The sequence below is a fragment of the Alkalinema pantanalense CENA528 genome (genome assembly GCF_050753345.1).
GTDB classification, from domain to species: Bacteria; Cyanobacteriota; Cyanobacteriia; order Leptolyngbyales; family Leptolyngbyaceae; genus Alkalinema; species Alkalinema pantanalense.
Map to the genome: position 1 here is coordinate 1 of NZ_JBLZFX010000027.1, position 57,671 is coordinate 57,671.

General features: G+C 48.2%; 52 protein-coding genes and 1 tRNA gene (1 of these 53 running past the window's edge). 37 read left to right on the top strand and 16 right to left on the bottom strand.

Annotated features, from left to right (window positions below; all coding sequences use genetic code 11):
- The first annotated feature begins 209 nt into the window (after positions 1–209).
- A complete protein-coding gene (locus ACN4EG_RS11070; RefSeq protein ID WP_431629466.1) occupies positions 210–497 on the top strand; it encodes a hypothetical protein in 288 nt (95 codons plus the stop codon).
- Positions 498–890: 393 nt separating this feature from the next.
- Here ACN4EG_RS11070 and ACN4EG_RS11075 read toward each other — a convergent pair whose 3' ends face one another.
- Positions 891–1,268: a hypothetical protein gene (locus tag ACN4EG_RS11075; protein ID WP_431629468.1), complete on the bottom strand. Its 378-nt coding sequence runs from the start codon at positions 1,266–1,268 to the stop codon at positions 891–893.
- 210 nt (positions 1,269–1,478) lie between these two features.
- On the opposite strand from ACN4EG_RS11075, the gene ACN4EG_RS11080 reads away from it, so the two are divergent.
- The 3 genes from ACN4EG_RS11080 to ACN4EG_RS11090 are packed head-to-tail and all read left to right on the top strand — an operon-like array spanning position 1,479 to position 4,095.
- A complete protein-coding gene (locus ACN4EG_RS11080) occupies positions 1,479–2,675 on the top strand; it encodes a pentapeptide repeat-containing protein (RefSeq protein ID WP_431629469.1) in 1,197 nt (398 codons plus the stop codon).
- 2 nt (positions 2,676–2,677) lie between these two features.
- Positions 2,678–2,848: a hypothetical protein gene (locus ACN4EG_RS11085; protein WP_431629471.1), complete on the top strand. Its 171-nt coding sequence runs from the start codon at positions 2,678–2,680 to the stop codon at positions 2,846–2,848.
- Between the two features lie 23 nt (positions 2,849–2,871).
- Positions 2,872–4,095 carry a DNA double-strand break repair nuclease NurA gene (locus ACN4EG_RS11090; protein WP_431629472.1) on the top strand — a complete coding sequence of 408 codons (1,224 nt, stop codon included), beginning with the start codon at positions 2,872–2,874 and terminating at the stop codon, positions 4,093–4,095.
- A gap of 29 nt (positions 4,096–4,124) precedes the next feature.
- Here the strand turns inward: ACN4EG_RS11090 and ACN4EG_RS11095 are convergent, their stop codons facing one another.
- From ACN4EG_RS11095 to ACN4EG_RS11105, 3 genes are all read right to left on the bottom strand, one after another.
- Complete coding sequence (locus ACN4EG_RS11095) at positions 4,125–4,697, bottom strand: hypothetical protein (protein ID WP_431629473.1); 573 nt, start codon at positions 4,695–4,697, stop codon at positions 4,125–4,127.
- A 222-nt stretch (positions 4,698–4,919) separates the two neighbouring features.
- On the bottom strand, positions 4,920–6,563 hold the full coding sequence (locus tag ACN4EG_RS11100) for a hypothetical protein (RefSeq protein ID WP_431629474.1): 1,644 nt from the start codon (positions 6,561–6,563) through the stop codon (positions 4,920–4,922).
- Positions 6,564–6,972: 409 nt separating this feature from the next.
- Entirely contained in the window at positions 6,973–7,833 is an 861-nt protein-coding gene (locus tag ACN4EG_RS11105) for a hypothetical protein (protein ID WP_431629475.1), read from the bottom strand.
- Between the two features lie 461 nt (positions 7,834–8,294).
- Here ACN4EG_RS11105 and clpB point away from each other — a divergent pair, with 461 nt between their 5' ends.
- The 3 genes from clpB to ACN4EG_RS11120 all read left to right on the top strand — a co-directional run bounded on the left by clpB (position 8,295) and on the right by ACN4EG_RS11120 (position 11,635).
- Positions 8,295–10,919, top strand: a complete 2,625-nt coding sequence (gene clpB, locus ACN4EG_RS11110; protein ID WP_431629477.1) for an ATP-dependent chaperone ClpB — start codon at positions 8,295–8,297, stop codon at positions 10,917–10,919.
- Positions 10,920–11,031: 112 nt separating this feature from the next.
- Positions 11,032–11,104, top strand: a tRNA-Thr gene (locus ACN4EG_RS11115).
- 195 nt (positions 11,105–11,299) lie between these two features.
- Positions 11,300–11,635 carry a XisI protein gene (locus ACN4EG_RS11120; protein ID WP_431629479.1) on the top strand — a complete coding sequence of 112 codons (336 nt, stop codon included), beginning with the start codon at positions 11,300–11,302 and terminating at the stop codon, positions 11,633–11,635.
- A gap of 23 nt (positions 11,636–11,658) precedes the next feature.
- Here ACN4EG_RS11120 and ACN4EG_RS11125 read toward each other — a convergent pair whose 3' ends face one another.
- Together ACN4EG_RS11125 and ACN4EG_RS11130 are read right to left on the bottom strand one after the other, a co-directional pair.
- Entirely contained in the window at positions 11,659–12,735 is a 1,077-nt protein-coding gene (locus tag ACN4EG_RS11125) for an AlbA family DNA-binding domain-containing protein (RefSeq protein ID WP_431629480.1), read from the bottom strand.
- Positions 12,735–15,335, bottom strand: a complete 2,601-nt coding sequence (locus tag ACN4EG_RS11130) for a sacsin N-terminal ATP-binding-like domain-containing protein (protein ID WP_431629482.1) — start codon at positions 15,333–15,335, stop codon at positions 12,735–12,737. The genes ACN4EG_RS11125 and ACN4EG_RS11130 overlap by 1 nt, the downstream gene beginning before the upstream one ends.
- A 501-nt stretch (positions 15,336–15,836) precedes the next feature.
- Between ACN4EG_RS11130 and ACN4EG_RS11135 the strand changes: the two genes are divergently transcribed.
- From ACN4EG_RS11135 to ACN4EG_RS11155, 5 genes are all read left to right on the top strand, one after another.
- Complete coding sequence (locus ACN4EG_RS11135; RefSeq protein ID WP_431629483.1) at positions 15,837–16,109, top strand: hypothetical protein; 273 nt, start codon at positions 15,837–15,839, stop codon at positions 16,107–16,109.
- Positions 16,106–16,528 (top strand): type II toxin-antitoxin system VapC family toxin, encoded by a 423-nt coding sequence (locus tag ACN4EG_RS11140; protein WP_431629484.1) that lies wholly within the window; start codon positions 16,106–16,108, stop codon positions 16,526–16,528. The genes ACN4EG_RS11135 and ACN4EG_RS11140 overlap by 4 nt, the downstream gene beginning before the upstream one ends.
- Positions 16,525–16,677 (top strand): hypothetical protein, encoded by a 153-nt coding sequence (locus ACN4EG_RS11145; RefSeq protein ID WP_431629486.1) that lies wholly within the window; start codon positions 16,525–16,527, stop codon positions 16,675–16,677. Before ACN4EG_RS11140 ends, ACN4EG_RS11145 begins: the two co-directional genes overlap by 4 nt.
- A gap of 61 nt (positions 16,678–16,738) precedes the next feature.
- Positions 16,739–17,200, top strand: a complete 462-nt coding sequence (locus tag ACN4EG_RS11150; RefSeq protein WP_431629488.1) for a Panacea domain-containing protein — start codon at positions 16,739–16,741, stop codon at positions 17,198–17,200.
- Positions 17,184–17,603: a hypothetical protein gene (locus tag ACN4EG_RS11155; protein WP_431629490.1), complete on the top strand. Its 420-nt coding sequence runs from the start codon at positions 17,184–17,186 to the stop codon at positions 17,601–17,603. The genes ACN4EG_RS11150 and ACN4EG_RS11155 overlap by 17 nt, the downstream gene beginning before the upstream one ends.
- Positions 17,604–17,838: 235 nt before the next feature.
- Here ACN4EG_RS11155 and ACN4EG_RS11160 read toward each other — a convergent pair whose 3' ends face one another.
- Together ACN4EG_RS11160 and ACN4EG_RS11165 are read right to left on the bottom strand one after the other, a co-directional pair.
- Entirely contained in the window at positions 17,839–18,108 is a 270-nt protein-coding gene (locus tag ACN4EG_RS11160; protein ID WP_431629491.1) for a hypothetical protein, read from the bottom strand.
- Positions 18,109–18,190: 82 nt separating this feature from the next.
- Positions 18,191–18,778, bottom strand: a complete 588-nt coding sequence (locus ACN4EG_RS11165) for a Panacea domain-containing protein (protein WP_431629492.1) — start codon at positions 18,776–18,778, stop codon at positions 18,191–18,193.
- A 471-nt stretch (positions 18,779–19,249) separates the two neighbouring features.
- Between ACN4EG_RS11165 and ACN4EG_RS11170 the strand changes: the two genes are divergently transcribed.
- Positions 19,250–20,407, top strand: a complete 1,158-nt coding sequence (locus tag ACN4EG_RS11170; RefSeq protein ID WP_431629493.1) for a Fic family protein — start codon at positions 19,250–19,252, stop codon at positions 20,405–20,407.
- Positions 20,408–20,636: 229 nt separating this feature from the next.
- Here the strand turns inward: ACN4EG_RS11170 and ACN4EG_RS11175 are convergent, their stop codons facing one another.
- Positions 20,637–20,855 carry a hypothetical protein gene (locus ACN4EG_RS11175; protein WP_431629494.1) on the bottom strand — a complete coding sequence of 73 codons (219 nt, stop codon included), beginning with the start codon at positions 20,853–20,855 and terminating at the stop codon, positions 20,637–20,639.
- 487 nt (positions 20,856–21,342) lie between these two features.
- Positions 21,343–23,040, bottom strand: a complete 1,698-nt coding sequence (locus ACN4EG_RS11180; protein ID WP_431629496.1) for a glycosyltransferase family 39 protein — start codon at positions 23,038–23,040, stop codon at positions 21,343–21,345.
- Between the two features lie 352 nt (positions 23,041–23,392).
- On the opposite strand from ACN4EG_RS11180, the gene ACN4EG_RS11185 reads away from it, so the two are divergent.
- Entirely contained in the window at positions 23,393–23,593 is a 201-nt protein-coding gene (locus ACN4EG_RS11185) for a hypothetical protein (protein WP_431629498.1), read from the top strand.
- A 65-nt stretch (positions 23,594–23,658) separates the two neighbouring features.
- On the opposite strand, the gene ACN4EG_RS11190 is transcribed toward ACN4EG_RS11185, so the two are convergent.
- Positions 23,659–24,327 (bottom strand): COP23 domain-containing protein, encoded by a 669-nt coding sequence (locus tag ACN4EG_RS11190; protein ID WP_431629499.1) that lies wholly within the window; start codon positions 24,325–24,327, stop codon positions 23,659–23,661.
- Positions 24,328–24,487: 160 nt separating this feature from the next.
- Here ACN4EG_RS11190 and ACN4EG_RS11195 point away from each other — a divergent pair, with 160 nt between their 5' ends.
- The 4 genes from ACN4EG_RS11195 (at position 24,488) to ACN4EG_RS11210 (ending at position 27,331) form a co-directional block, all read left to right on the top strand.
- Positions 24,488–25,582 carry a glycerate kinase gene (locus ACN4EG_RS11195; protein WP_431629500.1) on the top strand — a complete coding sequence of 365 codons (1,095 nt, stop codon included), beginning with the start codon at positions 24,488–24,490 and terminating at the stop codon, positions 25,580–25,582.
- Between the two features lie 489 nt (positions 25,583–26,071).
- On the top strand, positions 26,072–26,200 hold the full coding sequence (locus tag ACN4EG_RS11200; RefSeq protein ID WP_431629501.1) for a hypothetical protein: 129 nt from the start codon (positions 26,072–26,074) through the stop codon (positions 26,198–26,200).
- Positions 26,201–26,261: 61 nt separating this feature from the next.
- The gene (locus ACN4EG_RS11205; protein WP_431629502.1) at positions 26,262–26,915 is read left to right on the top strand and encodes a DUF3386 domain-containing protein; all 654 of its coding nucleotides are present in this window, start codon (positions 26,262–26,264) and stop codon (positions 26,913–26,915) included.
- Between the two features lie 179 nt (positions 26,916–27,094).
- Entirely contained in the window at positions 27,095–27,331 is a 237-nt protein-coding gene (locus tag ACN4EG_RS11210; protein WP_190574919.1) for a NifU family protein, read from the top strand.
- A 138-nt stretch (positions 27,332–27,469) separates the two neighbouring features.
- On the opposite strand, the gene ACN4EG_RS11215 is transcribed toward ACN4EG_RS11210, so the two are convergent.
- Complete coding sequence (locus tag ACN4EG_RS11215; protein ID WP_431629504.1) at positions 27,470–28,057, bottom strand: Uma2 family endonuclease; 588 nt, start codon at positions 28,055–28,057, stop codon at positions 27,470–27,472.
- A gap of 260 nt (positions 28,058–28,317) precedes the next feature.
- Between ACN4EG_RS11215 and ACN4EG_RS11220 the strand changes: the two genes are divergently transcribed.
- The 3 genes from ACN4EG_RS11220 (at position 28,318) to ACN4EG_RS11230 (ending at position 33,114) form a co-directional block, all read left to right on the top strand.
- On the top strand, positions 28,318–30,552 hold the full coding sequence (locus ACN4EG_RS11220) for a glycoside hydrolase (protein WP_431629506.1): 2,235 nt from the start codon (positions 28,318–28,320) through the stop codon (positions 30,550–30,552).
- A gap of 172 nt (positions 30,553–30,724) precedes the next feature.
- Complete coding sequence (locus tag ACN4EG_RS11225; protein WP_431629507.1) at positions 30,725–31,597, top strand: pantothenate kinase; 873 nt, start codon at positions 30,725–30,727, stop codon at positions 31,595–31,597.
- Positions 31,598–31,755: 158 nt separating this feature from the next.
- Positions 31,756–33,114: a PRC-barrel domain-containing protein gene (locus ACN4EG_RS11230; RefSeq protein ID WP_431629508.1), complete on the top strand. Its 1,359-nt coding sequence runs from the start codon at positions 31,756–31,758 to the stop codon at positions 33,112–33,114.
- Positions 33,115–33,242: 128 nt separating this feature from the next.
- Here the strand turns inward: ACN4EG_RS11230 and ACN4EG_RS11235 are convergent, their stop codons facing one another.
- Positions 33,243–34,202, bottom strand: coding sequence for an ABC transporter ATP-binding protein (locus ACN4EG_RS11235; protein ID WP_431629510.1), 960 nt, complete (start codon positions 34,200–34,202; stop codon positions 33,243–33,245).
- A gap of 103 nt (positions 34,203–34,305) precedes the next feature.
- Here ACN4EG_RS11235 and ACN4EG_RS11240 point away from each other — a divergent pair, with 103 nt between their 5' ends.
- Both ACN4EG_RS11240 and ACN4EG_RS11245 read left to right on the top strand, forming a co-directional pair.
- Positions 34,306–34,443: a hypothetical protein gene (locus tag ACN4EG_RS11240; RefSeq protein ID WP_431629511.1), complete on the top strand. Its 138-nt coding sequence runs from the start codon at positions 34,306–34,308 to the stop codon at positions 34,441–34,443.
- A gap of 78 nt (positions 34,444–34,521) precedes the next feature.
- Positions 34,522–35,208, top strand: a complete 687-nt coding sequence (locus ACN4EG_RS11245) for a Uma2 family endonuclease (protein ID WP_431629513.1) — start codon at positions 34,522–34,524, stop codon at positions 35,206–35,208.
- 56 nt (positions 35,209–35,264) lie between these two features.
- Here the strand turns inward: ACN4EG_RS11245 and ACN4EG_RS11250 are convergent, their stop codons facing one another.
- Positions 35,265–36,869, bottom strand: coding sequence for a YcjF family protein (locus ACN4EG_RS11250; RefSeq protein WP_431629514.1), 1,605 nt, complete (start codon positions 36,867–36,869; stop codon positions 35,265–35,267).
- Positions 36,870–36,984: 115 nt separating this feature from the next.
- Between ACN4EG_RS11250 and ACN4EG_RS11255 the strand changes: the two genes are divergently transcribed.
- Positions 36,985–37,506, top strand: coding sequence for a DUF937 domain-containing protein (locus ACN4EG_RS11255; RefSeq protein WP_431629515.1), 522 nt, complete (start codon positions 36,985–36,987; stop codon positions 37,504–37,506).
- Positions 37,507–37,873: 367 nt separating this feature from the next.
- Here ACN4EG_RS11255 and ACN4EG_RS11260 read toward each other — a convergent pair whose 3' ends face one another.
- Positions 37,874–38,128, bottom strand: a complete 255-nt coding sequence (locus ACN4EG_RS11260; RefSeq protein ID WP_431629516.1) for an RNA recognition motif domain-containing protein — start codon at positions 38,126–38,128, stop codon at positions 37,874–37,876.
- A gap of 949 nt (positions 38,129–39,077) precedes the next feature.
- Here ACN4EG_RS11260 and pstS point away from each other — a divergent pair.
- The 8 genes from pstS to tilS all read left to right on the top strand — a co-directional run bounded on the left by pstS (position 39,078) and on the right by tilS (position 46,632).
- Positions 39,078–40,175, top strand: coding sequence for a phosphate ABC transporter substrate-binding protein PstS (pstS, locus tag ACN4EG_RS11265; protein ID WP_431629518.1), 1,098 nt, complete (start codon positions 39,078–39,080; stop codon positions 40,173–40,175).
- Positions 40,176–40,266: 91 nt separating this feature from the next.
- Positions 40,267–41,220 carry a phosphate ABC transporter permease subunit PstC gene (pstC, locus tag ACN4EG_RS11270; RefSeq protein WP_431629519.1) on the top strand — a complete coding sequence of 318 codons (954 nt, stop codon included), beginning with the start codon at positions 40,267–40,269 and terminating at the stop codon, positions 41,218–41,220.
- Positions 41,221–41,256: 36 nt separating this feature from the next.
- A complete protein-coding gene (gene pstA / locus ACN4EG_RS11275) occupies positions 41,257–42,132 on the top strand; it encodes a phosphate ABC transporter permease PstA (protein WP_431629521.1) in 876 nt (291 codons plus the stop codon).
- Between the two features lie 72 nt (positions 42,133–42,204).
- A complete protein-coding gene (gene pstB, locus ACN4EG_RS11280; protein WP_431629522.1) occupies positions 42,205–43,008 on the top strand; it encodes a phosphate ABC transporter ATP-binding protein PstB in 804 nt (267 codons plus the stop codon).
- 107 nt (positions 43,009–43,115) lie between these two features.
- A complete protein-coding gene (gene psb27 / locus ACN4EG_RS11285; protein ID WP_431629523.1) occupies positions 43,116–43,520 on the top strand; it encodes a photosystem II protein Psb27 in 405 nt (134 codons plus the stop codon).
- 519 nt (positions 43,521–44,039) lie between these two features.
- Positions 44,040–45,053, top strand: a complete 1,014-nt coding sequence (gene ccsB / locus ACN4EG_RS11290) for a c-type cytochrome biogenesis protein CcsB (RefSeq protein WP_431629524.1) — start codon at positions 44,040–44,042, stop codon at positions 45,051–45,053.
- 177 nt (positions 45,054–45,230) lie between these two features.
- Positions 45,231–45,590: a KGK domain-containing protein gene (locus ACN4EG_RS11295; RefSeq protein WP_431629526.1), complete on the top strand. Its 360-nt coding sequence runs from the start codon at positions 45,231–45,233 to the stop codon at positions 45,588–45,590.
- Positions 45,591–45,639: 49 nt separating this feature from the next.
- Positions 45,640–46,632, top strand: a complete 993-nt coding sequence (gene tilS, locus ACN4EG_RS11300) for a tRNA lysidine(34) synthetase TilS (RefSeq protein ID WP_431629527.1) — start codon at positions 45,640–45,642, stop codon at positions 46,630–46,632.
- A 60-nt stretch (positions 46,633–46,692) separates the two neighbouring features.
- On the opposite strand, the gene hmpF is transcribed toward tilS, so the two are convergent.
- Complete coding sequence (gene hmpF / locus ACN4EG_RS11305) at positions 46,693–48,450, bottom strand: pilus motility taxis protein HmpF (RefSeq protein ID WP_431629528.1); 1,758 nt, start codon at positions 48,448–48,450, stop codon at positions 46,693–46,695.
- Between the two features lie 329 nt (positions 48,451–48,779).
- Here hmpF and ACN4EG_RS11310 point away from each other — a divergent pair, with 329 nt between their 5' ends.
- The 5 genes from ACN4EG_RS11310 to ACN4EG_RS11330 form a co-directional block, all read left to right on the top strand.
- Positions 48,780–50,015: a response regulator gene (locus tag ACN4EG_RS11310; protein ID WP_431629530.1), complete on the top strand. Its 1,236-nt coding sequence runs from the start codon at positions 48,780–48,782 to the stop codon at positions 50,013–50,015.
- Between the two features lie 198 nt (positions 50,016–50,213).
- The gene (locus ACN4EG_RS11315; RefSeq protein ID WP_190576177.1) at positions 50,214–50,579 is read left to right on the top strand and encodes a response regulator transcription factor; all 366 of its coding nucleotides are present in this window, start codon (positions 50,214–50,216) and stop codon (positions 50,577–50,579) included.
- An 8-nt stretch (positions 50,580–50,587) separates the two neighbouring features.
- Positions 50,588–51,115 (top strand): chemotaxis protein CheW, encoded by a 528-nt coding sequence (locus tag ACN4EG_RS11320; RefSeq protein WP_431629531.1) that lies wholly within the window; start codon positions 50,588–50,590, stop codon positions 51,113–51,115.
- Between the two features lie 471 nt (positions 51,116–51,586).
- Positions 51,587–54,394, top strand: a complete 2,808-nt coding sequence (locus ACN4EG_RS11325) for a methyl-accepting chemotaxis protein (RefSeq protein WP_431629533.1) — start codon at positions 51,587–51,589, stop codon at positions 54,392–54,394.
- Between the two features lie 117 nt (positions 54,395–54,511).
- Positions 54,512–57,671, top strand: the 5' portion of a protein-coding gene (locus tag ACN4EG_RS11330; protein WP_431629534.1) for a hybrid sensor histidine kinase/response regulator. The gene runs 2,516 nt beyond the window's last position; the window shows 3,160 of its 5,676 coding nt (coding positions 1–3,160); the start codon lies at positions 54,512–54,514; the stop codon falls past the right edge of the window.

Consider the following 57,671-nt stretch of genomic DNA (forward strand, 5'->3'; position numbering starts at 1 on the left):
GGCACTAATCACTGCATTCCTTCCCGCTCTTTGATAGCACTGTTCAGTGCTTTCATCCTATCGAAAAGCCTCAAATTTTCAACCGGGCAGACCAGTACATATGGTCACCTTAACAGGGGTAGTTATATCCACCTAATGATTCAGAAGAATTACCATTGTTCTCCACTTTAGAGACGGAGCCAAGTTCTGGGACGCTAGAGATCGTTAAGTTGACAGCACAAGAGAATAGTGAATCAGAAGAGGATATCCATTACTCCAACAAAGAAGTTATAGATTTTCAGGATGAATCACCCCTGTTTGGCAGCAAAGTGTCTCAATCTCGATATTCATTCTCTCAGTTATTAGAAGAGACGAATCTTGCCCCTGAGCAAGTTAAAAGGTGGATTAGAGTTATTAACCGTAGAAAACAAGCCATATTTTATGGGGTGCATCCCAGTACTGCATTTTGGACACTAAATACAAGACTAAATTTGAACGCAATTATCTTTATCAATTAGATTCTTATGCTTCACGTAAAAACTGCAATAAAGCTATCTTAGTATATCCAGCATTACCCGATAATTGTCCGAAAGAGTTGTTTCCAAATCAGAATATCCAAGTTCGGATATTAGTATTTTCTTTAGATCGCGACTTAGAAGAAGCGGGCAAGCAATTCAAGAGTGCTTTATTTGATTCCTAAGTTTTATCTGTCAATATGATTTTTCTCCTGTATGAACTAAAAACGATTAATATCTTGTCTTCCCCTTGTAATATCTTGCTTTTAGCTATGAAAGACTAATCCACTTCTCAAGTCCTTTCTTTGTTGGTACACCGCTCTCTATAAATGTCCAAATATTGCGTCGATGTTGGGGAGAATAACTGACATGAATAGGTCGATCGCTTCTCCGCTCCTAGTTGCTCTCTAGCTTTTGCTTGGCCTGTTGCTCGAACCAGTGGATTAGCTGTTCGATCGACAGGTTTTCTAGGGTGACACCAATGGATGAAGCGGCTTGGTTGAGGGGTTTTAGAGAAGAGAGAACTAATTGAGTAAAGAAAGCTTTGAAGTTACTGTCCACACTGGACTGTAAACTGGCGTCGGCGGCAATCCACTGTCCAATGTCTTGCGAGGAAAGCTCCGCGATCGTGCAGTTTTTGGCCAAGGCAATTTGCTTGAGCGATCGTAGAGCGTAGATGGCGACACGAGTAGTAAATTTGTCCCGTGAGGTCAGTAAGGCGGCATCCACGAGGGCACATTCTTCGACGGTGAGAAATTCAGTGGTCGGTTCCATAGAGTTTGGGGCAGTTGGAGGATAGAGCGCTAGACAGCTTTGATGACGGAGCTATGGGCTAAGGTACCAGAAAATAGGGCGGTGTGTCACTGGAGAGTGGGCGGGGGCGGGAGCAGGAGCGTAGGAAAGGGGAATTCAGAGCAACTTGGGGGGCTTGGGGTACCATAGGTCTAGCCTATTTGACCTGCTTGTTCGTCGTTCTTGTCGGATATGACCCTCGATCCTAAACCTGTTAAGCCCACTCCAGAAACTTCGATCGCTCCTCAGTCGATCGTTCCTGTCTCGCGCTCAGTAGAATCTGGGCCTCAGGTGAATACTGCTGCCGCACTAACGCTCATTGCGATCGCGATTATTCTGATTGGATTTTTCCTGGGAAATACTTGGTTAATTCTGATTGGATCACTGGTAGCGTTGGGAATATCGTTACAAGTTTTTTATCCGACGATTCAGCCAGCGGTGGAGGAGCTGTTTACCACCAAGGATGGTGCGATTCTTTTAGCATCCTTTGGTTTGGGCTTAGGACTGTTGGGTTTGTTGAGTGTGATTGGAGCGAATCGGTGGTTGTCGGAGCAGTTGGCGGATGCGAACTGGGACGCGATCGGAGCCTTGGGAGAAGTGTTTGGGGCGTTGGGGCAAATTTTAATTGCTGTGTTGGCAGTGTATATTGCTTGGCGGCAGTATGTGATCTCGAAGGATTTAACGATTCAGCAAAACAACATTACTCAGCAACAAACGATCGATACCTATTTCCAAGGTATTTCGGATTTGGTCTTGGATGAAGAGGGGCTGCTAGAAGATTGGCCGCAGGAACGGGCGATCGCAGAGGGGCGAACAGCCGCAATTTTCAGTAGTGTGGATGCCTTGGGTAAGGCGAAAATTTTGCGGTTTTTGTCGCGGGCGCGGTTGCTGTCGCCGTTGAAGCGGGATCAGCGATTGGGGCGTCCGATTTTGGATGGGCAGGGCGGCTATGCGGAGGATCGACTGCACGGGGTGCGAGTGATTGATCTGGGGGTGATGCTGGCTGGGGCGAATCTGGCAAATACGGACTTGCGCTGGGTGGATTTGAGTGATGCAAATTTGATTCGGGCAGATTTGCGCAATTGTGAGTTAGTAAAGGCAAATTTGGCGCGGACGATTTTGGTCGGTGCGAATTTGGAAGCGGCGGATATCAATAGTACGCGGCTATTTTACGGCAAGGTGGAAACGGCGACCCCCCGCAGCCGCACAGAACCGCCGGACTATAAAACCGGGGCGCAAACCGGAGCCGTGGTGGAGAATGCAGACTTTACGAATGTGGAGGATATGTCGGAGGATCAGCGGGTTTATGTCTGTTCCTGGGGCGGCTCCAAGACGCGGGCAACGGTGCCGGGGGGGTGTGAAGGGATCCCGAACCGATTGGGACGTTAGGGATGTTTGTACGGGTGGCAGAGGCCGCTTGCAAAATGCCTTCAGCGGTGGGGGGTATGCAAGGGGCTAGTGACAAGATTCTAGTGATCGCCATGATGAAGCGATCGACCCTAGACACCAACGCTTATAAATTCACCACAAGCAAGGTTTGCAATAATACACTTGAACTCTAGCAGATTCAAGAGTATGGTGGGTCATGGGAGATTCGAATTCTAGTACTATGCCACTCAAACCCAGTCAAATTCTCAACCAACTCAACGCTAAACGATCGGATTTCACCGCGTTTGATGAAACCACCTTCAAGCAATTGGAGCTCTATAAAAAGGCGTTGCGGGAAGCGATGCAACTTTCCACCGCAGAACTCCAACAACGATTGTCTAAAAAGCGCCATTGTGGGGCATTCCCGTTAGAGTCCCTAGACGCTGGCACCAATTGGATCATTCCCTTTGGCCTGAGTTGGAATCATCGCGAAGAAAGTAATGCTTGGGTGCGGGAGCAACTGACTAATGTATCTACCTTCGCCGTTGATGGATCTCAAATCTATCCTGGTAAAGATTTATCTGTTCCCGTGGCCTTAGTTCAAATTGGCTGGTTTGAAAATCTCCATACGGCTCAGGGGGAATACTTCAAAGATATTGAATGTTATGTCATGACGCCCCAAGATTTGCGGGTGGAAAAGTTGGGTGAATTGGCCGATCGCAAGGTGAATATGCAACGATTCGCCATGGAAACGCAACGGATTATTGATTATCTTGAAGAACATGAAGGCGTAGACAACGCCCTAGCCTTTTTTGACGGTTCCTTTGTGGTTAGCTTTGCTGAAGCCTTTGACGAAGAAACCACCCAAGTTTATGTAAGTTGTGTCAAACGGTTATTGGAAGCCAGTGAACACTATCAAGTTCCGGTTGTCGCTTTTATTGATACAACTACTGCCCGCGATATAGCTTCTATGTTGCAATCTCTGTTTACCTTGCCAGATAACAAGGCGATTCATGACGCAAAACTATTGAGCTATATTGAATCTGTTAATCATCCTGGCCAACCGATTCCGTGGCAATGGGGCGATCGCTCACCTCTCTTTCTGTGCCAGCGATCGGGCATTTTGGAAGCCTACGGAGAGCAGATGCAGACTGTGACGTTCTGTTATCTCAAAACCAATCGGGATAGTTTACCTGCACGTTTAGAACTGCCGCTGTGGGTCTACGAAGCGGGCCGAGCCAATCAAGTGATTGACTGGGTACGGGCAGAGGTGGCGATCGGTGGGGGCTATCCCTATGTGATTGAAACCGCAGACCAAGTGGCAGTCGTACAAGCGAGCGATCGGCAAACCTTCTATCGCATCTTGCAAGACTGGGCCGAGAAGGAATCACTCAAGTTACGCCTGTCCCGAAAAATGGTCAGCAAAGCTCGCCGCCGTTAGGCTGTTTATAGAACACTCGATAAGGGTATTTAAAGGCACTTGAAATGAGTCACATGGATATCGTAGTTGGCATATCCCCCCTTTGTTCCATCTGCCTGATTGAGGGAAAACCGTTTTAGCACCCCTTCCACTTCAAACGGACCTTGACAGGTGATGGGTTCCTTCGAGAGCAAGACAAACTGATAATTCAAAGCATCCATATATCCTTGGTGTAACGGAGACTTCCCTAGGGGATTTCCAGTCCGTAAGATATGTTGCATGACCACTTTGGGCGAACTACCAGTCACTTTGATCAACTTGCCAATACAGTTTTCCCAACTCGTTTGATCCTGCTCTGATAGTTCACAGTAATCTGTTTGATGATTCATTTCCTGATTTGTCTGGTTAGTGTTTGAAATTTGGTTGCTAGTTGCATTCATAGCCTTGGAATGACGATCTTGTAAATCTTGAGTCGATCGATCGCAATTCTTAGCGTGACAGGTCTCAGCCATAGATTGTCCTGGCTGGTTTTCCAATTGCTGCATATTTTTCAGCCAGAATCCACTTCCTAGCCAAAATCCGCCCCCTAATAAAAATGTTGTAATGAAAACTACTCTCAGCATAGACGGTAATTACTCTAGATGGGCATCGAAACAATGCAGGAAATCTCGCTCTCACACCTTGCCTATGATTAAAAGCCCTTTGGTCAGTTGTCGTCCATAATCCACTAAAAAATAATCTGAAAAAGGATGGATATGAGATTATCCATCCTTTCGTTCTAGATTACGATGTTTGCAGTTGCATAATCGCGATTATTTAGCAATTATTTAGCGATTATTTAGCGACTATTTACGCTTACCCGATCGCCGTCCCCCCTCATCATTACTGCCACCATGGGGACGGGAATTGCCGGGATCGCAGCCTTCGGAACCGTTGCCAATTCCTTGATTGCAATGCTTTTTCTTTTTCCCGTACTTGTCATCATCACGATCGACTACCAAAACTGTCCCTTGGCTTGTATTAACGGATTGATAGGTAGTCATCAATTGACTGACTTGATAGGTTGTCGTTTCGCTGATACTAACTGTTTGTACGACTTTGCCAGGAACGGCGGTGAATACTGAACTGAGATTACTGCTAAACACTGAAAGCACTTGGTTGACCAGCATAAAGCTGCCCGTTTGGAAAGATGCAGGATAGCTACAGTTCCGCTGGGGCGCAGGTAAGCCGATTAGATCGAAAGCACTCAGGTTAATATTTCGAGCAACACTAAAGAAAGTCACTTGGGCCTCTTGCCAGCGTTGGGTGCGACTGACTTGGGTAAAGAAGTCATACACTTGGACTGACCGATCGATGCTGAAATCCTGGTTTACATCCACGCCGTAGATGGTGCGCACAAGGCCAAAGTCTGTGGTTCGATCGGGCAGTACCAGTGTCACTGCGGTATGTTCCGACAGCATTTCAAACTCGCTGTAACCGATGAATTCATCGCGGGTATTGAACAACCGAACCACAACCCGATCGCCTGCCTTCAAGCCTTTAACAAACTTTGCTTTGTACTTGTCTTTCAGTTTATATTTGAAATCGCCTAAAAACTGTTCTCCAGAAAATCCCGTGCGCTCCTTAGATTTAAAGGAAATCCGAGCAATCACATTGGAGAGTGTCCGTTCTTTCTGGACGATCGAGAGGTTGAATCCACCTCGCTCTAAACGCACTTGATCTGTGTTGTAACGACGGTCTTTCTTGCGATCATCCCGGTCATCATCGCGATCTTTGCGATCCTTCCGATCGTAGCGATCATCATCATCGCGCTCTTTACGATCCTTCCGATCGTAGCGATCATCATCATCCCGATCATCATCGCGATCGTAGCGATCCTTCCGATCGTAGCGATCATCATCGCGATCTTCTTTGCGATCGTCGCGGCTGCGATAGTCGAAGGTCTGATTGCTGGCGATTTGCACAGTGCTGCTCATTGCGATCGCGCTGTAGCGTTGAATCTGCTCATAGCGAACCAGTTGATCCCGTCTACCACCTCGCACATCGTAACGGAGCAAAGCAACTGCCTTGAGTTCCACTTGGGAGAGATCGGTTGTACCCAACTGTTTCTGAAGCTCTCCGCAATCGATCGTTTCGGGGGCCAGGGTAATCCGCCCATTACCGTTGGCAATCAACCGGGCACCTGTGCTGTTATAAATTTGCACCCACTCACTGTTTTTGCGGGCATAAATCTGATACACCGCGTTGGCATAACTAGTCACAGGTTTATCGCCAACATCCAATTGCAAAACAAGTTGATTCGCAGTGGTCAATCGCGCCATGAAAAGATTGGCTGACCAGCTTTCTTGGGTGATGTAACTGGTTGCGGAAGCAGGCTGCACGAGAGGGGAATGAATGGTATAGCTGCCCAGCAATGAAGTGACGGTTAAAGCAGCGATCGAAACGTGTTTGAGGCGAGTCAAAGCTTGGGCGGAAGTTGTTTTTTTCATGGATTTGTAGAGCATCAAAGGTGAATGCGAATAAATGGCCAACTTGTAGAACGGTTATCCCCAGGAATTGGGGATCGGCTGTGCTGGTAATTAGATGCGCTATCCTAATTTTCTCTCCCTAGACCTCACACAATTTTAAAAGTTCCCACCTCATCATTCCTTCACACAAATCCGGACAAAATTGCGATTGTCAATTGAGGGTTACTTCAAAGAGGCGATCGATCAATTGATCACTGTCCACGGTGTTTATCCCAATGGATCCCTTTTAAAACAATAAAAAGGAGTAGAGATTTGCCATTCAGCATTCTCTACTCCGTGAAACTCAGGGGTGAAAAATTTAGAGCTTACAGAATTTGTAATCAACCAATTGGATCACCATTGGTGATGACAATCTGCCATGCAGTTAGGATTAAACCGTGACCTTGCGGCGACGGATATTGCGGTATAAAGCACCACCTCCAACCACTACTAGACCTAGCCCTAAACCGGGTTCCGGTACCTTTTTGAGTTTTGGCGTTTCCGGAATTTGAATTTTGCCCACCACTTTGTCGCTGCCGCCCCCAGCATTTACTTGCTGGAACCGACCTGCAACTTTAAACCCACCGGAGGAGAAGCCCGTCAAGAAGCTATTTTGGACATCTTTGACATTCAGCTTGCCGCCACTCAGCAAAAAGCTCACCGTTGTAGATTCTCCAGCTTTCAGCCCGCCGTTGGCATTGCCGCCTTCAAAGGAATTACGAGGAGTACTGATTCCAGCGGAGTAGGTGCCAAACTGGTTGGTCGGTGACAAATTAACGTTTTTCCAAAGTTGAGTGAAGTTGCTTCCTGACGGTGTCAGACTGAAGTTGAGGAAGGATGGCATATCGAATGCCACACCGACCAATGTAGAAGCCGTTGCACCGAGGCCCAATTTGCCGTTGGTGGTGTTCGTCATGTCCAAGTTCAGAAGGACATTGTCTCCTTGCTGAGCAAAGCTGAAGTTCAACTTAGCAGACGCCCCAGTGTTTTCGGTACTGCCGTACTGAGGGGATAACAGAATTGAGAAAGCCGATTGAAAGGTCGGTGCGGTGCTTGTCGTGGATGGAGTCGTCGAACCTGTTGTAGGAGTCGTCGAACCTGTTGTAGGAGTTGTTGTAGGACTCCCTGTCGCAGGAGTATTTGCTTTGGGTTTAGCTTGAGCTGCCAAGGGTGCTGTTAAGCAAAATATGGTTCCGATACAAAGAATTCCCAGCGATCGTTGGGCTGAGAAGCGAATGAGAGAGCGTTTCATACGGTGTGTAATTGCAAAAGACAGTTGAGCACTGGATATTGACTTGCATCGGGTCAGGTTTTTCGCACAAGACCCCAGAATGTTCTTTCTTCGTATTAAAAGAGATTCGGCCCTCCAATTGGATTCGGAGGAATACCTGTTTTCTACGATCGCTGTCGGCGCTTGGCTTCACAGAACCTTCATTGTTGCCCTTCTGATCCCAAGTCATTTGAGCGAGTGGAAAGGGGAGAATCGCCTCTCTGGACTGAGCTGCGAACAAAGGGGCTATAGTTTGAAATTATGTGAAGTCTAAGATTGTGTGAAGTTCCGCGTTGGGGGCGACACCGTAGAAATACGGGGCTATCGGAGCAATCCCTAGGCGGCAGTCCCTACCTATCTGATTCCGGTACCCCGATCCCCAGTTCCCGCCTGCTTCCTTAGAATAACTACATAAGGAATGCGAAATAACGACGGGGGATGCAATGCAACCGAGCAATCCAAATCAATTTACCGAAAAAGCCTGGGAAGCGATCGGGCGCACCCCCGACATCGTGAAACAGGCCAATCAGCAACAGATCGAAACTGAGCATTTGATGAAGGCACTGCTGGAGCAGGAGGGTTTAGCTTCCAGTGTGTTCAATAAATTGGGCGTGAGTGTGCAGCGACTCCGCGATCGCACGGAGGAATACATCGCCAAGCAGCCGAAAGTGAGCGGTGCCAACCAGAATGTCTACTTTGGCCGATCGTCGGATAGTTTGCTCGATCGGGCGGAGTCCTACCGCAAACAGTATGGTGATGACTTTATTTCTGTTGAACATATGCTGCTGGGCTATGCCCAAGATGCCCGCTTTGGGAAGGCGTTATTCGCAGAATTTAAGCTAGATGAAGCAAAATTAAAAACAGCGATCGAGCAGATTCGGGGGAATCAGAAGGTGACAGACCAAAATCCGGAAGGCAAATACGAAGTCCTAGAAAAATATGGCCGTGATCTGACCAAGTATGCCAAGGAAGGTAAGCTGGATCCGGTGATTGGTCGGGATGATGAAATTCGCCGCACGATCCAAATTCTCTCTCGGCGGACGAAGAATAATCCCGTCCTGATTGGCGAACCTGGTGTGGGTAAAACGGCGATCGCGGAAGGACTGGCCCAGCGGATTGTCAGTGGAGATGTGCCCCAGTCCCTCAAAGATCGCACCCTGATTGCCCTGGATATGGGGGCGCTGATTGCGGGAGCGAAGTATCGCGGGGAATTTGAAGAACGGCTGAAGGCGGTGCTGAAGGAAGTCACCGATTCCCAGGGCAATATCATTCTGTTTATCGATGAGATCCACACTGTGGTCGGTGCAGGAGCGACCCAGGGGGCGATGGATGCCGGGAATTTACTGAAACCGATGTTGGCGCGGGGTGAACTGCGCTGTATTGGGGCGACGACCCTGGATGAGTACCGCAAATATATTGAGAAGGATGCAGCCCTAGAACGGCGGTTCCAACAGGTCTATGTGGATCAGCCCAGTGTGGAGGATACGATTTCTATTCTGCGGGGGTTGAAGGAACGCTATGAACTGCACCATGGGGTGAAAATTTCCGATAGTTCCCTGGTGGCGGCGGCGACGTTATCGACGCGGTACATTAGCGATCGCTTCCTGCCGGATAAGGCGATCGACCTAGTGGATGAGGCTGCGGCGAAGCTGAAGATGGAGATTACCTCTAAGCCGGAGCAGTTGGATGAGGTCGATCGTAAGATTCTGCAATTGGAAATGGAACGGTTGTCTTTGCAAAAGGAATCGGACGTTGCCTCGAAGGAACGCTTGCAACGGATAGAAAAGGAACTGGCGGATCTCAAGGAAGAGCAAAGTCGGTTGAATGCCCAGTGGCAAGCGGAAAAAGGCGGCATCGGCGAGTTGCAGAAGATCAAGGAAGAGATCGATCGGGTCAATTTGGAGGTGCAGCAGGCAGAGCGGGATTATGACCTGAACCGAGCGGCGGAACTGAAATATGGAACGCTGGCCCAATTGCAGAAGAAGCTGGAAGCGACGGAAGCAAAGCTAACGGCAACGCAAACGACAGGTAAATCGCTCCTGCGGGAGGAAGTGACTGAGTCAGATATTGCTGAAATCATCAGTAAGTGGACAGGCATCCCCATCAGTAAGCTGGTGCAATCGGAAATGCAAAAGCTGTTGCAGTTGGAAGATGAACTGCACGATCGGGTGATTGGGCAGAATGAGGCTGTGACGGCGGTGGCGGATGCGATTCAGCGTTCCCGTGCGGGTTTGGCTGATCCGAACCGTCCTATTGCTAGCTTTATCTTCCTAGGCCCGACGGGGGTAGGTAAGACGGAGTTGGCGAAGGCGTTGGCGACCTATCTGTTTGATACGGAAGAGGCCATGGTGCGGATTGATATGTCCGAGTACATGGAAAAACACGCGGTTTCTCGCTTAATCGGAGCACCTCCGGGGTATATCGGCTATGACGAAGGGGGGCAATTGACGGAAGCGGTGCGGCGGCGTCCTTTTTCGGTCATCTTGTTTGATGAAATTGAGAAAGCCCATCCCGATGTGTTTAATGTCATGTTGCAAATTCTGGATGATGGACGGGTGACGGATTCCCAGGGTCGTACGGTGGATTTCAAAAACACGATCATTATCATGACGAGCAATATTGGATCCCAGTACATCCTGGATGTGGCGGGGGATGATAGCCGTTATGAGGAGATGCGATCGCGGGTGATGGAGGCGATGCGCGGTAGTTTCCGGCCTGAGTTCCTGAACCGGGTGGATGAAACGATCATCTTCCACAGTCTGCAAAAGGATGAAATCCGCAATATTATTCGGCTGCAAATTCAGCGGTTGGCGAAGCGGTTGGACGATCGCAAGATGACGCTGAAGCTGTCGGATGCGGCGTTGGATTTCTTGGCGGATATTGGCTATGACCCGGTTTATGGGGCGCGACCGATTAAGCGGGCGATCCAGAAGGAGGTGGAGACGGCGATCGCGAAGTGCATCCTGCGGGGTGAGTTTAGCGAAGGGGATACTATCTTTGTGGATGTGGGGGCAACGGAGCGGCTGGAGTTCAAGCGTTTGCCTTCGGAACTGACGGTTACGCAATAGCCGAGTAGGATGGGCAACCGTTGCGGTTGAGGTTCGATCGGTTGCCCAGATTAAATTTTCCTGTTACTTTGAACAAAGACACGTTATAATAGTTCACGTAACGGGAAATTTTGCTGGTGTAGCTCAGTTGGTAGAGCAGCTGATTTGTAATCAGCCGGTCGCAAGTTCGAGTCTTGTCACCAGCTTTTTAAGTGTTGACTATGGCGATTGTTTGGCAAGAATTGGGGCAGTTATAAAAAAGCTGTCGCGCAATCTATTGGCCAGTTAGAAGAATCAGCTTTGGAAGATTACGAGTTGGCGCGGCGAAATACCTGCCAAGAAGATTAGGATCAGGCAATCAAGACGCTTAACCAGTGGGCTGGATAAGGAGGAATCGTTGAATGGATAAATTAACCATTTATCGTCAGCACATCAAGTCTTTGTTGTCTCAATATGTGGATGGGGATAAGTCACAGGATCACTTTGAGTCTCAACTGATTTTGGATGAAGAGCGTGATCATTATCTGTGGTTGGATGTGGGCTGGGATGGCTCTAAGCGGATTTACCATCCGATCATGCATTTCGATATCAAGAATGGGAAGATCTGGTTACAAGAGAATATGACGGATTTAGATCCGGCAGAAGCGCTAGTTGAGTTGGGGGTGCGCAGGGAGGATATTGTGCTGGGTCTACAGCCATCTTATAAGCGTCCTTATACTGCTTATGGAAGGGATTAGTTGTGAGCTAGTTGGGACTCATATTATCCATCATTCATTTGTGCAAGTTTATATTTAGCTATTGCAGATGAATCAATTTGATGAGTAACTTCAACTAAATACCATAACTTTTCACAAATCTCATTTATGGACATTTGATGCTCCGAATTCAGATCAAATTCTCCAGTAAAGTATTGAAGAAATTTTTCATCCACAATACCGTTCCTATGAGAGTATAAATGTCTTATTTGTAGAATTTTTTCTATTTCAGTTTGCTTGAGCTTATCAATAACATTCAAATCCCTGATTTGTGGATTATCTGCAATAAACCCTTTGACACTACCTTTTTGCAATTTGCCGATTTTCTGTTTTGCCAAATAGTTTACAAATTCTTGTAAATCTGAGCAATCTAGAACTTCTTTAACTGTAACTGGACTATTAGATTTTAATGTCACTGGCTTAGCTAGAAAAATTTCATATAATAAGTCAGATAGATATGTCTCAAAATTATCGACAAAAGAGGAGAATAGTATTCTAGCAAGAATTTTTCCCTCTTGATGAGTTGTTGGTGCATCTGGATCTATCGGATAAAGCATATGACCCAGATCATCCATTATCTTTAAGATACTTTGATAATGTTCAATCAGTTTTGTTTTAGCATTGGTTGCTTCTTTTTTATAGACTTCAATTTGCTGACTTATAACTCTTATCCTGGGATAACCACTCGGCTTAAATTGGATTTCAGTAGGATTTAGAAGTTTAATACTGGAACCAACTCTTTTATAAAGTTTACCCTCAACAGTAATTAATGAGTTTGATTTTTCAACTTTAATTGCGTAAAGTTTTTTATCTTTGAAAGTAACATACTGATAAAATACCTGCGGTTGAGGTGACAGAAGATCTAATGCTTTGTGAGTAATAGCAGTAGCATGAAAATCCTCACTCAAGCCATTGATTTCGAGATTATCTGAAACTCCTAAAATTATGTAGCCACCATCAGCATTAGCAAATGAACTAATCAGTTGAGCAATATTTCGAGAAGGAGGCAAAACAGACTTATATTCAAGCTTAGAACTTTTTGGTTGGCCGATTGCTTCAAATATTTCCTGTGTAATATCCATTAGTTCACTGGAATCCTATTAATACCTATTTGTTTAATAACTTTCCCCAAGGTTAATTGTTTTGGTTCCTCTACTCCATTATCAATCCAAAGTTCTGAATTGGGATCATCTAAAGTATCTTTTTCAGAGCTGTAATAGATAATGACTTCTCCATTATCAGAAGGTCTTACAACTACATATATAGGCAAGCCATTCTTTTTTATTCCTCCAATAACTGTAGTAGCTAATTCTTCCGCATCAGTGCATTCATACTCCTCAAGAGATTGTAAATGTTTAATCACATTGTTCTTAGCTCTTTTTATCAATTTTTGTACAGTCAAAAACATTTCAAACGTAGGTGTAGAAGTGTGTATAAATTTAGCTGCAATTCCTGAATCTTGTAAAGCCGCTTCTAATTCCTCAATAGACGTCACTCCTAAACTTAATAGAACTGCTTGATTTATTTCTATTTTATTGGTGTCATCCGCAAGGACATTTTGGGCTAGCTTAAGCTGGGTTTCCAACTCAGAGATATTATCAGCTTTAAATTCTGCTAAAAGACTATTTATTTCTTGTACACTTTTAATCTTTTGAATTATTTCCGAATCATCTTCAATGGCTTTTGTGACTTCAGCAAGTTTTGATAGATCTGTACAAGTCCGCATTACTTTATATAGACTTTCCTTATCTTGTATCGTATTCATAAAAATTTCAGCACGCTTACGGTATACCTCTGCGAACAATTCTTTTCCTTGCTCCGGATTATTTTCAAACCATTCAGACAAGAAGTTAATAGCTTTTTTCAAATTCTCATTGTTACTATGAGAAGATTGTTTTAATTCTCTATTTAAGTTGTCTGTTATCCTGACTGCAATATCTTTTTTCTCCTTTTCTTGAAGATTGGCCCTTATGTAATTAATTTTTTCATGAATTAAAATATCCTTCCAGTCTTCACCTAGAAGTTTTAAAACATCGATCAACTCATCGTCTAGTATTGCGTCAATATACAAGGTTTCTCTATTCAACGGGTCTTTTACTTGCTTAAATTGTCCATTTTGATTTGGTGTGATTTCACACTTCTGAAGTAACACAAGGTTTCTTTCATCCTCAAGTAAGAAAGTACCTAGAGAATTTAGCCACTCAAAAGTACTATTCTCATCTTTTCTTAAAGCTTGACTGAGATTATGAATGTTCTTTTTGCTAGCTACAGTGTTGACTAAAACTTTATAATCTACTGTTTTCCAACCTTCCCAGATTATCCCACACCAATTATGCAGGTGATTTTTTTTGCAACCAGCATTGGGGTTCATATCGAATACAAACTGCCAAACCTTCTCTCTCTGGGCTACTGGCAAAGAGTCATTTGGAAACCATAGATCTTTAATAGCTTTTTTGCTAGCAGCTTCATCTTCCAACTCAACAATTAAGGCATCATAAATGAATTCTCTGATTGGTTTTTGAATACAATTTTGATACCATTCTTGATCAAAGTATCTGTTATCTGTAGAAGGTATTTGAGTTTCTGCAATGTTGAAAAGATTAAAAAAGTTCTCTTGTGTAATCCTAGATAGCAAGTCTTTATATAAGTCAACAGCAGATTCTAAAAGTGTTTGGTTTTCAATCACTTCTGTATCATCGACACCTTTCAACCAAATTCCATCTCGTTCGGTCTGCGGATTGAAGAAGAAGCTATTTACAATCACAGGAAAATGAAAATTCTCAGTTCCAATAAGAGGAAAATCACAAAATAATTTTGGCAGATCTTTGACACTTTTAACTGAATAGCCTCTTTCACATTTTTCAACCTCAGTAGCTATTGCTACTCTTTCATTGGAGAGATTTAAAATTAAAAGATCTTCTTTTGTATAATTCTTTGTTTTTGAAACACATATAACAAAACCATTCTTTAATTCTCTATTTCTTTCGTAAGAAACATTTTCTTTAGAAATATTATTGATGATTTCAACTTTTCCTATCTTAGGAATAAATGCTAGGACGAAGGGAATCAATCTCGAAAATTCTTCCACTCCAATTTGAGCCACTCTTTTCTGTACTTTTGTATCCAATTGGTAGCAGAAGGATGTGTTAAATTGATTTTCATTGTAGCTAGAACTTATTTTTTCAATAGACTTATCAAATTCGTCCCAAGACTTTTTAATATTGGGCATGAGTTGCGTTGTTGTTTTACCTCGTCGATCTAACAGAAATTGAAATTTGTAGAAATTTCCATCTGCTATTGTTACTCCTTCTACTCTAATGATTCTTGACAGTAGATGTGTTGTCAAAAAACCTGTTCCAAATCTGCCTATTTTCTTAGTTTCCTGTCCTTCTTCAACTTCTTTAGAGGAAATTTGATTTATTAATCCTATGACATCCTGGCTTTCAAAATGGCTGCCGTTATGTCTAAACGCAACCTGATGTTCATCCAGTTCTATTTGAACGGATACAGTTCTATCCTTATCTTCGGCGATACTATCTTTTGCATTTTGTAAAAGTTCCCAAGCCCAACGCCCTTGATTATTTTCAATGGTTTTCTCTAGATCGTGTAGGCGTTTGATAATTTTATCGGCGATAGCTCTTTCTCCAGAGTCTTTTCTACCATTGTGAATTGCCTGAATCATAACTGCCATCTCAATTCTACTAAGTTGCCACTATCTTTTTAAATGCTAGTTCAATATTACGACGAGTAGAGGACTAACTACTGTCTAGATAGAATTTAGTCCACGAAATACCCAAAATGGGTACTAGCTAGACGAACTTTCTGTCTAACTCCTTAAATCGGAATACTTAGGTTGACTCATTTCAGTATAATGCTCCCTCAACGAAAATACCCCTGTTCATCAAATTTTAAAAATAGGAAGATAGATAATCGTAGTGCCAAAGCACCCACAGATCGCTAACCAACCAATGCAACCTGTGAGATAACACTGGCGTTCGCGGCTGAGGTAATGTATTGCCCGTCGTAATGCGCGATCTGCATCGGTTGAATCCAGTGAATCTTGTCTGCATACCGTCAGGAAAAGCAAGGTGATTCGATCGTGAACCCTTGGGCACTCGACAATCCCCCAAAGGATTAAACTGGGAGTAGAGTTTTGACCCAGCATCATTACCGAGTAAACCCTATGTACCTCAACATCGAATTGAACCCAGAATACGAATCAAAACTCATCTATGTTCAAGAACGAACTGACCAAAAAGACTTAAAAGCCGTGATCGAAGCCGCGATCGACCTCTACTATCAGCAGCTTGAACCCGATCGAAAAACAGCCCTAGAACTCCTGACAGAATCTGGCTTCATCGGTTGTGCTGAAGCTGATGAGAATCTTTCAGTCAACTATAAGCAAGTCGTCAGCACTGCGATCAAAGAGCGCTTTCAGCAATCCCAAGAATCATGATCATCGCCGACACAGGCTTTTTCTTCGCACTGGCTAACCCCCGCGATCGGTACCACCAACCCGCAGTGCGTGCCCTAACAGCCCTCAAAGATCCACTCATCACCACCTATCCAGTCATTACAGAAACTTGTTACCTTCTACTCTCGACTAATGGCAACGCAGCGCAGCGTAATTTTTTGAGTAATGTAGTCGCTGGCGCGACGGATATTTTTCAGCTTAAAACTATCCACCTTATGCGAATGGTGACGCTCATTGAAATATATGCTGATCTGCCGATGGATATGGCTGATGCCTCCCTGGTCGTACTTGCAGAACATTTAGGGCATGGCAGAATCTTATCAAGCGATCGTCGAGATTTTCAGGTGTATCGCTGGAACCAAACTCAGCCCTTTGAAAACCTCCTGCTAAATTATCTTTGAAGGCCCACACCCTCAAAGCCTACGGCTTCAAACCCACCGACGACCTCCTCGAAAAGCTCCTGACGCTCAATCTAGAGCTAGCCGACAAGGAGAAACGCGGCGAACCCGTCATCGGCCCCTGGGCCCCCGACAATCCGCCTAAGCTATAATTACAACAGCTCGATTCATCAAGAGCGGGGTACAACCGCCATGCCAGGAGTTGCCTGAACCATGCAAACCCTTACAATCACCGCCTTCAACATCGCCGATTACTTCCTGTGGCTTGCCAATGATGTTGGCTCCTTCATCAGCAACCTCAAACTCCAAAAACTGGTTTACTACGCTCAAGCATGGCACTTAGCACTCTACGATCGGCCCTTGTTCGACGAAGACTTTCAAGCCTGGGTTCATGGCCCCGTCATTCCTGAACTGTTTGAGAAATACAAACACTTCGGCTGGCGACCGATCGACGAAGATGCAAAAATTGATTTACCTGATGACATCGTTTCACATCTCAATGATGTTGCCGATGAGTATTTCCGGTGTGATGCTTATGAGTTAGAGCAAATGACTCATATAGAAGAGCCATGGCAAAAAGCGAGAGTGGGTTTAATGCCTGATCAGGCTTCAACTAATATCATTCAAAAGGTGTGGATGCAGGAGTATTACAAGGCCCGTGTCGAAGAAGATTAAGAAAGGTTCTAAAGGTGGAGGACAAAGCGAGATTCGTCCGACGCCGCTTAAACCGAAAGGGGTCAGCTTTTCCTTCAAATACCTCAAAACCGATCACAAGAAGTTTAACTGGAACGATCGAGAAATTAGCTATTGGATAACATTACTCGATCGGCTTAAAAATCTTTCTGGCCTAACTGCTGTAGAGCTAAAAAGCAACAGCAGCAAATCTTTACGTTGTCATCCGATCGACTGGAATGATACCAGCGAAAACGGATTTGGCATTCCTGATGAAGAACAAGTCGTTGATACTCCCTATCAATTTTCGCTCTCCTCCAATGAGCATGGTCGAGTACATGGATTTTTCATTGGTGAAGTTTTCTATGCTGTTTGGCTTGATCCCAATCACTGTTTGTATCCATGACAACCGCACCCTCAAAGCCACCGATCGACGACCTCCTCGACAATCTCTGAGCACTCAACCTAGAACTCGCTGAAAAAGAGCAGCGCAGAGAACCCGCGATCGGCCCCTGCCCCCCCAATCTGCCTAAACTATAATCGAGATGCCCTGCTCTAAGCGAAGTTCTACATTCCACGTAGCATACGCCCAAAATCATCCACTTTTTGGACAGATAAGCAGCATAGCCAGAGCGGGGCAATCAATCTTCCTCGATAATCTCCACAATCACCCGCTGCAAATCCCGATCGGCAGGACGTTTGACAAACTGCTCATGGGTATACAACCAAACCAATCGAATTGTCAGCGTTGATTCACTCACCAAATACATCAAACGCACTTGCCCAGAAGCACCCTTACCAAACTTAAATTCCAACTTTTGAAACGTCCAGTCATCAGGCAGTTTTAAATTACCAGGCAACGGCTCTTGATGGGCATTACGCGGATAAGGATCATCAATCAGATTTTCCAAAATCCTACTAATTTGCTCAATAAAATCACCCCGAAAACTCTTCGCTAATTTCTTCAACGATCGCTGAAAATTATCCGAAGGTTCAATCGAGAATGGATTCGAGCCAGTCGCGCACGCCCCCCTTCTCTACCCGAACCGTCGGTTTCGTTGCCAATGCCGCTGTCAAAACATCCTGCATCACCCAAGGATACGCCGGATGCTCACGTTCAATAATCTCTAGCTTTTGCTCCCCCAATGCCCGCAAATCCTCTAAAGCGATCGGGTTATTTGAAGCCGCTTCTGTTGACAAACCCTGCCTTGCCTTTTTCCAGGGGAACTCCAAATGACTCATATCACTCAAACGATATGCGTGATACCCACCAAAATACTCCCACACCTCATCCAAAACCTGACGAGTCGCTGGATTGATTTTGACCATCGCTACTAAATTTGGAATCGGTAACTGTTTATCCTCAAACTCCCGATAGAACTGGTAGGCTGGAGGGCAAACAGGGCCATGCCGCCAAGCCTGAATCTCATCAGCAAAGAGCAGTTCCCCATACAAAGCCAAATGAATACTCTGAGCATAGTAGAGCAGCTTTTGCACCTTCATATTGGTCATTTGGCTTGCAATACCTGCATCATAGGCTTTGATAATGAAGTAGCGAGCAGCATCAAGACAATCAAGCATAATCTGCCCCGTAAAATCAAAAGATCCTATACTGTATCATTCTTTAAATCTCACCTCTACATTGTACTCAAATCCCTCTAGAAATTCAAGTGTACTACTGAGGTCTTCAAAAAAAGCGCCAGCCAACTCGCCAAACTCCACAAAACCCTAGACGACCACACCCTCAAAGCCTACGGCTTCAAACCCACCGACGACCTCCTCGAAAAGCTCCTCGCCCTCAACCTAGAGCTAGCCGATAAGGAAAAGCAAGGAGGAGCGATCGTTAACCCCTAGGCACCCGATAATCGACCCAACCCAAATCGACCAAACGCAGTAGCTTGACTCCTCTTTAATTGCTCAAAAGCCTTCCTGGCTAACGTTAGAGCCTCTGACAGTAACCCTCCCTTTAATTCAAGCTTGTCAATTAAAAAAAAGGGGGGTAAATTTTAATTTGTCGAATTGAATTAAAATTTTGACGGCAAATATTGAGCAATGGATAGAACACTTTTCACTGAAGGATTTCCAGGTCGATTGTGGGAGATCTCCGCCAATGGCCAACTGGATTGGGCTTATATCCCGGATGACCTGCCAACAAGCTGGCAACCTTCCCTGGAAATCTGGCCTCTGTTGACACAAGCCCGTGAAGAACTAGCTCGTCTTGATGGAGTCGGTCGCACCATGCCTAACTTTAACTTACTCCTACGCCCCCTCCAACGCCGGGAGGCCCTAACCTCTTCCAGCTTGGAAGGCACCTATGCAACACCCGAACAACTCCTTCTATTTGAAATTGATCCAAAAGAGCCACAATCTCCAAGTGCTCCTGAAAGTGCTTGGCAAGAAGTCCAAAATTATAGCAACGCACTAGATCTAGGACTACAGATGTTAACCGAGATGCCGCTCTCACTCAATGTCATTCGAGCCATCCATCAAAGACTTTTGGCCGGAGTTCGGGGGGCAAATAAAGACCCAGGTAATTTTCGCCGGACACAAGTACATATTGGTTCAGATCGTCGCTTCATTCCACCCCCACCCAATGAAGTCCTGCCATGTCTTTATGCACTCGAAAAATCGATTCATCATCCGGAAAACAAAATTGATACACTGATTTTCTGCTTTATGGCCCATTACCAATTTGAAACTATTCACCCCTTTTTAGATGGGAATGGTCGAGTCGGTCGATTATTGCTGTCGCTGATGATCTATCAAAAGTGCAATCTTCAACGACCTTGGCTCTACTTAAGCCCCTTCTTTGAAAGATACAAAGATGAATACATCAATTTATTATTTCAAGTTAGTTCAAAAGGTGCCTGGATTAGCTGGATTAAATTTTGTCTGCGCGGCACGATCGAGCAATCACAAGATGCAATTAAAAGAATTGATAAACTTCTGGCCCTCCGCAATCAATACATACAGCAACTCAGTCAGTCTGGTGGCAATATTAGACTAACTCGTTTAATCGAATATCTCTTTGATAATTCTCCGGCAGTCACAATAGCAAAAGTGGGGCAACTCTGTAGCGTTACAACGCCAACCGCTACTTCGGATGTTAATCGTCTAGTTAGTACTGGAATTTTAGTTGAATCCCAACTTTCAACTCGCCCAAAAGTGTATATCGCACCCCAAATCTTCAAAATCATTTTTGATGATTAATCGTTTCGCAATTTTCCTTACTTACAACCTCCTCACTTACAACCTCCTCACTTACAACATCCTCGAATGACTTCTCGTACTCAACCTAGAACTTGCCGAAACAGAAAAGCACAGAGAAGTCTAGATCGGCACCTGTCCCCCAACCCACCTAAACGATACAATTCCCCTATTCTAGATACCCACAGACTGTATAACTCATACAACCTGTGGGATACCTACCCTTCAACCGTTAGCGTTGTCGTTCGCGACTGAGTATGCTGATGTATTGCCCGTCGGAATGCAAAATCTTCATCGGTTGACTCCAATGAATCCTGTCTGCGATGCGATGGACATGTAATTGATTAATCGTGTCTTGAATGAATTCTGGATGACCGATTAAGTGGATCTGTAAGCGTTGTTTCTCATGTTGAACTTCACGATCGCTCCGATCGCTAGAACCTTTCGCCATATTGTGAGCTTCTCCTTGGTGTAGTGAATCCCTTTCCCGCTGCAAACTTGCACCCTTCTCCTGCGGGAGAAAGGCTGGGGATGAGGGCGGAAGAAAGCCCCAAAATTTAGAGCCACCCCGTTTGACATCACAAACAAGAGTGGCTCGGTCAGATGTTAAAATCCTCAACAAGCCTCCTTGCTGCTGGTTTCAGCGAGGGGGAATAGCTACCCAAAGTTGTTCCACCAACAATGGGTAGTGCCCTAAATTATTGGGAACCCAGCGACCCCATGCTTCATGCCGACCCGTTGAAAGAAGGATGTCCATGGCGATCGCTATGAGAAACACACTACGGACAAAGTAACAGTGCTGTCAATCCGTACTTAAAACCGTCTTTTCATGTATCATTCAGCACCCGTAGATCTAATCGCTTGGACTGACGATGCAGCACGATCGTTGGAGCTGCTTCCCAGCAACACCCACCCTCCATTGAATGATCCCTTAGCCGTTAACCCTTAGCCTGGGTCAGCAACACCCAAGTACTGGGTTTGCCCAACGTTTTCACCTCGATCGACGCCAATTGCTTCGCTTGTTTTGCTGGCAACTTCGGTACCACGTCCGCCTCCACCAAAAGATAGGATGCTGGCTCTTGCCCATCGGACGTTTGTAACTTCTGGATCAACGTCGGCAAATCCGCTGGAATCACCTGCCGTTCACTATAAAAATTCAACGAGGGCCGATTGGCAAAATAGGACGTGTAAATCGTCGCGCGATCGGGTGTACGGGTTTGGATCATCTGGGCGATCGGCTTCACAGGATAGGCCTCATTCAACTCCCAAATCCACACATTCGAACCCACAAAAAACAACAAGGTTAAATACATCCCCCACATCAGTACGGGAATAAATTGCCGATCCTGCTGGAACAACAAAATAGTGACCACTAGCCCTGTAATTCCCAGCGTCCCCAACGCCAGCACAATATCCCATTCCGGATTCGGTTGCGTCACAAAATACGCAATACCCACGCCCGCGATCGTCATCAACAAACCAAACAAGCTTGCCCACACATTGCGGTAGGGAATCTTAATCGATTGCTGCAACGAAACTGCCAAAGGTGGTGTCCACACACGCGATAGTTGCGCTCCCAACAATAACGCTAACGCTGGATACAGCGGCAATACATACCAAGGCAACTTAGTACTCATAATGGAAATGGTGACAAAATAAACCCCACTCCACAATAGTAAAAGCCTCGCCCAACTTAAATTGCGGTGATGCCAAGCAAACCCGATCGCCTGGGGCAGAAAAAAGATCCAAGGTACCCCATATTTCAAAACCTCTAGAAAGTAGTACCACACCGGGCCTTTATTGCTTCCCACATCCTCCCAAACCCGATTGAGGGACTGTTTCATCAGGTGTTCCCCGACAAATTGGCTGTTGTACTGCAACCACTGTGCCCCATACCAACCCGCCACTGGCGCAATGCCCAATACCAATCCTAACCAGAGATATCCGCAGGACAACAAACGCGGCGTATCCCAGACCATAAACGCCAAGCCGATCGCCCCGAGGAACAGCCCCAAAATCCCCTTCGTGAAGCACATCAGCCCAATGCCCAGCCCAATCCCCAAACTCCAGCGCAAATCCCGCCGCGATCGCAATAGACACGCCATCATCAACAGAAAAAAGCAGAGAATCGCCCCATCCAACATCGCCAACCGTCCCTGCCGAACGATCGGTAACCAAGTCATGTAAATCACAGCGGCAAACAAAGCCGGAACCCGCTCGTAAAAAATTTCGCGGCCAATCCAATAGAGCAATGGTACAGAAGTCGCGGTCAATAACGCGCTGGGTAATCGCGTTGACCATTCTGTCACCCCCCCTAGGCCATAACTCAAAGCCACTAACCAATGCATCAGCGGTGGTTTATTAAAGTAGGGGTTGCCGACGACATCCTTGGGGTAGATCCAGGCAGGCCATGCAGACAGATCGTGAAAAAGTGCCGCCCCCGATCGCCAAATTTCCCGCGCCACCTGAGCCACAATGCCCTCATCCCAATCACGCAGGGGCAGATTGCCAAGCTGGAAACACAGCAAAAATCCAGCCGCCAGCAATAATCCCCCCGCCCACGCCCAATCAATCCAGCGCTCTTGGGTTGGCATCGATCGGCCAAACCGTCCATAGGTAAAGAGGTTGGGACTCATGAACTCACGACTGTCTCAATACTGGTGTGCTCGATACTGGCGTGTATCTACCATCGGCATCATACCCGAATTCGCTTCCCCCCGATTCCTCTCCATCTGACATCAAACTTAACACCGGATTGGGGGAACCTCCCTAATCAAATAGGGAGATTGCCCAATGTTTGATCCCCGTGAAATTCGTTAGCGTATCACCAGTGGTTCAAAACAAGAAATGAAGTGACTTTATTGAAATAACCTCGATCAGTTCAAGATTTTTTGTTCCCTGTCAAGCTGAGCCTGTCTTCATTTTGCGAGGGGTGAGTGGTTCTTGAAATTTTTCAATTTTTTATAAATTTATTCAGGTAATGACCCCATGACTCAATGCCCTTGCTGCTCGACATCTTTGCTGCGTTATGTGAAGCGAGGCCAAGTCGAATGGTTTTGTCCCCACTGCTGGCAAACAATGCCCCAATGGCCAAACCCCGCCTCAATCTCCACCTCGATCGCAGATGTGGTTGAAACGCCCCGTGCCACCTCCATCCGCCCCGTGAAGCCTTCCCTGTCGGAGCGCTAAAGGCGATCGGGTGCTCAAGATTAACTGACCAAAGGCGCGATCGCGGCGATCATCTGGGAGATCATCTAAGGGGTGGATTCCGCCTGTTCTCCCTCTGTAGCTTGGAGGGATTGCTGAATTAATTCCTGCAAATTAAGATACTGCGCCGGGGGAGAGTCTACAAGGATCGGGGTGGTTGTAGCAGCATGGTGTAACCGCACCAAAATTTGACTGAGCGCATAATCTCGGCGGGCAGGACTGCGATCGCGGGGGCTCAGAGTAAGAATTTGAACCCCTTCCGTCTGATTGCAGGGAGCACCATATTCCTCCACGCTGCACACGATCGGCTGATTTTTGCGAATTCCCGTCGTGAGGTAGGCCAGGGAATATTCGCTATTACTGGAATTGAGAAAATTGAACCGGGCTGCCACTTCCCGGCACCGTTGTGCTGCGGAAAATTTGCCCATGCCAGTAAATTGCAAAATCGGTTTGCTGATCCTTCGGCGTTTGACCGATCGAGCCACCAGCGTTCGGCTGCCATTGGGACATTCAAACACTAAGTCAGGAAACGTCGCCGCTTGGCTGGGCATTGGCAAGAGACTCATCGCACTCCCGATCGCCAAAACGCCCAGAACGATCGATCGGCCAAGATTCCGGTTCAGCCAGTGGCGATTTGACCAGTGGCGATTTAACCAGTGGCGATTTGACCAGTGGCGATTTAACCAATACCTGTTAAACCGATGAACCTGAGCCATTGGGTTGGGGAAGCAGTCGCGGAGCATCATAGCAGTCAATATCCATAACCAGCGGTCAGCAATACCTAGAAGGCCAGTCCCTTGATTCCCTAAGACACCGCCCAATTAGGGCCGTCCGGAATAAAATAGGGGGTGGTCAGGGAGAGATGCATAGAAATTCATGGGCGTTTTTAGCCAACAATTAAAAGGATTTTTAGCAGGTCAAGAATCGGCTTCTACCTTGGCAGATCGTTGGCTTGGACAACTCGATGCCGTAACGTCGAGCACTGATGTAACTCAAGACAACGATCGCTGGTGGCCGTTGGATGGCGATCGGGTTAACTCCAACCTCGATGCCAGTGGACTCAGGGAACAGGTGGAAGCAAGGCTCCAATTTTTGCAGCGGATCGATGCTGATTTTCAAGCCTTTTCCCAGGCGTTGGACTTTCCCGAAGATTTGCTCCGTCCGCTCTGGCAGGTCTGGATCCCCCTTGCCCAGCAGATTGACCAATGGCGTAAACAACAGTCTCAGCCCTTGATCGTGGGATTTTTGGGCGGGCAGGGGACGGGAAAAACGACCCTGACCAAAATCTTGACGATTCTGCTGAAACACTTGGGCCAGATCGCGATCGGATTTTCCCTAGATGACCTGTACTTGACCTATGACGAACGGCAGGCATTGCGGTTACGGGATCCTCGTCTCGATCGTCGAGGGCCACCCGGTACCCATGATGTGGAATTGGGGTTAACGGTCTTGGAAAAAATACGATCGCAGCAATTTCCCGTAGACCTACCGCGCTTTGATAAATCAGCCTTTCAGGGCGCAGGCGATCGCAGCCAGTCCGAACAGATAGCCGCAGCAGATGTAGTGTTGTTTGAGGGTTGGTTTGTGGGCTGTCGTCCGGTTGCCCCGTTTATGTTTGCGACTGCGCCGGAACCGATCGTCACCGAGGCCGATCGCCAATTTGCCCGTGATATGAACATGAATCTGTACGCCTATCAACCGCTGTGGGATCTGCTCGATCGGTTGATCGTTTTACAGGTACCGGACTACCGTTTGAGTCTCCAATGGCGCTGTGAGGCAGAACATCGCATGATCGCCGAGGGCAAAGCGGGAATGAGTGATGTAGAAATTGCTGACTTTGTGAATTATTTTTGGCAAGCCTTGCACCCAGAACTCTTTATTCAGCCGCTGCTAGAAGAACCGCAATGGGTCGATCGGGTCATTGAAATTCAACCCAACCATTTACCCAAACGCATGTATTGCCCTCAATAGACTCCAGATTCCGTAATTGGCTTCGGGAACAGCGTACAAATAAAAACTCACATGGCTGGACGGGTCGGTGGCTGGACGGGTCGGTGGCTGGACGGGTCGGTGGCTGACTGGATGTAGTGGGAATGTTATTGCCTAGCCAGTCCCTCAGGAGCGAGTGGAATTCAAACTCTCTAGGGCAGGATAGGCTGATCCAACTTCATCAAGTCCTCATCTAAAGTGTAGGGAATGTACTCAAGAATTTGTCGATCGCTGCCCCTTAAACTATCAGCAAGTACGCAAGTTTGGGTCTTTGTCAGGTAAAGGGAAACCCTTAACCGCCATCTACCGCTACGTTGGATTTAAACACGTTGGATTTAAACCACGTGAAATCGAAACATCTGATCTACTAAATCTAGCAAGAGCATCTACCTAATATTCCATCTACCTGACAATCCTGATTATTCAGTGTCAGCCAGCCTTCTACCATCTCTAGGCTGGCTTTTTTAATGCATGATTCTGGGGCAAGGGATGGAAGTGCTAGAGTCACCGTCGATCGCGGGTCTACCGATCGCGGGTCTACTCTTCTGCCATAGCCTGCAATCATGGCCTGCGATCATGGGTTCTCACGATCGTCGGTAATCCAGTCCAAATCCGACAAAGGAGAACGCTAAGATAGAACAGACTTTCATAGAGAATACTGATGAACATTGCAGTCGGCGCAGATGCAACCACCCTTTTTCGAGCGGCCTATGAAAACCGCTACACCTGGGATTCCAGCTTTCCCGGCTACACCGCAGATGTGACCTATCGTTGTGGTGACCAGGTGTTCCAGGGACAGGCTAAGGTCTCTCCGGATCCACGCATGGGCTACAAGGGTGATGTAACGGGGATTGATGATGAAGAGGTCCTGAAAGCGATTCAAGGTCAACTGTGGGAAACCGCCATTCACCGAGTTCGCCGTACCTTTGAGCAAACCCATGGAGCGAATACCTTCACCTTTGGCGAGACCGATGGGTCCGGTGCGGTGGAAATTATTATGGGCGGTAAAGCAACGGGCGATCGCTACAAAGTTCGCAATAACGAAGTCGTACTTGTCCATCGTCATATCCACGGCAATGTTGTGACGATTAATACCTTCAGCACCTACGATACCGGTGCAGGTTACCTGTCCCACACCTATGATGCTGTTTATCACGATCCCAAAACGGGTGTACAAACCAGCCCGAAACAACTGTTTGAAGATAGCTACGAAGAAGTGAATGGGTACACAGTCCTTAACAAGCGAGTGATCACTACGGAAGATAACTCTCAACCCGTTGAATTTGTATTCACCAACATTCAATTACTGGCCTAGGTTTCAGAGAAGAGGTTGGAGAAAGTTGGTTCTAGAAGATGAGTTCTAGAGATTTTTCCCATAGTTACCCCTCAAAAAATCAATGCAGGATGGCTGGGTGTGTGGCTAGGGGGGAGGCGTGATCCGCTAGGATTGGCATAGGCAAACCTTCATCAAATTGCGACAAGGAATACCCTGATATGGCACTGGCATTAACAAACGACAATGTGGAAACGGTATTGGATGAAATGCGTCCTTACCTGATTTCCGATGGCGGCAATGTGGAATTGGTTGAAATTGATGGCCCGATCGTCAAGCTGCGGCTTCAGGGCGCTTGTGGATCTTGCCCCAGTTCCACCATGACCCTGCGCATGGGGATTGAGCGCCGTCTACGGGAGCAAATTCCCGAAATTACGGAAGTTGAACAAGTTTTCTAGGATTGCGAGATCCCAAACTTCGCTCAACGACTGGGCGATCGTGGAAAATGGAATTCAAGGGAGAAGGGCAGGCGATCGTTAGATTAGGCGATCGCCTGCCTTTTTTAAGTTCTGCTCTATGAGATCGTTCCGCTCAATTTATACAGTCTCATTGGGCGGCACAATGGGGGGTAGCAAGTTATGAATGGGAATTTCCAAATCTGGAAATGCGATCGGACTGACGGTTAACGTTTCCGCTAAAATCAACTCCTGCTGATAGCCAGAGGTCGCAGGTTGACGAAAGACATGGAGCCGCCGATCGATCAAATCTAAAACCCAATAATCTTCAATGCCTGCTTGGGCATAGGCTAAGGCTTTGACACCCCGATCGTATTTCAAACTGGTATCGGCAATTTCAAGAATGAGCCAAATCTCGTGGGGCTGGGGATGGTGGGTGACATAGTCCAGGGGATCGGGCTGCACGATCGCGATATCAGGTTCGGGTTCGGAATCGTCATTAAGCGTGACGGGATCTTGGGTTCGGACAGTGGCCCGATCGCCACACGACTGGAGCAGACACCGCATCGATCGTTGGGTCGCAGATGCATGGGCCTGCCCTTTCGCCACCATAGTCAAAATCACACCATTCAACAGTTCTGTTCGTTCAGCCAGCGGCAAAATTTCTGCATGGGTTAAGCGGTGATACTCACCCACCGTAAATCGATGGAGTTGGGCAGGAAAATTCATGGGGTGGTAGCCCTCGCATTCCGGTTCCTACCTACTAGTCTATCGCCCATAGGATGCGAGCCAAAAATTTACATCCCTTTACTATCGTGATTTGCACTGCAATCATTCAATTCTCAACACGTTAAAACAACCCATAGGAAACAGGGCCAATCGTAAATGAACTGCTACGATCGAGGCAACCGTTCCACAATAGAACACAGCACCGTTCATTAGAATCCTCCTATAAAGTTGTCCCTTAGAGTTTCGTTTCTTCCACTGTCATGCCACATCCTCTTTACGTTGCCTTCATTTGGCACCAACACCAACCGCTCTACAAAAGCCGTGCCGCTGAAGGTGAATACCGTTTGCCTTGGGTGCGCTTGCATGGCACCAAGGATTACCTAGATTTGATCTTATTGTTGGAGAAATATCCTAAGTTGCATCAGACGGTCAATCTGGTTCCCTCATTGATGATGCAGATTGAGGATTATGTTAAGGGCACAGCGCTCGATCCCTACCTTAAATTGACGCTGACCCCCACTGATCAGCTGCTGGAAACCCAAAAGGAATTTATCATCGAGCATTTCTTTGATGCGCACCACCGCACGATGATTGATCCCCACCCGCGTTACTCCCAACTCTACGCCCAGCGGCAGGAAAAGGGGCGGGGCTGGTGTTTAGAAAATTGGCAAGAGGGGGATTTCAGCGACCTCTTGGCTTGGCATAACCTGTGCTGGATTGATCCCCTGTTCTGGGGCGATCGCGACATTGCCGCATGGTTGGAACAGGGCAAGGACTTTACCCTGGCCGATCGGCAGCGCATCATCAGCAAGCATCGGGAAATCATGGCCAACATCATCCCGCAGCACAAGAAAATGCAGGATGCGGGGCAGTTGGAAGTGACCACCACGCCCTACACCCATCCCATCATGCCGCTGCTGGCGGATACGGATGCGGGCCGCGTAGCTGTACCCGAAATGAGGTTGCCTAATGCCCAGTTCCAGTACGCTGACGATATTCCCCGCCACCTGCGCAAGGCTCGGGAAATGTACGAAGAACGCTTCGATCGGCCCTTGCGGGGGCTATGGCCCTCGGAACAGTCGGTGAGTCCGGCGATTTTGCCCTATGTGGCCAAGGAAAATATCCGTTGGATTTGTTCCGATGAAGCAGTTTTGGGCTGGAGCATTAAGCACTTCTTCCACCGCGATGAAACGGGAACGGTGCAGGATCCCGAACTGATTTATCGGCCCTACAAACTGGAAACGCCCGCTGGGGATATTTCGATCGTCTTCCGGGATCACCGGCTCTCTGACCTGATCGGCTTTACCTACAGTGGTATGGAACCCAAGAAAGCGGCTGCGGATTTAATCGGGCATTTGGAAGCCATCTCCCGTGCACTGAAAGAAAAGCAGGACACGACTTCCAGCACCTTGGATGAACCCTGGCTCGTGACGATCGCCCTAGATGGCGAAAACTGCTGGGAGTTTTACCCCGAGGATGGCAAGCCGTTCCTGGAAGCGCTGTATTCTACCCTGAGTGCGACCTCGGAGATTGAGCTCGTCACCGTCTCGGAATTCCTTGAAAAATTCCCGACCACGGCCACCATCCCTGCCGCAGAACTGCACAGCGGCTCCTGGGTGGATGGTAGCTTTACCACCTGGATTGGCGATCCCGCGAAGAATAAGGCGTGGGATCTGTTGACGGCGGCACGGGATACCCTTGCGAGACATCCCGAAGCCACTGAGGAATCCAACCCGGCAGCTTGGGAAGCGCTCTATGCGGCGGAAGGATCGGACTGGTTCTGGTGGTTTGGGGAAGGCCACTCGTCTAACCACGATGCCATCTTCGATCAACTGTTCCGGGAGCACTTGGTGGCGCTGTATCAAGCCTTAAATGAACCGGTGCCGGAAGAGGTACTGCGTCCCGTGGAAATTCATGCCGCTGCGGGCGATCGGGCACCCCAAGGTTTCATCCATCCGATCATTGACGGGCGTGGAGATGAGCAGGATTGGGATAAGGCAGGGCGCTTTGAGGTGGGAGGCGCACGGGGGACGATGCACCAAAGCAGTGCTATCCAACGCCTGTGGTATGGGTTTGATCACCTCAACTTCTATCTCCGCCTCGATTTCCGGAGTGGCATTAAACCCGGCATTGACTGCCCACCCGAGTTTAATCTGTTCTGGTTCTATGCGGATAAACCCATGTTTAACAGTCCGCTGCCGTTGGTGGAACTGCCAAACGAAGCGCCGTTAACCTATTTCTACCACCACCATTTAGGGGTGAATCTATTGACGCGAACCCTGTGGTTCCAGGAGGCCCAGGAGCATTTGCGCTGGCAGAATCGTGCAAGTCGTGCCCAGGTTGAAGTTGAGCAATGCCTGGAAATTTCCATGCCCTGGGTGGATTTGCAGATGGAGCCGGATTCTAAATTGCGAATTTTGGCGGTGATGTCCGATGGGGGGCGCTATCGCCAATACCTACCGGACAATGCCTTGATTCCGGTGACGATTCCGTAGTCCGATCCCCCTAAATCCCCCTTAAAAAGGGGGACTTTGATTGTGTATTTTCTGATTCCCCTCTGATAAATGGATAATGGAACGTTTTCCGGTTCCCTCCTTATGACGGGGGGCTAGGGGGGATCGAATCTTGGGCACGATCTCGTAAATTTCGACTCTCCGCAAATTTTCTGTGTCACAGGTATTTGAACAACGTCCGATTGAGAATCCCGATCGCAGTGCTTGGTTGGCATTAGCGATCGGGAATTCTCGCCTGCATTGGGCTTGGTTCCAAGCGGGGGAATTGCAACAGGTTTGGGATACACCGCACTTGAATCTGCAAGGGATTCAGCATTTGGTAAATCATCGGTTTAATTTCCATCAATTGGCTGACTGGACTGATTTAGACGTATCACCTTCGATTCAATCTAGCATTTCCGATCGTGCTGATTCTAATACCCTCGAACTCTGTGTAATTTCTGTTGTTCCACAGCAAGTAGACTATTGGCAGCACTGCTATCCAATCTGCTTAATCGAGCGTTCCCAAGTTCCCATTCCTGACATGTACTCCACGTTAGGGATCGATCGAACTGTGGCATTGTGGGGAGCGATGGAACTGTATGGGTCGCCAGTGTTGGTGATTGATGGGGGGACGGCGTTAACTTTTACGGGGGCGACGGGAGATCGTAGCTTTGCCGGAGGAGCTATTCTGCCCGGACTGCAATTACAATTTCGATCGCTCGGCCAGTCCACCGCTGCATTACCCAACCTAGACGTTGTACAAACTGCATTGCCGCCTCGGTGGGCTCACAATACGCCTGAGGCCATCCAGAGTGGCATTCTTTACACCGTGCTGGTGGGGCTAGAAGCGGCCATTCAGGACTGGGACAGCCGCTATTCGCCGAATGGTAACAGCGCCATTTGCCTAACTGGAGGCGATGGAGCCCTTCTCGCTAACCTGTTGCAGCAACGCAATCCCCACTGGCACGATCGCCTACATTACGATCGTGCGTTAATCTTTCGGGGGATGCAACTTCTGCGCGATCGGCAGCATGATATTGAGTAGGTACGATTGGCTAGAATTGCGCGATCGGTAGAGTCGGAATCCCGATCTGTCCCAAAGGATCCTAAAGTCTCTACAATGAATGCAGTCTCTTCGGCCTACAGAGAGACTAGCTTTGTTCCGATTAGCCCATTCTGATTGGCATACCCTCCGATCGTCCTATGACTGCACAGCCCGATTACATTAAGCAGAGCGAATTGTTGGATCAGTTAGTCCTCGATCGTACCAGCATGGAAGAACTGGGGCGGGTGGAGGTGCTGTGGAGTTACCCGAAACTCCATCGGGTGCTGGGATTTATCTGCAAATCAGGGTTTATGGATCGCCGCAAAACGGCCTTCAATCTGGATCAACTGGATCGGATTGGTACCAACGGGGTGTTGATCAATTCTGCGCCTGTGGAAACCGATCGCGATCGCGTCCGCCAACTGGAATCGCTGATTAATTGTGAAGTTTGGACCGATGAAGGCAACAAAATCGGCAAGATTGTAGATTACGTCTTTGATCTGAAAACGGGGAATATTCGCCAATACCTCATGGCCGGAAGCGGGCTTCAAGGACTGACGGGTAAAATGTATGCCCTGTACCCCAGCCAAATTCTCAGCCTCGGCAGTACCCGCGTCCTAGTATCCGAAGCGATCGCCGATGGCTTGGATCTGTACCAGGCAGGCATTGAGCAGAAGTTAGAGGAAAAGCTGAAGCGAGCCAATGAGCGGTTAACCGAGGAAAAATCCCAAGCGAAGGAAGGCTTGCAATCCCTCTTCCAAAAGGCGAAAACCGTGACATCCCAGGTCAAAGATGTGACTTTTCAGGTCAAAGATCAGGTGACGGAGCAGGTTAAGGAACGAGCAAAAGATTTGCGGGAAGTGACGGAGCAAGTGCGGGAACGGGCGCAAGACTTGCTGGAGGAAGTGCCGCCGTTGCTAGATGAGTTGGATTTGGAAGCCCCGATCGAACGCTGGCGATCGGGGGGACGGGAGTCTCGCTATGAGGGTGATATACGCTACGACGAGTCCTATGATGAACGGTATTACAAACAAGATAACAGTCGTTACGGTGAACGCTCTCGGTATTACGAACGACACAATGATTACTCTGACGATCGTGCAAACGATTTTATAGATGACGCTGAGGATGATTTTGATTTTGATGCCTGGGTAGAGGAAGAACAACAGCAACGGCAACCCACTGTACGGCAAGTTAGATCACCGCAACAGGAATCACTGCGCCAAAAAACACCGCAACAGGATTCACAAAACCCCGTTCAGCAATCTCCGCAACCGTTTCAGCAACGAGACTCTCAGTCCGATCGGCAACGTCAGCAATTTACGGCTCGACCGCGATCTGAATCCAATGCACCAGAGGTTAAGGTGCCCAACACCAACACACCAGAAGCTAATCCAGAGACAACATTTACAGCCCGTCCACGGCCTGAGGCCCAAGCCTTTACTGCCAAGCCCCAGCAGAAACTCGATCGTAAACCGGATGCTTGGGATGATGATGATTCTTGGTTAGATGATTAGGCATTATCTTCAGACTAGGCATTATCTTCAGACTAGGTATTGTCTTCAGACATAGTCATGCACGGTCTTAACAAGGTTGTCAGGACAAGGTTGTCAAGACCAGCAAAAAGCCCCTAATCCTGCCTTTGTTATGAAATGCCACGGTCTTCTAACTGTTTCACGAAAAATTCTTCTAAACTAGGACGTGCTAGGGAGATCGACACCAATTGGGCTTGAATCAACCGCAGGCTGGCAATAAAGTCCTGGGGATCTCCTTTCAGATACCCCATCCACAAACCATCCTGAAAATGCAAACCTGCCAACCGTTGCTGCAAAATTTCTGGGTTGCCTCCTTTTACCTTTACTAAGTACCGTTTTGCTTCACCCAATAAATCCTGCATTGAGCCTTCACAAATCAATTCGCCCTTGTCGAGGATTCCTACCCGATCGCAGATTTTCTCCACATCCGACAACACATGGCTATTAAAGAAAATTGTTTTGCCCTCACGCTTCAGAGACACAATAATTTCACGGATTTGATAACGCCCCAGTGGATCCAGTCCAGACATCGGCTCATCTAGAAACACTAAATCAGGATTATTGATTAGGGCTTGCGCCATCCCAATCCGCTGCAACATTCCTTTGGAATAGCGCCGCAATTGCTTCTTCTTCGCATCTTTATGGGATAGACCCACCAAATCTAACAGTTCCGGAATTCGTTTCCGCTGTACAGACCCCGGAATTTGAAACAGGCCAGCCGTGAATTGCAGAATTTCCCAACCCGTTAGGTAATCGTAGAAGTAAGGATTTTCCGGAAGATAGCCCACTTTTTGCTTAATTCGCCGATCGCCGATCGGTTTACCCAGAAGGGTTGCACTTCCTTTGCTTGGACGGACAATCCCCAACAGCGTCTTCAGCAATGTCGTTTTCCCTGCACCGTTTTGGCCGAGTAACCCAAACGTTTCCCCTTGGTACACGGTTAAATTAAGGTGCTGGAGCGATCGCACCCGTTGCACTAACCAAAATCCTGCGCGATAGGTTTTGCAGAGATTTTGGGTTTGGATGACGATAGAAGGTTCCTCAACGGCTCTTACAGCGGAATCAGTCATAGCTTTCTAGGCAATCAATGCACTTATGGAATGCTACTCGAAGATAGACCTCCGCGCTACACTAAGCCATGTAGACCTTTTTGCATATTTGGCCACGATCGCTATGGAACGCCCTAAACTGACGGCTATTGTAACGGGAATTATTTCCTTAATCCTTGGCTTTATCTATCTCGTCGTGGTGCAATTTCTGGATTCTCGTGAAATGATACCCGCCCCGATCGGATTTCTGCTTGGCCAGTAGAGTCTATCCCCGCGATCGGTCATCCAACTTTCTTCAGGTTAACAGTCCCCCACAAGGTCTTATTTGGGAGTCATTCTCATGGTGACGGTCTCTCAGCCATTCATTACTGTCCCTCCCCTGGAGAATGGTGATCACCTGTCCCGCAGTGAGTTTGAGCAGCGCTATCAGGCAATGGCACAACACTGCAAAGCAGAGTTAATTGAAGGCATTGTCTTTATGGCTTCTCCAGTGCGTGCAAGAAATCATGGCAAGCCCCATGCTGCGATCATGGGCTGGCTGTTTTCCTACTGGCAAGCCACGCCCGGTATTGAACTTTTGGATAATCCTACCGTTCGCTTAGATGCAGTCAATGAACCTCAGCCCGACGCCTGTTTGCGGATTGAAACCAGTGTAGGAGGACGATCTCGGATTACGGAGGATGATTATGTGGAAGGTGCGCCAGAACTGGTTGTAGAAATCGCAGCGAGTAGTGCCTCCTATGATCTCCACAGCAAAAAACAAGTGTATTGCCGCAATGGAGTGCAGGAATATCTCGTTTGGCGGGTCTTGGATCATGCCTTAGACTGGTTTGTCTTAGACGATGGCCAGTATGTCCCACTCCTGGCTCACTCAGACGGCTTTCTAAAAAGTCAAATTTTCCCAGGATTGTGGTTAGCCGACACTGATTTGTTATCAGGAAACCTAGCGAGAGTCGTTTCAGTGTTGCAGCTTGGTTTAGAATCGGCAGAATACCAAGCTTTTCTGCGGTCTCTGGTTGTAGATTGAGCACGATCGTCCTTCCTCGACAGCCGCTACTGAATCACTCAACCAGTTAACTACACTCAACGCTGCCATTCATCCCTTTCATTGGTCTCAATCCTATCGTCAGGCTCAGTCGTCATCTCCTGGCGAAGGATTGGCGAATCCTCCAACTCGGCTTCCAGCTTCAACGGGCGCACGACCCGATCGATCGCATCTTTGACAAACTCCCGAACAAACTCATCCCGGCGATTTAGTTCAAACTGCCGCTGCACCACCTCCGCAATGCCGCCATCGCCCCAGTCTTGATCTTGCCGGAAATATTCAATAAAACTACGACCCGCAATGCGCGTGAGATAGGCGGCACTAATCCCCTGCACCGCCCGCCCAATGATTAGCCCCGCCACACTCACCTGCAACACCGTCGCGACTAATGTAATCGCCCCTTTAACAATGCCCAAGCTGACCAGCGTTTTGCCCAGGGATAGCGCCAACTCCCGACCGCGCTCGCGGTTGATTTCACAGCCGTACACCTTGCCAATTTCTACAACCATTTGGGCATTCACTGCCGCCGTGGCCAGCAAATCCACCACCGGAACGGGCGTCACCGCAACCACCCCCGCCCCAATCCACTGGAAGCGATCGACAATTTTTTCCGCCTGACTGCGCCGCTGGGCCTCCAGTAACCGCCGAGCATCCGCTCCCAACCGTTGCGACTGAAGCAAAATATTATCCGCCAGCAAGTCGTCCCCCTCTGCCCGCAGCACCGCTGCCATATGACGAATTAATGGCATCACATCGGGATCGGGCTGTATTCGCTCCCCCGTATCCATGAGGACCTCCGGCGGATTGGCTGACACCGCAATCACATCCGTCCCCGCGATCGTCCCCCGTACGCGCTCCTTTAATTGATTCAGAATCAGTAGCTGATCTTCGGACATATAGAGATCGGATTTGTTGAAAATCAGAATCGATCGCTTACCTATGGCCGCCAACATTTGCAATGGTTCATATTCCGACTGACGCAGATCGTTATCCACCACAAACAGTAATAAGTCGGCCTCCGTTGCCAGTTTTTTAGCCAGCGCTTCCCGTTCCGTTCCGGCAATCCCTGCCTCCAAAATGCCCGGCGTATCCATGATGAGGATTTCCCGTTCTACTCCCTTCAGCGCGAGTCGGTAAGTTTCTCCCACTTCGGTGGTACCCATCGTCGCACCCACCTGCCCCACCATGCGGCCAATCAACGCATTAATTAAGGATGTTTTTCCCGCTGATCCTGTGCCAAACACCACTACCATCAGCGCACCCCGTTCCAAGTTGCGTGCAATTTCCCGCGATCGTTCCAGCAGTTCCCGTTTGGTAATTTCGTCTTGGATTTGATCCAGTTGTTGTTGGATGGCTTTGATATTTTCCAAGGCAGCTTCCGCTTTATCCGTCGGTACCTTGGGCGCAATCCGTTTAGCCACCCGACGGGGCGATTTCCGCTGCGGCAAAATTAGTAAGTAATAAACAAAGGTGCCAATTAAAACCGCCAGCAACAGAACCAGTACGCCCAATAGCAGGGTCGCCAAAATAGGGGAAAAGGCCAGTTGAGTGGCTAATTGGTTCAGCGAAGTTACTAGCCAGATCATCATGCTTAGAATGACGATCGTCCCAACAGCGAGGGCAAGTAAGCGGGGCAGAGGCATGGGTGAAAATTACAAAACCAATCCTTAAATGTTAACGATCAAACGTCTGCTCCTCCTAACAAGACTCGATACAATCCAGGGAGAAATTCCCTCTAGCAATTCATTTGAGCGTTATATGAGTTTATTTGACCAAATTCTTGGAGCGATCGAGAATCCCACCCAACAGGCTTCTCCTGATCAATTAGGATCCATTCTGGGCACAGTACAGCAGTTGGCAGGACAGTCAGGGATGGATCAAAATACGACCCAAGCGGTCATGTCGATGTTAGGCGGCTATGTGCGATCGGCCCTTCAGGAGCAGCAGGCCAATCAAGGTACCGCCGCCGTGCAGCAAACGGTGAACCAGTTGAGTGGCACGACTGCCAATCCCCAAGCGCTATCTGCTCTGTTTCCTCCTGCCATGCAGCAGCAAATTGCGACCACGATCTCCGATCGAACAGGCATGGATCCTAATCTAATTCAGGGAATTCTTCCTACCCTTGTTCCCGTAATCCTCAATGTCTTACAATCCGGCGCTAGTTCCCAAGGTGGATCGGGTGCCAACAACCCCGTTCTCAACCTGTTTTTGGATGCGAATCAAGATGGCAACGTGGATCTCGGGGATGCAATGAACCTAGCGGCCAAATTCTTCAATTAATGACCTTGTGGGGGTAAATCTTGAACGGTTCCGTCGGCAGAGCAGCACAGAATGGTTCTCTGCCGACGTGAAGCAACGATCCCCTAGGACTCTCAACCATTCGAAGCTGCGCTGAGGTCAGGGCAGCAGGTTGCGTCAGGTTTAAAGGCAAAGATTGCAAGTCTGCAAGCTCGTAGAGTCTTCTGGAAGTGCAAAAAACTGCTGGAGCGATTGGATGGTTTCCAACAACTTGCGCTCCAACAGATTTTCCTTCACTGAGCTTTAAGGAACAGGTAGGAAGATCGCCAAAACATAGAACCCATTTCTCTACCTAGGTAATGCGCGAAATGGGTTATCTCTTCTGGTATCCTAAATTTCAATAATTGAATTATCGTCTAGGTTCTTTCGGTTTAGCTTTGTTGACCTTAAGTTCTCGACCTAGCCACTCAGCCCCGTCTAGGGCATCGATCGCTGAGTCTTCTTCCGCATCGCTGCTCAGGTCTACAAAGGCAAAGCCCCGTTTGCGACCTGTTTCTCGATCCATCGGCAAACTGATTCGTGATACAGTGCCGTACTCTGCAAAAACTTCTTTAATATCTTCTTCAGTTGCCTGAAAAGATAAGTTGCCAACGTAGATAGTCACGATACTCTCCGTATCCGTCTTGAGGTTTCAAGGTCGGTATTCTGCTAACGGAGCCCGTAGGAAAGACATAAGCTTTACATTAGGCAATCCCTAAGCGCAATTACAGACCCTATATCTCTATAGTTGTAAAACATTATAACTGACCTGCTTAGGTGGGCGTATTACACTTTTCAGGGGCTCATATCTCAAAATCTTTAACTTTCTAGAAATAAATTCTTATCTATGTGCCATTAGATACCGGTTGGGAAATTGACTGCAAAGGGATGGTTCGTTGTACTTCTGATAGATGATGTCGATCGACCGATTATCAACATTGCTAGAAAATCAGCTCAGGCATAGGCTTTCAGACATCGGTTTACATCAGGTATTAAGGTCAATAGAGGCTCCCAAGCTGCCTTAGCCGAAGTATTTAATTGAAGGATTCGACCCAGTATCCCGAGTTTTGATGACTTAACATTTGCTTAACCTATCTCCGCTCTCCTGTCAGGGTTTCCGATGACTGATAACAGAGCATCTTAAGTTTTAGCAATATTGCTGCTACATTGAGTGAGAAGTCATATTGTTCTTTAGGTTACAAGAAGTTTAAGAAATGGTTGGGGAACCCCTAGATTGTGTTCCTGGATTAACTCTAATCAGTCATGAATCAATCCTGTTTTGAGCTTAAATCCCTAGAAAAATTCTTAAAAATTTAAAACTTATATCTTGTCAGGATTCGTCTATCAGGATCCGGGGTAAATCGGATACGCAGTTCCTGCTAATCTAGAGCAGTGTTTTTTCGGTATCTTCACGGGACGAAGGTGGCTAAAAAATCTGCGGAATCCAACGTTGTCAGGGTTTGCCAACAGTTCACTTACGCATTCTCTAGATATTACTTTGGTCTTAACCTGACCTTTAAGGTTGACCTGTAGTGTAAGTAAGTAATTTGCGATACCAATCATTTTCCTGAGTTATGTCTTTGTTCCGTTCGATGGTTCGTTGGGTAGCCCCCGCTTCCCTATCCGTATTAGCCCTTAGTCTGACTGCCTGTGGGGGAGGTCAAGCCCCTTCTTCGGATCCATCTGCTGCCAATAGTCCAGCCTCCGCAACTGGTGGCTCTGGATTGGCCATTAAAGGTGCAGGTGCAACAGCTCCCTATCCCCTGTATCAAAAGTGGTTTGATGAGTTCTCCAAAGCCAACGGGGTTCAAATTGGCTACGAGTCCGTAGGTAGCGGCGCTGGCGTCAAGCAGTTCTTAGCGGAAACTGTAGACTTTGGTGCAACGGACTCTGCTCTGAAGGATGACGAGCGAGCAAAGTTTCCTGCTAAGCGTGGGAAAGCCATTCAAGTGCCGACCACGGGTTTGTTTGTGGTGTTTGCCTACAACCTGGATGGGGTAGACAATCTCAAACTGTCTCGGGACTCTTTTTGCGGCATTGTGGATGGTTCCATCAAGACTTGGAACGATGCCAAAATTGCTAAGGATAATGCGGGTGTGAATCTGCCTGCGGATCCCATCACCTGGGTGCACCGTTCCGATGGCAGTGGTACGACTTCCGTCTTCACGAAGCACATTGAAAAAGCTTGCCCCAACTGGAAAGCTGGATCTGGTAAATCAGTTGAATGGCCTACGGGTACCGGAGCTAAAGGGAACGAAGGGGTCACCGCCCAGATTCAGCAGACCAAAGGTGCGATCGGCTACACCGAGTTTTCCTACGCCAAGGAAAATAATCTGAAGATGGCGGCCCTGCAAAACAAAGCGGGTGAATTCATTCTCCCCACCCCCGATGCGGCATCTAAAGCGCTCACGGGTGTTAAAATCCCAGAGGATTTTGCAGTGTCTGTACCCGATCCGGAAGCGAAAGAAGCTTATCCGATCGTGAGCCTGACTTGGTTGCTCTTGTACGAAAACTATCCCGATGCAGCCAAAGTGGATGCCCTCAAGAACTTTATGAAGTGGGCCATGAAAGATGGCAAAGCTGCAGCAACTGACCTGGGCTACATTCCCCTGCCCGATGAAGTGGCTACCAAGGTTTTAGCGACTGTTGATGGCATCAAAGCTGGTCAGTAGACTTTTTCAATAGCCTCTTCCTAAGGCTGTAACTGTTCGCTATCCGTTCGTCTCCTCACACACCTTGCTTAATTATTTCTCCTGATTAGATATGGCACTGTCCAATCAACAAGTGACCGAAATCAAACGCGCGCGATCGCCATTGGCTCGACAGCTCGATACAGGATTTGTCTGGCTGACCGGGCTATTTGCGGTGGGGGTCGCCCTCGTGCTAGTTGCGATCGCCGTCAGAGTTGGCTGGGACGCTCTACCTGCCATTCGGCAATTTGGGCTGGGCTTTTTAACCTCTTCCCGCTGGGATCCCGTTGAAGATATCTATGGTGCTCTGCCTCAAATCTACGGAACGTTAGTCAGTTCCCTGATTGCCTTGTTGATTGCAATGCCGATCGGCATTGGGGTGGCCATTTTTCTCAGTGAAGATTTTCTGCCGAATAAAATTCAACGTCCGATCGTCTTCATGGTGGAGTTGCTAGCAGCAATTCCCAGTGTGGTCTATGGACTGTGGGGCATTTTTGTCCTGATTCCCATCCTGCGAAATATGGGTGTGGCACTCAATGCAGGACTAGGCTGGATTCCTTTGTTTAGCACCAGACCGACTGGGCCGGGAATGTATGTCGCGGGTGTGATTCTGGCCATCATGATTTTGCCCATTATTGCAGCCATTTCCCGAGATGCCCTCGTTGCGGTTCCCCCTGAACTGCGGCAAGCCTCCTATGGCTTGGGCGCAACCCGTTGGGAAACCTTGTTCAAAGTGATTTTGCCTGCCGCATTTTCTGGCATCGTTGGCGGCATCATGCTGGCGATGGGGCGGGCCATGGGGGAAACAATGGCAACCACCATGGTGATTGGCAACGCAAATAAGATTAATCCGTCCCTGTTTGATCAAGGTTCTACGATCGCCTCCTTACTCGCGAATCAATTTGCGGAGGCCAGTGGACTGCAAATCTCCTCATTAATGTATGCAGCCTTTGTGCTCTTTTTGATTACGCTGATCGTCAATGTCCTCGCAGAACTCGTCGTTCGTCGGGTTCGGATGAAGGTTTAGTAGTGCCAGTCCTATCCTGATGCGTAAAGTTTTTCTATGAGTGACAGTCAAGCATTAATTTCCCGTAGCCTACGCCGTAATCCTTGGGCTCCTCGCACGCTGTTTTCCAATATCATGACCGGGTTAGCGATCGCCTGTGCGGTAATCGCGATTATTCCGCTGGTCGCTGTGTTGGTATATGTCTTAATCAATGGTGTATCCCGACTGGATCTGAATTTATTTACCCAAGTGCAGCCGCCCCCCCGAGTTGAGAATGGAGGGTTAGGAAATGCGCTACAGGGCACGTGTTACACCGTCGGGATTGCCACCCTGTTGGCTGTGCCCTTTGGTGTGATGGCGGCGGTATTCCTCTCAGAGTTTGTTCGGGATACTCGGTTGGCGCGATGGATTGGATTTGCTACCAATGTCTTAAGTGGTGTGCCGTCCATTGTTGCAGGAACGTTTATCTATAGTGCGATCGTACTGGCCACGAAAACGTTCTCGGCGTTCTCAGGAGGTGTTGCTCTGGCCATTTTGATGCTTCCGGTCATTGTACGGACGGCCACAGAAGCCTTGGAATTGGTGCCCAGTGAACTGCGTCAAGCCTCAGTGGGCTTGGGAGCCACCCGCTTTCAAACGGTTGCAGGTGTGGTTTTACCTGCTGCCCTGCCGGGTATTGTGACGGGAGTGATGCTCTCGGTAGCCCGGGCAGCGGGAGAAACGGCTCCTGTTCTCTTCACTGCTTTGGGTTGGCCTACTTGGATCCAAAGTATTTGGCAACAGACCAATACCCTATCCTTGCTAGTTTATAAGTTTGCGACTGCACCCTATCCAAACCAGCAGCAACTCGCTTGGGCTGGTTCTCTCTTACTGGTGTTAATGGTTCTGGTGACCAATATCCTGGCAAGGTTTGTCATTCGTCGAAAGCATTGATGTTTTTGGTCGGTTTACAAGACGACTCATAGTGACGATTCATAGTTTTGACTAAGGGATGAAATTTCAGTTATGACTGCTTCACCAAATATGATTGCCAAAACCGATACAGTCATTCATACCAATGACCTGAACATTTACTACGGTGACTTCTTGGCGGTTCGTGACGTTTCGATCGCCATTCCCAACAATGCTATTACAGCCTTCATTGGCCCCTCTGGCTGCGGGAAGAGTACCGTTTTGCGCTGCTTTAATCGCCTTAATGACTTGATCAAAAGCTTCCGGTTACGGGGAAATGTGCAGTACCACGGCCAAAATCTCTACGCGCCCGAGGTCGATCCGGTGGAAGTGCGTCGTCGGATTGGCATGGTGTTCCAAAAGCCCAATCCCTTCCCCAAGTCCATCTACGACAATATTGCCTTTGGGCCACGTCTAGTGGGCTACAAGGGAAACATGGATGAACTGGTGGAACGATCTTTACGCGGTGCAGCCCTGTGGGATGAGGTCAAAGATAAGCTCAAGGAAAGCGGAACAGCACTTTCTGGGGGGCAGCAACAGCGGCTTTGCATTGCTCGAACTATTGCCATGCAGCCCGACGTCATTCTGATGGATGAGCCTTGCTCTGCCCTCGACCCCATTTCTACACTGAAGGTAGAAGACCTGCTGCAAGAACTGAAGGAAAAATACACAATCATCATCGTCACCCACAACATGCAGCAGGCGTCGCGGTCGTCGGACTACACGGCCTTCTTTAATGTGGAACAAACTCCCAAAGGGCGGACAGGGTACATCGTGGAATACGATCGCACAGAGGTTATCTTCCAAAGTCCCCAGGAGCAAGCTACCCAAGCCTACGTCAGTGGCCGATTTGGTTAAGTAGAAGAATTTTGGGAGGGTGGAAACTTAGCAACTTTTCCCACGGGGGTATCCAATCCACGGTAGGATTGATAGGCTGATTTGTTATAAGGTTTGCTAAACGGCTTATGAAGCGCTATCTGTCTCGCCTACTGGCGCTCGTGTTAGTAGTTGTTATGGGGCTAATGGGTCTGCCGGGGGTAGCCGTAGCAGATACTCTCACGGGTAACTACAAAGAAGACACCCTGGGTGTTATTGAAGTTTTGGTGGAAGCTATTGATGTGACGGCGGATAATCCCGATCGCAAGCAATTAGTTGAGGATGCCAAGCAAAAAATCAATGACTTTGCAGCACGCTATCGTCGGAATGGTTCAGTTGTCAAGCTGAGTTCATTCACCACAATGCGCACCGCTTTAAACTCCCTAGCGGGTCACTATACCTCCTATCCCAATCGGCCTATTCCTGAGAAAATGAAGAACCGCCTCAAGGATGAGTTCCGTCAGGTTAAAATTGCGCTGAACCGAGATGCTTAAGCGCTTAGTCTGGATTGGCTAAGCCTCAATCTGCTAAGCCTGAAGCTACTAAGTTTCAATTGGCTAAGCTTAAATCTGTCAGGATATCGAGGCCGAAATGGTTGCAATCTTAAATTTCCAGCGGATTGCTTAACGACAAGGAACAGACACAATGCCTGAAGAATATTCTGTTCTGGGCTACTGTATCCATCGATCGAGCAAAGGGCTGCATGTGGGTTGTAGGCACTTTAATCCGCTTGAACGATGGCTGAGCAATTCGGACAAGGTAAATTAGGCAATATTAAAGTATTACCAAAATAAATGGGACACTGCGATCGCAATGTCCCATTTTTGCGTGTCCGAATTTTTATGGGTAGTTTTCTGGGTTGGAGTGCCCGGACCAGGTCGCAGAGGCATCAATCCTTGGTTTAGAAATCACAAGCGGTGTCCCGATGGTTCAGTCAACCTTCTAGAATGGATCAGAACGATTGTGACGATCGGTGAAATCAAGGCTGTTGGACTGTAACAAGAGAAGACCCTATGGATTTGGTTGCCCTTCAGGGACTCCTGGATAATGCTTCATTTGCTGTGTTGTTTGTGACGATGTTGGTTTATTGGGTCGGTGCAGCGTTTCCTAGTATTCCGCTGCTGTCCGTTGTGGGAACGACTGGAATGGCGATCGCCAACCTCACGATGGCAGCGCTTCTGGCCGCCCGATGGCTAGAAGCGGGTTACTTTCCCCTCAGTAACCTTTATGAATCCCTCTTTTTTCTTGCATGGGGCATTACGACCATGCACTTAATTGCCGAAAATATGAGCAAAAGTCGCCTGGTTGGAGTGGTGACTGCTCCTGTTGCTATGGCAATTACAGCCTTTGCAGCATTGTCTCTGTCAGATAATATGCAAGCTTCTGCTCCGTTGGTGCCAGCGCTCAAGTCTAACTGGTTAATGATGCACGTCAGCGTCATGATGTTTAGCTATGCCACTTTAATGGTGGGTTCAGTGCTTGCGATCGCATTTCTATTAGTGACGCGGGGCCAAAACATTGAATTACGAGGGAGTTCCGTTGGCACAGGAGCCTATCGCCTAACGAGACCGCAATCCCCTACGGAGCCATCCGTTACGGCAAGCCCACGGTCTACCATCTCAGACAGTGGCCAAGCAGGAACTATGGGAACTGCTGTTTTAGAGTCACCGATCGCTACGACAGTGACAACCCTCTCCCCCCAACGTTTGAGTCTGGCAGATACGCTGGATAACATTAGTTATCGCATTATTGGCTTAGGGTTTCCGCTGCTGACGATCGGGATTATTTCCGGTGCAGTCTGGGCGAATGAAGCTTGGGGTTCCTACTGGAGCTGGGATCCGAAAGAAACCTGGGCTTTGATTACCTGGCTCGTTTTTGCTGCCTATCTCCATTCCCGCATTACCAAGGGCTGGCAGGGCCGTCGCCCCGCTCTATTAGCGGCGATGGGATTTGTTGTGGTTTGGGTTTGCTACCTTGGTGTTAACTTGCTAGGCAAGGGTTTACATAGTTATGGCTGGTTCCTCTAGAAAGTCCTCTAGAAAGTTGTAGGCAAACGTCGCAGGTCATCGTAGGAGCGCCAGAAGATTCTGTGATCTGGCCTCCAGTAGGAATGACTTCTGCGCGCTGAAGCTTCCCCCCAGTTCCCAGTCAAGTCTGAGAAGAATGCAGTCAATCACCCGGTGGGCAAGGTTTAACGTCTAATTATGGATAATCGCTTTGTGCCCTTAGAGGAAGATGAGGTGTTGTTTGTCAAAGCAGGCCGCATCTTAATGGATAACCCAACATTTAAGGTCGGTGAGTTTTTAGATGCCTTGGCCCAGGCTATCAGCGATCGGGAACTGGACTGGTCCGAAGCCCATGAAAGTTGGTTTGCCGATGGTCTACCCTGTGATGCTATGCGATTGACAGGATCTGGCTGGCAACGGGGCCGAGTCAGGATTCGCCTAGAATTTGCACCTGCTAAGCCCCAGGAAAGTTTACCGGAGCATGTCAGTTCACGGGAACGAGTCCGGATGCAAGCTCGGACGATTGAAACCGATGATTTGGATGAGTTTGATCGATGATGAGTTTGATTGACCTGAACCCTGTGTAAATTCGTTTGTTGATTGGCCTATGGCTCGGCCCCACTGGACACCTCTGCATGGGCGGCTCCATCAAACCCTGCGCGATCGGGCTCTGTTACCCGCCCGATCGCGTATTCTCATTGCCGTTTCCGGAGGGCAAGATTCCTTAGGACTTTTACAACTTCTGACGGATCTAAAGGATTTATGGAACTGGAGCCTTGCGGTGGCCCATTGTGATCATCGCTGGCGTGAAGATTCTGCGGCCAATGCAGACCATGTGGAAAAGTTGGCGCAAACTCGAGGCTTACCCTTTTACCGATCGATCGCTGAAACACCACCCAACAGTGAATCCGCTGCGCGTCAATGGCGCTATGACTGTTTAACCAGCATTGCCCAAACCTATGATTTTACTGTGATTACCACGGGCCACACCGCCAGTGATCGAGCAGAAACGCTTCTCTATAACCTGCTGAGGGGCAGTGGTGCCGATGGGTTGCAGGCACTTGTCTGGAGCAGACCAATCTCAGACTCTGTACAGCTCGTGCGACCGCTGTTAAATTTTACTCGCCAAGAAACCGCAACCATTTGCACCGACTATCGTTTGCCTATCTGGGAAGATGTAACCAACCAGGATCTCACCTATCGCCGTAACCGCATTCGCCAAGAATTGTTGCCCTATCTACAGCAATATTTCAATCCTCGGACTGAGTGGCATCTCGCTCAAACCGCAGAGCTGTTAACTGCTGAAGTCGAGTACCTTGAAGCTGTTGCTGGCCAAATTCGCCAGCAGATTCAGGCAGAACAATCGGCCCCAGCAGCTCTGTTCAACCGTAAGCTTTTACAACCAGCCGCGATCGCATTACAGCGCAGGGTAATCCGCCAAATTCTACAGGAAAAGCTGAATTGTGCCCCCACGTTTGCCCATATCGAAAAAATCGTGGCCCTAGTACATGCACCCCAAAAATCAACCACTGATCCACTCCCTGGCGGTGCGATTGCCAGGGTTGAGGGAGACTGGATTTACCTAGATTGCCCCTCGTAAAATCCACAGTTCAAAGTCTTACAGATCGATAGAAATAACGCACGTTTTTAAGAAATCGCTTTAAGAAGCCGCCAATTGGGGCCGCTGGGTCAAATTAGATACGACTTCTTTGACCTGAGTTAAAGCTTGCTGTTGCGCCTGTTCCATTTGTTGAATTTGAGTTGTGACTTCGGACAACCCTCCCAAAGTCTGCTGGAATCCATTCACACTATCTTGCAAGGGTTGCAAAAAGTCTTCATAGAGCGCTATTTTGCCAGTCACTTCACCCAAACTCTGACGCTTATCAGCCAGAGAACGCTCCTGCTGCTCAAGATCTCGCCGGCGGTTATTCAGGTCATTTTCCTGAGTAGTGAGGATGCCTTGGGCTTGGTCGATCGCATGACGAATCTGTTCAATCTGTGCCTCCACCTTGTGCAATTCGTCAGCTTGCTGGTGGCGCACTCCCTCAATTTGGGCAAAGACAGGCCCGAGATTGAGCCCCCCTTCTTGGGCGAAGGGATCGGGTAATCCTTGCCGACGGGCGAGAATCGATTGGTGTTGACGGAGAACACCTTGCTTTTCCCGCAGATTGCGCCGCTGCCCCACGAGCGTTTCATTGAGAAATTGGTAGGCATCCCGTTCGTCAGCGAGTTCTGACTCCAGACTCAAACGATCGAATTCACTGACCTGATTAATTTTTGCCTGGAGCGCATCAATTTCCCGTTGCTTGAAGTCTAGTTCTTCTTCTTGACCTCGAACAAACTCAGAGGACTTATCAAAGTCAATCTGAAAATCATTCACAATAGTTTGCAGATTGTCCAAGGGCATTTTTTCAAGGGCATCAATGTCAACTTGGTCGCTGATATTGACGCCATCAATCCCTTCAGTCATACGGTAGAGCTGCTGGTGGATATCATCATGGTGCTGAATTTGCAGCCCCAACATCTGTGCATATTCCTGCTTAATCTGTAACGTGGCTTGCTGGAACTTCAGTTCAGACTTGGCTTGTTCTAAGGCGCACTCAGATTCTCGCCAATGACTCCACTTCTGGCTCAGTTCCTGCGTCTGCTGATCGAGTTCGTTGCGCAGATGGTTGATCGAAGCCCGAAGCTGCTCTAAGCTCTGCCAATGCTGGTTGAGCAGGCTTTGGTGATGATTAACTTGATCGGTGATTGGCTGGGATTTATCCTGCAGGGCCTGTGCAGAAGCTTGATTTCCCTCAATTTGCTGCAACAGTTGTTCAATCTGTTGGGCATTATTCTCGTCTAGAACAGAGGCTCCTTGGAGTTCCTGTTGCCGCTCCTCTAAACGACGCAATTCTCCTCTCAGGTGCTCCCAAGCCCCCTCTAGCTCCTGCTTCTGGCGTTCCACCTCCTGGTGGGTTTGCTCAAATTCAACTTTCGATTGCTCTAGCTGCTGACGCTGTTGTTCTAACTGTTCAAATTCTTCCTCAAGCTGCTCTAACTGCTCCCGACGGGCTTCCATTTCCATTTCCCGGCGGTTGAGTTCTTGACTTTGGTAAGTCAGAGACTGCTTCCACTGTTCAATCTCTTCTTCTTGGGTTTTAAATTTTTCTTGGAGTCGTGAAAAATTCTGTAGAATGCTGACGAGGGGTCGTCCAGCCTCCTGAATTCTTTGTACCTGTTTACTATTTGTCAAATCCACAAGAAGCAGCGTGCCAGAACTGTAACGACTCGCTTCATCGGCAGCGACGGTTTCCTCGCCGTTGACTGCACTCCAGTTTTGTTCTGCACGTTGACAAGCTAGCAAGCGCAATTCAGCCTTGCTGCCGCCCATGATCCCGCCCTTCTTCTGAATGACTTCTGCTAGATATAGCACGCTGATAGCCCTCTCCCGTGTCTATGCCCCAGTCCTACAGAATAACCTTAATCATGCAATCAATCAGGCTGCTTTCATGAGTTCCATGCTAGCAAGCCTGACTTTCTGCAATTACCTTCTGCAATTTATGTTCTATTCTCATTATGCCCAAGGTTTTGCTGTTTCATCAGTCTAGTCTGAATGTCTCTAGCGATCGAACGAGATTTTCTAAACAAGTTTCTCCCAATCAGTTCCTAGAATTCCAGGATAGTGAGGCAATCCACAAGACCCAAGGCACAATAGGGAGAGATAAAAAAATTCTGCATCCAGCGGGAGATGATTAAGGATCCATGCAGGGTGAGCTGACTGAAATTGATGTTCGCAGTATTCTTCAGTTAATTGAATTGGGGCAACGGACTGGGCAGTTGCTTGTGGAGTCTTATAGCCCAGCCACCAATGGCTTAGGAAAATCCTCGATCGCCTCAACCGGACGATCACTAGTGGGTCAATCCTGGTATGTATTCTTTGTTAATGGTCAAATTGTCTATGCGGGTAATCCGAATGTTGGCTTGACTCGCCTACGGGGGTATCTAGGGCGCTACCAAGCAGAGGCTGCGCTTGATAGTTTAAGCGTCTCCGCCTATTCGATCGTGAATGCGCCAGAATATGGCTGTCTCTGGGCATTGCTTGAAAATCGAACGCTGACCCCGGAACAAGCTAGAAATATTCTCCAGAGGCTGATCCATGAAACCCTCTTTGACCTGCTGAGTTTACACCAAGGCTATTTTATTTTTGAAATGGCTGCTCCCTTGACGCCCCAATTGACGACGTTGGAGATTGGGCCTCTCTTGACCCAAGTGGTTCAACAAGTTCAGGAATGGAAGCAGTTTTACCCCCATTTACAGTCTTCGGATCAATGCCCGGTCATTGTGGACTCTACGTCGCTTCGCAGTGCACTGCCCCCAGGTACGGTAGCGGCTCTTTTGCGCTATGCCGATGGAAAGACGAGTCTCCAGCAGATTGCCCGTAGTTTGAACCGGGATATTCTCACCGTCGCCCGCGCTATTTATCCTTGTGTGCAACGGGGCTGGATTCAATTTGCCTATGGAGAGGCTCACCTGCCAACGTCGGGAGTCAAACGGGAGATTCATCCGCCGTTGTCGCCGCCTTTGTTGATGAATGCGCAACAAGGAAAACGCCCTAAGATTGCTTGTTTAGATGATGCAACGACGGTGTTGCGTACGGTAGAACATTTGCTCAAAGGTCATGGCTACGGAGTCGCAATTCTGGCAAATCCTGTCAAGGCGTTGAGTGAACTGTTTGAATTGAAGCCCGACCTCATCCTTTGTGATATTGCGATGCCTGAATTGGATGGGTATGAAGTTTGTGCCATGCTGCGACAATCAACGACGTTTCGGCAAACCCCCATTATCATGTTGACGGGGCGAGATGGATTTATTGATCGAGTCCGTGCTCGGATGTCCGGGGCGACGGACTACCTAGCCAAACCGTTTAGTGAAGATGAACTCATTATGTTGTTAGAAAAATATGTTGGAATGGGTCACCTGGAAATTAACTCAGGTTAATTTTCCGGCGGTAAAGCTTGATGGAGATCGAGCTTTAGGAGCAAAATTCTATGCTGGTGGATGGAAAGTTAAGGGTTTTCCCAGGAGCTTCATTATTATTTCAGCGATTGAGGGTACCTTAATTAATATCTAGATGGTTCTTCCAAGGAGCGGTAGGTTTCCCGCGATCGGTCAGGCCAATTGAGCAGGTAGGGGGTTATGAGTACAGTCTTAGTGGTGGAAGACAGTGTCACTCAACGGGAAATGATTACGGATCTCCTCAAAGGGAGCGGTCTCAGTGTGACGATAGCCTCCGATGGGGTAGAGGCTCTGGAGCAAATCCAGGGGCAATGTCCAGATTTGGTCGTTTTGGACATTGTCATGCCTCGGATGAATGGGTACGAAGTCTGTCGTCGCCTCAAGTCCGATCCCAAAACACAGAATGTTCCTGTGGTGATGTGTTCCTCGAAAGGAGAGGAGTTCGATCGCTATTGGGGAATGAAACAGGGGGCAGATGCCTATATCGCCAAGCCGTTTCAGCCCACTGAGTTGGTCGGTACTGTAAAACAGTTGTTACGAGGTTAGGGGTACCCATGGTTGGTAATCCAGATTTTTTGACAGGGCGGGGTCAGGATCAAGCCCCGGAATTTCAGGAGTTGGAAAGTCCAGAAGGTGAGTTGCACCTGCGATTTTTTATTCCCTCAGGGGGTGAGTTCGCTCTGCCAGCGACTGGAATTCGGGAAGTCCTGTCGCCTGCACCCGATCGCATTACCCCAATTCCCAATGTCTCTCCCCTGTTGCTGGGTACCTTGAATGTACGGGGGCGAGTTGTGTGGGTCGCAGATCTAGGGCAATTTTTGGGGGATCCCGTGCCTCTAAATACCGATCGCCAAGAAATCTCAGTGATTGCTGTGGAAGATCAGGATATCCTGCTAGGACTTGCGGTCGATCGAGTCGTTGGGATGGAATGGCTGGATGTTGAGCAAGTTCATCCTGCAAGCAATGTCAACGATAGTGTTGCGCCGTTTCTGCGGGGTGAATGGCATTTTGATCAAGGAAGTCGCTTTCTTCGGCTGCTAGATCAAGTCTCTATTCTACGATCGGCGCGCTGGGCTGCTTAAGGTCGTCCTGATACGTTCCCATGTGTTCCACTGAATGGGATGGGTATTGTTAGCTTAGACGTGTAGATAGCACTGGCTACTCCCTAGAGACTTCTTCGCTGGAAAATCCCTACTCCCGAGTCAATTACAGTTGAAGGCTTAACAATTTTCCTAGAATGGTATACCTATGAGAACTTACACATCTTGCTGGAGCAATCCAGATAAAAAACGATTCAGTTGTTCAAAACTTTAAAAATTCAGTATCCTGAAGTACCCTCATTCATCGAGGGAGCAGTCAGCGATAACCGTTCAGTCCTGACTCCGGCTTGGGCCTTCAGGTAACAGGTGGTTACACACACTGAGCGTCATCCTAGTCTAACTCTACAACGGAATTCTACGCCTGATAACAGTAGGTGCAATGGCTACAGGAGAAACGTAAAATCAGCGTCAAACTTTTTAACGGCATGGCAAGTAAGCACTGGGAGGAGGCAAATGGCACGCGGCACTGAGTTTGCACAGGAATATCAACAAGCGGAAAAAGCCTACATGCAAGGGCGTTACGAAGAGGCGGCTGAGATTGTTGATCGCCTTGTAGTAGATTACCCCCAGGATCCCAGTGCGCGTTTGCTGAAGGGGCATATCTATTGCTATGGGCTGCAGCACTATGACGTTGCTCAAGATGAGTATCAGTCGGTTCTAGAGGTCACCTCCGATCCAGAATTTGTGGACTATGCCAATACGGGGTTGAACTATGCCCGCCAATGTGCAGCGGAGAGTAATGGGGTGGCGGTAGGTGTTGAACCAGATACAGGATCTCTGAATACCTACGAGTATGATGCCCCTGGCTGGCAAGAGGGTTCTGCTACAGATGGGGGAAATGATTTTGTCTTAGCAGATATGGATTTCGATTTGGATGAGGATTCTGCCCCCCTGCGCCAGGAAGAGCCTGTGACTTCCTTTCAAGCCAATCCCTTTGATTTCCAAGCTGACTCCTTAGATCAAGTTGTACTGGCGGATGCTGATGCTAATCCGTTCGCAAGTAATCCCTTTGGAGACGACGTGACTAGTGACGTCGCGCATGCTTCGGCTAATGGCTTTTCTCTAGAGGAATCTGGAGGGCTAGAAGATTTTGAGATCGAGGATCCTGCGGATTATCCTCTGGTAGACGAACCCTTGCCAGACGCCTTTAGTGAATTTGACCAAGTCTTTCCGGACGACGATCGCGTCAACAGTTCTGCTGCATTCACTGCAGAATCGGAAGATGGCCTTTCCCCTCCAGCTTTTGTACTCGGAGGGAATAGTCAGGCGGGGATATCCTCTATAAGCCCCTCTTACTCGGTTGCCCAGGATGCTGACGAAGCAACTCTGTTTATGGGCAACAGCACCAGTTTGTCTGGAGGGGATGCGCCAGTTCGCAGCTTTGATTTGGGTGGAAGAGATCCAGGAAAAACTGCAGAAACTATGGAAATTGCTGATTTTTCCGGAGAAGCAAAGTTTGACAATTCGGCCAATGCCTTTAAGTCAACCTCCAGTCCTAACAGTGGGGGAGTCGATTTCTTAGATGATTTCGAAGACTTTGATGACTTGGGAAACTTGGCCGACTTTGATATGTCGGAAGACTCTGCTGGGTTTACTAGTCCCTCCATGGGGAGTAGCTTCGCTATTTCCGGCAGTGGGCTAGCTACAGGCGTGCCAGGAGGAGGGTTTGGAGAAACAAGCTCCATCCGAGATGATGAGTTGTTTAACTTTTCCAGTAGCAGTGAACAACTGCCCAGTTTTACGCAGTTGGAACCGCAAAGCGTAGAAATTGCACCCACCGTAGAGCAGGGCTGGCTGGCTCCCCTGGAAAATGCCCCTTTGCAGGCAAAACAGTGGGTAGTGGCGTTGGCCGCAGGGGCCGCCTCAGCCCTAGCAGTCGGGATTGTGAGTTTTGCCGTAGCGAGTAGCTCTGATGTGTCCAAGGGGCAGGATGCCAATGCTCAGCAGGTGAATCGTGAAGTGGTATCCCGGTTGACCGGAACGGGCTGGCTGATGGCTCTAGCTGGGTTCTTGGTGGGTGGTGGAACCGCCTATGCCGTTGGGCAATTGAATGCTAAGCAAATGCAGCGATCGATTAATGATTTGCGAAATCAATTCGATTCGGTCTGCAACGGTAATCTCAATGCCCGCGCCAGCGTCTATTCAGAAGACGAGATTGGCCAATTGTCTGCTGGGTTCAACCAAATGGCTCGCGTGATTCTGACAACGACCAGCGAAGCGCAACGTAAGGCTGAAGAACAGGAACAAGCCAAGGAAGATCTGCAACGCCAAGTGATTCGACTCCTAGACGATGTGGAAGGAGCTGCCCGAGGCGATTTGACAGTCCAAGCGGAGGTAACCGCAGACGTGCTGGGTGCCGTTGCTGACTCATTCAACTTGACCATTCAAAACCTGCGGGAGATCGTCCAACAGGTAAAGTTGGCGGCTCGTCAGGTAAGTAAGGGCTCCACTGAAAACGAAATGTTCGCCCGAGGACTGTCATCGGATGCATTGCGTCAAGCGGAAGAACTGGCAGTTACCCTCAATTCCGTACAGATGATGACGGATTCCATTCAACGGGTGGCCGAAAGTGCACGGGAGGCAGAGTTGGTGGCTCAACAGGCATCGGCAACGGCACTTAAGGGCGGAGAAGCTGTAGAACGGACGGTGTCGGGGATTCTGGAAATCCGAGAGACCGTGGCGGAGACCACCCGCAAGGTGAAGCGATTAGCTGAATCTTCCCAGGAAATTTCCAAGATTGTGGCGTTGATTTCCCAAATTGCCTCCCGAACCAACTTGCTGGCTTTGAACGCCAGTATCGAAGCGGCTCGGGCCGGTGAAGCAGGTCGAGGCTTTGCGATCGTCGCCGACGAAGTCCGTCAGTTGGCTGACCGGGCTGCCAAAGCTTCTAAGGAAATTGAACAAATCGTGTTGCAGATTCAAAGTGAAACGGGGTCAGTGATGACCGCTATGGAAGAAGGGACGCAACAGGTGATTGAAGGGACGCGCTTAGCAGAACAGGCGAAGCGATCGCTGGATGACATCATTCAAGTGTCGAACCGGATTAACACTCTGGTGCAATCCATTACAGCGGATACCGTGGAGCAAACGGAAACTTCGCGGGCCGTGGCGCAGGTGATGCAATCGGTGGAATTGACGGCCCAGGAAACTTCTCAAGAGGCCCAGCGCGTGTCAGCTTCTCTGCAAAATCTGGTGGGAGTTGCCCGTGACCTGTTGACCTCGGTGGAACGGTTCCGCGTTGAAACTGTCGATCGTAGCTAGCCGAGGGAGAGTCAATCTACCCTTGACAAAAAAATACTGCGCTATAACTTCAATAGCCATTTGCGATAAAACAGAACTACCTCTCGGGAAGGCGATCTATTAAATAGGGATATAGCTATGCAGCCTGAACAACAGCAACGAATCATGGGTTACTTTATTGAGGAGGCAAAGGATCACCTCAATACCATTGAGCAGGGTTTGCTGAATCTGCAAAGCACGATCGAAGATCCAGAGATGGCCAACGAAGTGTTTCGAGCAGCCCACTCTGTAAAAGGTGGAGCTGCAATGCTCAATCTGGGCGGGATTCAGAAAATCTCTCACCGATTGGAAGACTATTTCAAAATCTTGAAAGAAACACCAGGGGTTCCCGTTGACCAAAAGTTAGAATCCTTGCTTTTGCAGGTGTTTGATTCCCTGCAAGGGTTACTAGAGCAATTGCAGGGGCCTTTTGGATTAACAGAGGACGCCTCCTCCCAGGCAATGGCGGCGGTAGACCCTGTTTTTGGTGAAATTGAACGTCATTTAACCACTTTAACGGCAGCGGCTAGTGGTAAACCAGCCGTTGCAAAACCTGATTCAACCATGGTGCGGATTTTCCAAGACCATGTGCCTTCCCAACTGCGGGAAATGCTAGAACTCTTTAAGCAAGCGGATGCTCAACCGGAAGGGCGACAGCAATTACAAGATCTCTGTGATGCTTTGAAAGCATTAGGGGAGCCCTTTAATTTGACGGGTTGGTGTAATCTCACAGAAACTGCACGACGGGCGATCGCCTGTCCAGATAATCCCTGGCGCACCCTTGCTCCTTTGGTAATCAAGGAACTTAAGCAAGGGCAGGAACTTGTCATTCAGGGCAAGGATGCGACACTCTACCCCAGTGATCAATTGGCAAGTTTAGTCCCGATCGCAGCGGAATTTGACTCGAATAGCGTTTCAGCCGCTGACTTTGCCAGTGCCTCCTTTGATGACTTGTTTGGGCAAGCTGCACAAGATGACTTATTTGCACAAGACGATTTATTTGCAACGGGCGCTCTAGAAGAATCCGGCGAAGGGGGTGATTTTGGTTTTCTGGAGGATAACTCCTCGGAGTTTGGTTTAGATGATTTGGATCTGGATGGGTTGGAACTGGAAAGTGCAAGTGCGAGCTTGATGGAGCTCGATGAACTTGATCTCGGAGATACTCTACCTGTAGATGAATTTGGTGGCTTATCTGAAGCCGCAGTCGTGGATGATTTGTTTGCCTTAGATGACAATGGGCCGGAAATGGGCATGGCAGAGCTCAATTCGTTGGCAGACTTGTTTGAAGGAGAAGTTCCTGACCTTGGCTCTACTTGGCAAGAAGAAGAGGTTCTGGTAGATGCAGAGTCATTGAATCTAGTGGGTGAGTCTTCGGTTGCCCCGACGGATGACAATCTGGATGACTTTTTGCTTGAAGAGGCGGCTAAAGGGCTGGAAACTCAGGATGCCGATGATCTGACAGATTTGTTTGGGGGAGATCTTTTGGATGAACTTTCCCAATCCTCTGATAGCACTGAGGTTGGTAATGGCGCGATCGTTGAGGGTTTAAGTCTGTCTGGAAATCTTAATGGATCCTTCAATGCAGGTGCAGATGGGTTGGATTTAGATGATTTAGGGTTGGATTTTCTGGAGATTGAGGAAAATCCCCAGGCTTCCCATGCAGAGGGGGGAATGCATGATGATTTTGGGATAGATGACGGTTTAGGCTTAGATAGTGAATCCCATGCCTCTCTGGATAATCTAGGCGAACTCTTCATGGGTCTAGATGAGAACGAATTCGACTTAACCAGCGGAGGATCTGAGGATATTTCTGCTCAAGGGGATTTATTAGCGATCGGGCTTGACACTGATGGGGATCAAGAACTTGATGACCTTGGAGGACTCGGGGATCTAGAGGATCTGGGATTGGATTTTGGAGACAATTGGGATGGTGCTGCTGCCACCCCTAACTCAGATTTGGATGCTGTTAGTGACTTGTTCAATACCACTGGCTTAGACGAGGAAACTACATTAGAAGAAACCACATTCCTGGGTGCGGACATCCCAGCGGATCTAGACTTTGATTTCGCAGACTTAGGGGGAGATTTTGCAAAGGATGCAGAGACTACGGAGAATGGCATGGAATGGCGAGAGGAGAATTTTCTCTCTGAAGCCAATCAAGTAGCGGTTTCCGTTGATTCTGAAATGGCAGATTTTCTCGGAGAAGACTTGAGTCAAGAGGCTGATGCCTTCAACTTAGATGGAACATCAAACGCAACCGGAGCATCCTCAGGGTTTGATCTGTTTGGTGAACTCGAAGGGTTAGATAATCTGTCGGGCAGTGTGACAAGTGATGAAACCACTTTTCTAGATCTGCCTGAGGAAGAGAATGAAACCGCTTTTCTAGGTCTGGGCATGGGGGATAACGCCATCACAGATCTTCAGGTGGAGGAGGGACAACTAGATAATCAACTGTTGGATATTGAGCCAGAACTAGCTGCCGATGCTCTAACAGAAGGAAGCTCATCAGGGTTATTGGGTGATGATCTGGGCTTCTCCGCGATTGAGGAATTGTCCCTTGATGCCAACTTGTGGGATGAAAACAATAGCTTAGATGAAATTGCTGACATAGGTAATGCATCCTCTTTTGCAGTGACTGAGAGGGCTGATTTAGGTTTAGATGATTTGGCGATCGATGATTTATCCTTGAGCGATTTGACCATTAGTCACAGTGCAGAGAATTCCCCAGAGACGGCTGAAGCGGATGACTTGAACGACCTGTTTGGTGAGGCTGGAACGCTAGATACGGGGGCAGTTCCTGACTTGGATTTAGAATCCGATCTGCTGGAGCTCAACGGTTTAGATGGCCTAGAGTTTGATGAATTAGACCATGAATTCGGAAATGAATTGAGTGTTGCTGATTCGCAAAAAAATCCTCTGGAAGATTTGGCGTTAGATGACTCGGCATTAAATGACTGGACCTTAGAGGGTTCCAGTGAAATGGAGGCAACGTCAGCTGATTTTGATGGTCTCTTCCCTGAGTCTGGATTCGATTTGGATGAGTCCCTCTCCTTGAATGATCTAGATGCTGGCTTGGACGAAGGCGGGACTGACTTGGTCGGCTCTCCTGATTTTCTTTCACCCGATTTTCTGGGTGGTGGAGATACTGTGGCAGCAGCCAATTTAGATGATTTGGATTTTAATTTAGATGAACCTTCGCCCTGGGACGATGAGGGATTGTCGGTTACGAATGCGGCGGACTCGATAGCGGCAGAAGAGA

Bases quoted from the DNA above. Each gene is read 5' to 3' on its own strand.
- ACN4EG_RS11230 (WP_431629508.1), top strand. From the start codon at position 31,756: ATGACTGCACAGCCCGATTACATTAAGCAGAGCGAATTGTTGGATCAG.
- ACN4EG_RS11295 (WP_431629526.1), top strand. From the start codon at position 45,231: ATGGATAATCGCTTTGTGCCCTTAGAGGAAGATGAGGTGTTGTTTGTC.
- ACN4EG_RS11250 (WP_431629514.1), bottom strand. From the start codon at position 36,869: ATGCCTCTGCCCCGCTTACTTGCCCTCGCTGTTGGGACGATCGTCATT.
- ACN4EG_RS11325 (WP_431629533.1), top strand. From the start codon at position 51,587: ATGGCACGCGGCACTGAGTTTGCACAGGAATATCAACAAGCGGAAAAA.
- ACN4EG_RS11175 (WP_431629494.1), bottom strand. From the start codon at position 20,855: ATGGCGAAAGGTTCTAGCGATCGGAGCGATCGTGAAGTTCAACATGAG.
- ACN4EG_RS11310 (WP_431629530.1), top strand. From the start codon at position 48,780: ATGCAGGGTGAGCTGACTGAAATTGATGTTCGCAGTATTCTTCAGTTA.
- ACN4EG_RS11085 (WP_431629471.1), top strand. From the start codon at position 2,678: ATGTTTGTACGGGTGGCAGAGGCCGCTTGCAAAATGCCTTCAGCGGTG.
- clpB (WP_431629477.1), top strand. From the start codon at position 8,295: ATGCAACCGAGCAATCCAAATCAATTTACCGAAAAAGCCTGGGAAGCG.
- ACN4EG_RS11130 (WP_431629482.1), bottom strand. From the start codon at position 15,335: ATGATTCAGGCAATTCACAATGGTAGAAAAGACTCTGGAGAAAGAGCT.
- ACN4EG_RS11180 (WP_431629496.1), bottom strand. From the start codon at position 23,040: ATGAGTCCCAACCTCTTTACCTATGGACGGTTTGGCCGATCGATGCCA.
- pstS (WP_431629518.1), top strand. From the start codon at position 39,078: ATGTCTTTGTTCCGTTCGATGGTTCGTTGGGTAGCCCCCGCTTCCCTA.
- pstA (WP_431629521.1), top strand. From the start codon at position 41,257: ATGAGTGACAGTCAAGCATTAATTTCCCGTAGCCTACGCCGTAATCCT.
- pstB (WP_431629522.1), top strand. From the start codon at position 42,205: ATGACTGCTTCACCAAATATGATTGCCAAAACCGATACAGTCATTCAT.
- ACN4EG_RS11080 (WP_431629469.1), top strand. From the start codon at position 1,479: ATGACCCTCGATCCTAAACCTGTTAAGCCCACTCCAGAAACTTCGATC.
- tilS (WP_431629527.1), top strand. From the start codon at position 45,640: ATGGCTCGGCCCCACTGGACACCTCTGCATGGGCGGCTCCATCAAACC.
- ACN4EG_RS11095 (WP_431629473.1), bottom strand. From the start codon at position 4,697: ATGCTGAGAGTAGTTTTCATTACAACATTTTTATTAGGGGGCGGATTT.
- ACN4EG_RS11320 (WP_431629531.1), top strand. From the start codon at position 50,588: ATGGTTGGTAATCCAGATTTTTTGACAGGGCGGGGTCAGGATCAAGCC.
- ACN4EG_RS11100 (WP_431629474.1), bottom strand. From the start codon at position 6,563: ATGAAAAAAACAACTTCCGCCCAAGCTTTGACTCGCCTCAAACACGTT.
- ACN4EG_RS11245 (WP_431629513.1), top strand. From the start codon at position 34,522: ATGGTGACGGTCTCTCAGCCATTCATTACTGTCCCTCCCCTGGAGAAT.
- pstC (WP_431629519.1), top strand. From the start codon at position 40,267: ATGGCACTGTCCAATCAACAAGTGACCGAAATCAAACGCGCGCGATCG.
- ACN4EG_RS11090 (WP_431629472.1), top strand. From the start codon at position 2,872: ATGGGAGATTCGAATTCTAGTACTATGCCACTCAAACCCAGTCAAATT.
- ACN4EG_RS11120 (WP_431629479.1), top strand. From the start codon at position 11,300: ATGGATAAATTAACCATTTATCGTCAGCACATCAAGTCTTTGTTGTCT.
- ACN4EG_RS11315 (WP_190576177.1), top strand. From the start codon at position 50,214: ATGAGTACAGTCTTAGTGGTGGAAGACAGTGTCACTCAACGGGAAATG.
- ACN4EG_RS11125 (WP_431629480.1), bottom strand. From the start codon at position 12,735: ATGGATATTACACAGGAAATATTTGAAGCAATCGGCCAACCAAAAAGT.
- ACN4EG_RS11205 (WP_431629502.1), top strand. From the start codon at position 26,262: ATGAACATTGCAGTCGGCGCAGATGCAACCACCCTTTTTCGAGCGGCC.
- psb27 (WP_431629523.1), top strand. From the start codon at position 43,116: ATGAAGCGCTATCTGTCTCGCCTACTGGCGCTCGTGTTAGTAGTTGTT.
- ACN4EG_RS11195 (WP_431629500.1), top strand. From the start codon at position 24,488: ATGGGCGTTTTTAGCCAACAATTAAAAGGATTTTTAGCAGGTCAAGAA.
- ACN4EG_RS11240 (WP_431629511.1), top strand. From the start codon at position 34,306: ATGGAACGCCCTAAACTGACGGCTATTGTAACGGGAATTATTTCCTTA.
- ACN4EG_RS11235 (WP_431629510.1), bottom strand. From the start codon at position 34,202: ATGACTGATTCCGCTGTAAGAGCCGTTGAGGAACCTTCTATCGTCATC.
- ACN4EG_RS11170 (WP_431629493.1), top strand. From the start codon at position 19,250: ATGGATAGAACACTTTTCACTGAAGGATTTCCAGGTCGATTGTGGGAG.
- ACN4EG_RS11210 (WP_190574919.1), top strand. From the start codon at position 27,095: ATGGCACTGGCATTAACAAACGACAATGTGGAAACGGTATTGGATGAA.
- ACN4EG_RS11200 (WP_431629501.1), top strand. From the start codon at position 26,072: ATGATTCTGGGGCAAGGGATGGAAGTGCTAGAGTCACCGTCGATCGCG.
- ACN4EG_RS11105 (WP_431629475.1), bottom strand. From the start codon at position 7,833: ATGAAACGCTCTCTCATTCGCTTCTCAGCCCAACGATCGCTGGGAATT.
- ACN4EG_RS11075 (WP_431629468.1), bottom strand. From the start codon at position 1,268: ATGGAACCGACCACTGAATTTCTCACCGTCGAAGAATGTGCCCTCGTG.
- ACN4EG_RS11165 (WP_431629492.1), bottom strand. From the start codon at position 18,778: ATGCTTGATTGTCTTGATGCTGCTCGCTACTTCATTATCAAAGCCTAT.
- ACN4EG_RS11135 (WP_431629483.1), top strand. From the start codon at position 15,837: ATGTACCTCAACATCGAATTGAACCCAGAATACGAATCAAAACTCATC.
- ACN4EG_RS11150 (WP_431629488.1), top strand. From the start codon at position 16,739: ATGCAAACCCTTACAATCACCGCCTTCAACATCGCCGATTACTTCCTG.
- ACN4EG_RS11185 (WP_431629498.1), top strand. From the start codon at position 23,393: ATGACTCAATGCCCTTGCTGCTCGACATCTTTGCTGCGTTATGTGAAG.
- ACN4EG_RS11190 (WP_431629499.1), bottom strand. From the start codon at position 24,327: ATGGCTCAGGTTCATCGGTTTAACAGGTATTGGTTAAATCGCCACTGG.
- ACN4EG_RS11215 (WP_431629504.1), bottom strand. From the start codon at position 28,057: ATGAATTTTCCTGCCCAACTCCATCGATTTACGGTGGGTGAGTATCAC.
- ACN4EG_RS11140 (WP_431629484.1), top strand. From the start codon at position 16,106: ATGATCATCGCCGACACAGGCTTTTTCTTCGCACTGGCTAACCCCCGC.
- ACN4EG_RS11255 (WP_431629515.1), top strand. From the start codon at position 36,985: ATGAGTTTATTTGACCAAATTCTTGGAGCGATCGAGAATCCCACCCAA.
- ACN4EG_RS11220 (WP_431629506.1), top strand. From the start codon at position 28,318: ATGCCACATCCTCTTTACGTTGCCTTCATTTGGCACCAACACCAACCG.
- ccsB (WP_431629524.1), top strand. From the start codon at position 44,040: ATGGATTTGGTTGCCCTTCAGGGACTCCTGGATAATGCTTCATTTGCT.